This window comes from Streptomyces sp. NPDC023527, from assembly GCF_055560115.1.
Genome location: NZ_JBVHJJ010000012.1, coordinates 166874 through 223562, shown reverse-complemented (window position 1 = coordinate 223562; position 56689 = coordinate 166874). Strand labels below are relative to the sequence as shown.

The window sequence follows — 56689 nt, the reverse complement described above, 5'->3', positions numbered from 1 at the left end:
CCGCGCGCAGACGAGGAACGGAGCAGTCAACGATGCGTATGCGATACCGGGCCACAACCGCGGTGGCGGCCCTCGCGCTGGCGGCGACGACAGCGGGCACGGCACTCGCCACGTCCGACGACAACGACCACCACGACGGTCACTTCCTGAAGAAGATCCACCAGGGCAACCTGATGGAGATCGCGGCGGGCAAGGACGCGGACAAACACGCCAGCACGCGGTGTGTGAAGGACGCCGGGAAGCTGTTCAAGCAGGACCACAGCAAAATGGACGAATACGTCAAGAAGCTGGCGCACCGCAAGGGTGTGAAGCTGCCGACCTCGCTCACGGCCGAACAGCGCAAGGAGCTCAAGATGCTCCAGAAGAAGGCGGGCACGGGCGAGTACGACCGGGCCTGGCTGAAGGCGGAGGAGAAGGCGCACAAGGAGGCGCTGAAGCTCGTCGACCACGAGATCGACCACGGTGACCACCACGAGGCGCGGGAGATCGCCCGCCACGCGCGGCACGCCATCGTCCGCCACCTCGACAAGATCTGCTACTGCCAGCACCACTGATGCCCCGGCCCCGGCCCGGCGAGCCACGGGCCGGGGCCACGGTCAGCCGGTGTGCCGCTCCGCGCGGCCGGCCGTGTCGCGCCCGTACGCACGCCTCCCGGCGACCCGCCACCAGATGGTGGCCAGCACCAGGACCACCGCCAGGGCCACGGGCGCGTAGTTGAAGGAATCGACCGACAGCAGCCGTCCGTCCGGGCGCGACTGCGGCAGGCAGAACAGCACCGTGACCACCGCCACCCAGATGACGGCCACCCAGCCGACGGGCCGGCTCCAGCGCCCCAGGTGCCAGGGGCCCGGTGTGAAGCGACTGCCGGCCCGCAGCCGCAGACAGACGGGGATGGCGTAGGCGGGGGTGATCCCGATGACGTTGATGGCCGTCACCGCGCCATAGGCGGTCGCGGAGTACAGCGACGGCAGCGCCAGCACCCCGGCCGCGGCGACCGACAGCCACACGGCGCGGGACGGCGTGCCGGTGCGGCCGCTCACCCGCCGCCACCGGCGCGAGCCGGGCAGCGCGCCGTCCCGGCTGAACGCGAACACCATCCGGCTCGCCGCCGCGACCTCGGCGTTGCCGCAGAACAGCTGGGCCACCACCACGACCAGCAGCAGGACCTCGGCGCCCGTGGTGCCCACCGCGTCCAGGAAGATCTGCGCCGGAGGCACCCCGGTGGCCGACGCCCGCGTGCCCGCGTAGTCCTGGATGGCGAAGGTCAGCCCGGCCAGCAGGACGAATCCGGCGATCCAGGAGACCCAGATCGCGCGCACCATGCCCCGCGCGGCGGCGACGGACGCCCCGGCCGTCTCCTCCGACAGATGGGCCGAGGCGTCGTAACCGGAGAAGGTGTACTGCGCCAGCAGCAGCCCGACGGCCGCCACGTACAGCGGGTTCGACCAGCCGGTGGAATTGGCGAAGTGACCGAAGACGAAGCCCGCCGACTGGTGGTGGGAGGGTACGAACGCCAGCACCCCGACGATCACGGCGACGCCGAGCAGATGCCACCACACGCTGACGGAATTGAGCAGGCCGACGAGCCGCACACCGGACAGGTTCAACAGCGCGTGAAAAGCCAGAATGCCGATGTAGAGGCACATGATCGCGCCGGGGGTGGGGTCGAAGCCCCATTGCAGATTCAGCAGGGCGCCGGTGAACAGCGCGGCTCCGTAGTCGATGCCGGCGATCGCGCCGAGCAGGCCCAGGAGATTGAGCCAGCCGGTGTACCAGCCCCATTTCGGGCCACCGAGCCGGTCGGCGATGTAGTAAAGGGCGCCCGAGGTGGGATAGGCGCTGGTGACCTCGGCCAGCGCCCATCCCACGAACATCACGAACAGGCCCACACCGAGCCAGCCCCAGAGCATCACGGCCGGGCCGCCGGTGTTCAGGCCGAATCCGTAGAGCGTCATGCAGCCGGAGAGCACGGAGATGACGGAGAAGGAAATGGCGAAATTGCCGAACTGCCCCATGCCGCGCCGCAGTACCGGCTCGTAACCGAGCTCGCGCAGCCGCGTGTCCTCGTCCGGCCGTGGCGTGACATGGCGGTCTCTCGCCGTGAAGGGCACGGGGACCTCCGGGTCGAGGGAGCGTGCGTCGGGTGGAGTCTGTGGTGATGCCCGGGCGGTGCCGGCCTCAGGCCGGCAGGTGTGCCTCGATCGCGCGCACCAGCTCGTCCGCCTCCGGCTCCACGCGCGGGCGGAAGCGGCCCACGACCCCGCCTTGCGGGGAGAGCAGGAACTTCTCGAAGTTCCACTGGATGTCGCCGGCCTCGCCCGCCTCGTCCGGGGTCCGCGTCAGCTCCGTGTACAGCGGGTGCCGGGCCTCCCCGTTGACGTCCGTCTTCTCGAACAGCGGGAAGCTGACGCCGTACGTCGCCGAGCAGAAGGAAGCGATCTCCTGCGCCGAGCCCGGCTCCTGGCCCGCGAACTGGTTGCTCGGAAAGCCCAGCACGCTGAAGCCGCGGTCGGCGTAGCGCCGCTGGAGCCGCTCCAGACCTTCGTACTGCGGGGTCAGCCCGCACTTCGAGGCCACATTCACCACCAGCAGTACCTTGTCGCGATGGTCGGCGAGGGAGGCAGGCTCACCGGACAGCGTGCGCAGCGGAATGTCGTACAGACTCACGTGGGATCTCCTTGGCGGGTCGGTGTCGATGCCATGCTCATTGTCCGGGCCAACCACTCCGGCGCGCCCGATCTTCCCGCACACCCGCTCCGGGCGACCCTCATGAATGAGCCGTACCGCGGATCCCCCGACACCGATACCAGTCGGTCGAATACGGAGAAAACCCCTGCGCTTCGCGATCGAGTTGCTACGGAATTGAGACAGCCCTGGGCGATCCGACCTCCGTCACCATGACATCCTGAGCCGTCAACAGTCCTGCCGGACGGGATCGGCGGACGTCCGGGGATTACGAGGATGCACCAATGAGAATCTGCTTCCTGGTGGAGGAGCAGTACCGGCGCGACGGCATGCCGGTGGACGTGATCCGCCAACTCACGGCCTGGGGTCATCGGGTGGACGTGCTGCGGCCCGGCAGCTCCCTCCTGAAGCTCTCCGAGGCGGTGCGGGCGGGTGATCACGACGCATGGGTGCTCAAGACGGTCTCCGGCGGCCCCGGCCTGACGCTGCTGGAAGCCGCCGCGCGGGTCGGCCTGACCACGGTCAACGACGCCCGGTCGATCCGCGGCGTGCGCGACAAGGCGCTGGCGGCCGTCATCGCCGAGAGCCACGGGCTGCCGGTGCCGGTGACCTACGCGGCCGCCCGGGCGGAGGGGTTCGCGGAGGTCCCCGCCGGCGAGTACCCCCTGGTGGTCAAGCCCGCCGACGGCAGCTCGGGGCGCGCCGTGCGCCTGGTGCCGTCCCCGGACCGGCTCCTGGACCCCGCCGCGGACGACGACGGCGGCGGCATGCTGATCGCCCAGCCCTACGTGCCCAACACGGGCGTCGACCTCAAGGTGTACTGCGTCGACGGCGAGCTGTACGCGACCGAGCGCTGCTCCCCGCTCCACCCCGGCCAGCCGGTCCGGGAGCGGCAGGTGCCGCTCACCGCCGAGGTGGCGGCCATCGCCACCGAGGTCGGCGCCGTGTTCGGCCTCGACCTGTACGGGGTGGACATCGTGCTCGGCCCCGACGGCCCGGTCCTCGTCGACGTCAACGACTTCCCGAGCTTCCGTCAGGTGCCGGACGCCGTCGCCCGGGTGGCCTGGGCCATCCTGCGGCTGGCGCACGCCGGCCCGGCCCGGGCCGACGCGCTCCCCACCACGGCCGCCGGGCCCCTGCCGCACCTGCCGGCGCAGTCGGCCGCGCCGGTGGGCGGCGGCGCATGAGGATCTGCCTGCTGACCCCGGCCCCCGACCACCCGCTGCTGGCCGCCGCCACCGCGCTGCTGACACCCCGCCACCGGGTCGAGTCACTGGACCCGGGCACGGCCCCGCCGCCCACGTCGTCCGCGCTCGCCGACGTCTATCTGCTCAAGACCCGCTCCCCGCGCGCCCTGGCATTCGCCCGCCTCCTCGAACAGCGCGGCGCGCCGGTGCTGAACTCGGCCGGCGCCACCGAACTGGTCCAGGACCGGACCGCCATGGCCGAGGTCGCCATGGGCGCCGGGCTCCCGTTCGTCGCCACCGAGACCGCGGCCACGCTGTCGGACCTGGCGGCGGGCGACTTTCTGGCGTATCCCGTGGTCGTCAAGAGCCGGCACAGCCGCCGCCACGACCTGGTGGCCCGGGTGAACGACGCGGCGGAGCTCGCGGCACTGGCCGAGCGGTGGCCGGACGAACCGGTGGTCGTCCAGCGCTTCAGCCCGAACAGCGGCTGGGACCACAAACTGTGGGTCGTCGGCGAGCAGGTCTTCGCCGGCCTCCGCCGCTCCGAGCTGGCCACGCCCGTACCCGGCGGTACCACGTCCCTCATCGCCGAGGACCTGCCCGCGACCTGGCTCGACGCGGTACGCCGCGTCGGCGAGGTCTTCGCTCTCGACGTCTACGGCGTCGACCTCCTCGACGTGGACGGCGGCCGTCCCCTGATCGTCGACATCAACGCCTTCCCCGGCATCCGGGGCCGGCCCGGCGCCCCCGAGGCTCTGGCGGCCCTGGCCCTGCGCACGGCGGAGGGCCACCACCGACCGCGTGGCCTCGCCACGGGCCCGTACGCACCGGCGGCGCGACGCCGGCCGGAGAGCGCGCTTCAGAGCTGAGCCGGAAGCGCCTCGGCCACGGGCCCGGTGACGCGGTCCCGCACGGCCATCCCCTCCACGATCGCCGGGCGCGAAGCCCTCCGCACTCTCGCAGGAAGACACCGCCATGCACATGTGGGGCAGGACGCTCACCCTCGCCGGGATCGACAGCCCGCGGCTGCGGGACGACTACACCCGGCAGCGCGCCCTCGTCGCGGCGTACCGTCGGCACGCCTACCTTGCCGTGCGTCTCCTGCTGCCCCCCGCGCTCGTTCCGCACGTCATCGCCGCGACCGCCTTCATGCACCACACCGACACGCTTCTCGACCAGGGCCCCGAGGGCCCGGCCGAAGAGGCGTTCGCGGCGTGGGAGAAAGAGGTCCACGACGCTCTGGGGTCCAAAGAAAGCGGGCACCCCATTCTTCGCGCGCTGTCGCACACCGTCTCCGTGCACCCTCGCCTGGAGGGGCATATCGAGGAATTCCTCGCCGGGGCCTCCCTGGACCGGGACTTCGGCGGATTCGTCGACGAAGCGCAGTACCAGCGGTACGTCGACGGGTACTCGTTGCCGGCGTTCATGCTGATCGCGTCCCTCCTCCTGGAACCGGACGCCGACGCCGCCGACAGCCGCGCCCTCTGTCGCGCCTACATCGACGGCAGCCAGCGTCTCGACTTCGTCAACGATCTCTCCGAGGACCTGCGGGACGGCAGGCTCACCCTTCCCGAGGCGACCCTGGCGAAGCACGACGTCTCCCGCGCCGACCTTGAGCGGGGCAAGGACACCCCGGGTGTCCGGGCCCTGCTCACCACCTCCCTCGCGTCGGCCCGAGGGGACCTGCTGGCCAGTCGGCGCCTGCCCGATCTCGCACCGGCCGCGCATCGCTCGTTCATCCGGGCGTGCATCACGCTGGAGGTGCTCACAGCGGCCGCGGCCTCGGTCGAGGGCGCGGGACTGCTCCATGGGCCGGCGCGTCCCTCCGCGCCCGCCGCGCTGAGGGTTCTCCTCCGCGAGTACCGCCGACGCGGCCGCTGACCGAACAGGCCCACCGGTGACCGGCCAAACCCACCCGCACCGCTCATATAACATGATCGAGCTTACGGCGAGCGCGCTCATCGCCCGTCCTTGAAGAGTGACTTATTTAGCTGACATTTAACTGACATCTAACAAATCGGCCAAACAATTGATATCCATAGTGTCCCGGGTGTTTTCGCGAATAAAATGCAGAATTGATTTCGCCGCGTGGCGTCGACCACGGACGATTCTGTGGGCCACAGTGTGTGTGGTGGCCCTCGGATTCCTTATCGCGCTGGAGATCGCCGCGCGTCGCTACGGCCTGCCGGGGCCGATGACCAACCAGGCGAAAGAGGTGATCCTCGCCCCCAAATCGGGGCCGCTGTTGTACGCCAGTATGGCGTTGATGATGGTGGTGCTCACCTGGCGGCAGCGGTTCATCGCGGCCGGTGTCGCGGTCGGTATCGATGTCGTCTTCTTTCTGGTGCGGTGGGCTGTCGACGCCAAGATGATGTTCGGCAACGGCGCGTTGTGGGTGATGCTGGGCTGTGCGGTCATCGCCCTCACGCGCCGCACCGGCCGGGAACGCGTCCTGCTGCTGAAGGGCGTCGGACTGGGCCTGCTGCTGGTGGCCGGCCGCAAGACGGGCGACACCTGGCTGCTCATCACGTCGAAGACCCGCCCGGCGGTGCTCGACCAGTACGTGGCGACCGCCGATCACGCGCTGGGCAACCCGTCGTGGCTGGCAGGTCGGATCGTCGAGGCCACCGGCACGATCGGTGAGCATGTTCTCGACTACGTCTACATTCAGCTCGCGGTGGCCGCGGTCGTCGTCGCGCTGTACCAGCTGCGTCACGTGGCGGTCGAGCGCCGCTTCCCCGGCCATCACCTGGTGCGCACGTTTCTGGTGATCGGCCTCCTCGGGCCGGCCATCTACATGATCTTCCCGGTGGTCGGACCGATCTTCGCCTACGGCGCCGACGGCGGGCACTGGGCGGTGGCCGACCTGTGGCCGAACACGCCGCCGCCGATCAATACCCCGCACCCGATGTCGTTCGACGAGATCACCCCACGCAACTGCATGCCGAGCCTGCACACAGCGTGGGCCACCACCATCTTCATTCATTCCCGCAAGGGCCCACGCGTTCTGCGATTCGCAGGTGCGTTCTGGCTGATTGCCACGCTCGGCGCGACGCTGGGATTCGGCTACCACTACGGCATGGACATCATCGCCGGCGTGGTGTTCGCGGTCACGATCGAAGCGGCTATGCGTTCGCTCGCCCGCGGCTGGGACCGGTCGGGAATCCAGCTGGTCGCCTACGGGGCGACGGTTTTCACCGCGCTCTTGGTGTCCTATCGCTATTTGCCGATGGAGATGGCCGAGCATCCGTGGGTGTTCGGACCACTTCTCATTCTGGCGATGACCTCGGTGATCTACGGCTTCGTACGGACCACCCGACTGTGGGAGCCGAAGGCCGCGCCGGCGCTGCAACCGGAACCACAACCCGAACTGGTTTGAGTGATGCTTTGCCCCGGTGTGCTGCCGGTGCGCTGTCGGTGTGCTCGACCAGCTCATGCGTGGCCCGAGACGGCCGGTGCGGTCTGCATGGCTGACCGCACCGGCCGCCCCGACAGCGGCTATGCCGAAGCCGTCTCCGCCGGGACGAACCTCGGCAACGGGCCGAGCCACACCGTGACCCGTCGCCGCAGCAGTTCGTACTCCTCCTGGCGGCGGGGCAGCCGCCCAGGGGGTCGGGCGACGATCCGCCCGCCGGTTATGGTCTCGTCGGCGCGCATCTGCTCCCGCGTCAGGCCGATCTCGAAGCCGCTGGGCATGCGGTTCCACCAGTGATACCCGCGGTGCTCGCCGCCGACGTGCACCTCACCGAGCACCAGCTCGCCGCCCAGCAGGTCCTGGACGACGAGCGCGGTGATGTCGCACTGGCCCCGGGAGGGGTTTCGCGACTCCCACTCGGCGAGGTCGTCGGGCGAACAGGTGTCGGCCGCCCAGCCGGCGGGCAGCGCGCGCTCGATGTCCGCGAAGGTCCAAGTCGCCATGGCGGACAGCCTGCCACGGGGCACTGACAATCACCCGCCGCGGCCGCGCCGCCCCATCCACGCTGAAATGTCGCAGATACGGCCGTACGCGACACGGGGTTTCGACCCACCCGCCCCATCCACCCGCCGCGTCACAGCAGCCATGCCGCTCGTAACCCGTCGGACGAGCGGGCCGTTCACGGGACAGACCAGTCCTCATGCAACGGGGGCCGGGCGAAGGCCGTACGGGCGATCCTGCCCGCACCGGCGGCGGTCCGGGCCGAGCCGCTCGCGGAAGGAACCGCGCGGCAGCGCACCGGGCGGCGCGACCGCCACCGCGTCGGCCTTCCTCCGGCCCTTCCGGACCCGGCGGCCGTCTCCCGGCGCGTGTACCGCGCCGAGACGGCGGGAGACGGCCGCCGCATCTTCGTGAGGCACCCGGACGCCGAGCGAGGGAGACCCCATGAGCCTGCTGCGCAAGATCCGCGAGACCGGCCGGGTGGCGGAGGACGCCCCGCCCCGCCCGGCCGGGGGCCGCTCGCCCGGGGCCGCCGCGCTCGGCGGCTCGGTGCAGGTCCGCTGCGTGGACGCCGGGTCGTGCAACGGCTGCGAGATCGAGGTCGCGGCCGCCTTCGGACCGGTGTACGACGTCGAGCGGTACGGCGCACGCCTGGTGGCGTCGCCCCGGCACGCGGATGTCGCCCTGGTCACCGGCCCGGTCACCCGGAACATGGCCGAGCCGCTGCGGCGCACCGTGGCCGCCATGCCGCGCCCCCGGCTGGTGCTGGCGGTCGGCGACTGCGCGCTCGACTGCGGCGAGTTCGCCGGCGGCCACGGCATCGAGGGCGCCGTCGCCGATGTGGTGCCCGTGGACGTCCACGTGGCGGGCTGCCCACCGAGGCCGGAGCGGATCGTAGCGGCCCTACGAGCCCTGACCGGCCGATGACGGCACACCCCCGACACGCCGCGGCCGGCGCCGCCGCGCCCCCTCGTAGCCCTGCGGCTTGTGCCTTCGCCGCCTCCCATCCCGACGCCCTCCGCCACCCCGCGGCCAATCGCCCCGAGCACCCCCGACACCCCGCGGTCGGCGCCCCCGCGGAGACCGGCACATGAATCCCGCCGAGTCCGCGGCGGCCCTCGCGGCCGCGCTCGCCGCCGCCGGAGCCCTCGCGGGCGCCGTCCTGCCGGTGCGGGCGCGTGTCGTCACCGCGGGGCTGTGCACCACGGGCCTCGGCGGCGCCGGCCTGGCGGCCGGGCTCGCCGCGCTGAGCGGCGTCCGCTGGACGGCACACCTCCCCGGCCTCCTCCCGCCGGCCGGGACGTATCTGGCCGTCGACGCCCTCTCGGGCCTGTTCATGGCGGTGGCCGGCGCCGTCGTGCTCGCGGTCGCCGTCTACGGCATCGGCTACGTCTCCGGGCGCGGCCCGCACGGCGCCGCCTCGCGCGGCGTACAGGCGACGCTCCCGGTCTTCGCGCTCACCCTGGTGCTCGTCCCGGCGGCCGCCTCCATCTCCACCTTCCTCCTGCTGTGGGAGGTCATGGCTCTCACCTCCCTGGTGCTCGTCCTGGCCGAACAGCGGGAGCGGGCCGCCGTCCGCGATGCCGGCGTCTGGTACGCCGTCATGACCCATCTCGGGCTCGTCCTGCTGCTGGCCGGCCTGGCACTCTTCGCCGCCCGCGCCGGCGGCGAGACCTTCACCGCCCTGCGCGCCGGCGCGAGCGGCATGACACCCGCCACCCGCGGCGCCGTCTTCGTCCTGGTGGCCGCCGCGTTCGCCTCGAAGGCCGGCATGGTGCCGCTGCACCCCTGGCTGCCCCGGGCCCACCCCGAAGCGCCCAGCAACGTCTCCGCGCTGATGAGCGCCGCGATGGTCAACCTCGGCGTCTACGGCATGGTCCGCGTCGTCTTCGACCTGATGGGCGGCGGCCCGCGCTGGGGCTGGCTGCTGCTCCTGGGAACCGGCGCCCTCTCGGCCGTCTACGGCATCCTCCAGGCCGCCATGGCCTCCGACCTCAAACGGCTGCTCGCCTACTCCACCTCCGAGAACCTCGCCCTGATCCTCATCGGCGTCGGCGCCGCCGGGCTGTTCGCCTCCGCCGGACACCCCATGCCCGCCGCCCTCGCCCTGGCCGCGGCGTTCCTGCACGTCGTCAACCACGCCGTGTTCAAGGCCCTGCTGTTCTGCGCGGCCGGTTCCGTCGTACGCGCCACCGGCCTGCGCGACCTCGACCGGATGGGCGGCCTGCGGGCCCGGATGCCGGCCACCGCCGGCTTCTTCACGGTGGCCGCCCTCGGCGCGGTCGCGCTGCCGCCCGGCAACGGCTTCATCAGCGAATGGCTGCTGCTGCAGTCCCTCATCCAGGGGCTGGCCGTCCCCGGAGTGTCCACGGTCATCGTGCTGCCGCTGGCCGTCGCGGTGCTCGCCCTGTCCGCCGGCCTGGCCGCCGCCGTCTTCGTCAAGGCCCTCGGCGTGGGCTTCTTCGCCCGCCCGCGCAGCGAACAGGCCGCCGCGGCCACGGAGAGCCCGCCCGGCATGATCGTCGGCATGAGCCTGCTCGCCCTCGGCTGTACGGGCCTGGCGCTCGTACCCGGCATGCTGGGCGGCGGGTTGTCCCGGGCGGTGGCCGTGGCCGGACTCACCGACGGGCGGCCGCTGATGGGCGACGCCGTCGAGGTACGGCTCGACCGCCTAGCGGCCTCCGTCTCCCCTCTGTGGGTGGCCGCCGCCCTGACGGCGGGCGTCGTCGCCGCGGCCGCGCTGATCCGCGTCACGGCGCGCCGCGGCCGCCGCTCGCACGTCAGACTCTGGGACTGCGGAGGCGGCGCCCCCACACCCCGGATGTCCTACACCGCCACCTCTTTCGCCGAGCCCCTGCAACGCGTCTTCGACGACGTGCTCGCCACCGAACAGGACGTGAACGTCACCTCCGTGCGCGAATCCGCCTATCTGGTCGAACGCGTGCGCTTCCGCCGCAGCGTCCCCGACCGCATCGAGCACCGCCTCTACCGCCCCGCCCTCGCCGCCCTGGCCGGCCTCGGCCAGGCCGCCCGCCGACTGGCCACCGGAAGCGCGCACCGCTATCTCGGTTACGGCTTCTTCGGACTCGTCGCCCTCCTGCTGACCCTGGCGGTGGCCCGGTGAGGCACACCACGCACGAGGAGACAGCGTGAAAGCCATCGGTACCGCGGCGGTGGCCGCCCAGGTCACCCTCGTCGTCGCCGGAGCCCCGCTGCTCACCGGCCTGATGCGGCAGGTACGGGCCCGGCTGGAGGGCCGGGCCGGCGCCGGCGTCCGCCAACCATGGCGGGACCTGCGCAAACTCCTGCGCAAGGAGGCCATCACCCCCATCGGCACCGGCCCCGCCTTCCGCGTGGCACCCCTGGTGCTGGTCACCACCACAGCCGTCGTCGCCGCGCTCGTACCCCTGATCTCCACCCGCACCCCCGTCAGCGGCCGGTCCGACCTGATCCTGGTCGTGGCACTGCTCGCGCTCGGCACGGTCACCCTCGCCCTCGCCGGCCTGGATACCGGCACCGCCTTCGGCGGCATGGGCGCCTCCCGCGAGATGACCGTGGCCGCCCTCGTCGAACCGACGATCCTGCTCGCGGTGTTCGCCCTGTCGATACCGACCGGGTCCACGAATCTGTCCGCCATCGTCTCCGGCGGCATCCACGACCCGGTGCGCCTGGCCTCCCCGGCGGCGCTCCTGGCCACCGCCGCCCTGGCCGTCGCCGTTCTCGCCGAGACCGGCCGGCTCCCCGTCGACAACCCCTCCACCCACCTGGAACTGACGATGGTCCACGAAGCGATGGTGCTGGAATACGCCGGCCCCGACCTCGCCCTCGTCGAACTCGGCACCCAGATGCGGCTGACGGTGCTGCTGGGCCTGCTGGCCTCGCTCGCCGCGCCCTGGGGCATCGCCACCACCGCCGCCCCGCAGGCCCTCGCGATCGCGCTCGCCCTGCTCACGGCCAAGGTCGCGCTGCTGGGCGCCGCACTCGCGGCCGCCGAGGTCTTCTGGGCCAAACTACGGCTGTTCCGCGTCCCCGAGCTGCTCGCCGGATCCTTCCTGCTCGCCCTGCTCGCGGTGTCGGCCTCGTACTTCCTCACAGGAGAGTGAGGCACCATGAACGACAGCGTCTACACCCAGCTGCTCGACCTGGCGTGCGGCGCGTTCCTCCTCGCGGCCGTCGTGGTCCTGTGGCTGCGCCAACTGTCCTCGATCCTGCGGGCCTTCGCCCTCCAGGGCGTGGCACTGGCGGCCGTCGCCGCCCTGCTCGGCGTGCACGAGCGCCGCTGGGACCTCCTCGCCGTCGCCGCCGGAATCGGGCTGCTCCGGGCCGGCGCCCTGCCGTACGTCATGCGACGCGCCCTCGCCGCCGGCACCCCCGGCCGCTACGAGGAGGACGTCAGTGAGGCACACGAGAGCCGGCCCCTCGTCAACGTCGCGGCGTCGCTGCTCAGCGCGGCACTGCTGACCCTCCTCGCCTACGCCGTCTCCCGGCCCCTGGCCGAACTCGACCCCACCCCCGCGACGCACGCCCTGCCGGTCGGGCTCGCCGTCGTCCTCATCGGCTTCTTCACCCTGGTCACCCGGCGCCGCGCCCTGGCCCAGGTGGTCGGCTTCCTGCTGCTGGACAACGGCATCACCGCCACCGCCTTCCTGGCCGCCTCCGGAGTGCCGCTGATCGTCGAACTCGGCGTCTCCTTCGACGTGCTGCTCGCCGTTCTCGTCCTGCGGATCCTCACCACCCGTATGCGGGTCGCCTTCGGCGGCACCGGCATCGACGACCTGCGGGAGCTACGCGACTGATGACGCACGCCACCACCGCACTGCTGACCGCCCCCATCGCGGTCCCGCTGACGGCCTCCGCCGCCTACGCCGCCGCCGGCCTGCGCGGCACCCGGACGCGCCGCGCCCCCCGGCACGCCCTCAGCCGCGCACACCGCACACCGGCCCCCCGCACGGCCGCGGCGCCCGCGCACGCCACCACGCCCGGCGGGAGACCGGTGACGCTCACGGACCCCCGCGCCGAAGGCCCCGACGCCCCCACGGCGCCCCCCGGCCGGCCCCGCACCGGAGACGCCCACCAGGCCGCCGCCGACGAGCCCCCGGACACCGGCCCCCGCTCCGGGCTGCCCGAACTCCCCGGAAGCGGCCCCGCGGCCCGGCCCCTGGCCACCTGGCTCGGCCTCGTCTCCCCGGTCGCCATCCTGACCTGCGGGGCCTTCCTCGCCACCGAGGTCCCCGACGACGGCTCCCTGACGGCCTGCGGGCGGCTGCTGCGCGCGGACGCGCTCACCGCCTGGCTGCTGCTCGTCGTCGGAGCCGTGGCCGGCGTCGCCTGCGCCGCGAACCCCGCCCACCTCGCCCACGAACGCGCCGACGCGCGCACCGCACGCCGCTACAACCTCCTCGTCCACGCCCTGCTCGCCTCGATGAGCGCCGCCGTCCTCGCCGAGAACCTCGGCGTCCTGTGGGTCGCCATCGAGGCCACCACCATCGTCGCCGCGTTCCTCGTCGGCCATCGCCGCACCCGCGCCTCCGTCGAGGCCGCCTGGAAGTACGTACTGATCTGCTCCGCCGGAATCGCCCTGGCCTTCCTCGGCACCGTGCTGATCTACTACGCCGCCCGGCAGGCCGGCTTCTCCGAGGCGTCCGCCCTGGACTGGCCGGCCCTCGCCGCCCACGCCGACCGCCTGGACCCGGCCGTCACCCGGCTGTCCATCGGCCTCGTCGTCCTCGGCTTCGGCGCCAAGGCCGGGCTCGCCCCGCTGCACGCCTGGCTGCCCGACGCCTACAGCCAGGCACCCGCCCCGGTGTCCGCCCTGATGTCCGGGGCGCTGCTCTCCGTCGCCTTCGCCGGCCTCCTGCGCTACAAGGTCATCGCCGACGCGGCCCTCGGCCCCCACTACCTGCGCGCCCTGCTGACCGGCTGCGCCCTGCTCACCCTCGCGCTCGCGGCGGCGCTGCTGCTCGCCCAGCGCGACTACAAGCGGATGCTGGCCTATTCGAGCATGGAGCACATGAGTCTGATCGCCCTCGGCACCGCCATCGGCACCCCCCTGGCACTCTCCGCCGTGCTGCTGCACATCGCGGGCCACGGGCTGGCGAAGACCGTCGCGTTCTGCGCCTCGGGCGACATCCTGCGGCTGATGCACACCACCCGCATCGGGCGGGTGCGCGGCCTGCTGACCCGGGCCCCGGCCCTCGGCATCACCTTCGGCCTGGCCGTCGTCGCCCTGCTCGGCCTGCCACCGTTCGGCCTCTTCGCCTCCGAACTGGCCATGGTACGAGCCGGATTCACCGGCGGATGGGGCCGCTTCACCGCCCTCGCGCTGCCCCTGACCCTCGTCGCGTTCGCCGCGGTGGCCGCCCGTACGGCCCGTATGCTGCTGGGCCCGCCGCCACCGGACACACCGGACGAGCCCGTACGGCTGGGTACGGCCGCCACCGCGCCCCTGGTCGTCGGCCTGGCCGCGTGTGCCGTCCTCGGCGTCAGCATCGGCCCGCTGACCGGACTGCTCACCGCGGCCGCCGCGCTCCTCGGAGGCCACTGACATGCACATCCGCACCGTCACCGACATCGGCCCCGACGAACTCCCCGAAAAGGCCGCGGACCTGCTCGTCGACGGCCACCGCCTCGCACTGGTCGCCGCGCACCACGACGGAGCGGGCGCACCGGGCGGCCGCTCGGTGCGCGTGGTCTACCTCTTCCTCTCCGGCCCGCCCGACACCCGCACCGAACTGCACGTACGTCTCGACCCCAAGGCCCCCGAACTGCCCACCCTCGCGCACCTCTCCTTTCCCGCCGGCCGGTTCGAACGCGAGATGCGTGACCTGCACGGCATCGTGCCCCTGAGCCATCCGCTGCCGCACCGCCTCGTCCGCCACTTCCACTGGCCCCGCGGCTGGTACCCGATGCACCCGGACGCCGGCCCGCCGCCGCCCTTCGCCGAGCCCGAGGGCCCGTACCCCTTCCTGGAGGTCGAGGGGGAGGGGGTGTACGAGATCCCCGTCGGCCCGGTCCACGCCGGGCTCATCGAGCCGGGCCACTTCCGGTTCTCCGTCGTCGGCGAGACGATCATCAAGCTCAAGGCCCGCCTGTGGTTCGTCCACAAGGGCGTCGAGAAGCTCTTCGAGGGACGCACCCCCGAGCGCGGCCTGCCGCTGGCGGAGCGCGTCAGCGGCGACACCACCGTCGGCCACACCCTCGCCTACTGCCTGGCGGTCGAGGAGGCCACCGGCACCCATGTGCCCGAGGACGCCTGCCGCGCCCGCGCCCTGCTCCTCGAACTCGAACGCCTCCACAACCACGTGGCCGACCTCGGTGCCCTGTGCAACGACGTCGGCCACGGCATCCTCAACGCCCGGGCCCAGCACGTACGCGAACAGCTCCTGCGGCTGAACGACGAGGTCACCGGGCACCGGTTGCTGCGCGGCGGCGTCATCCCGGGCGGGGCGATCCTGCGGGAAGTCCCGGGCGAGGCCCGGCTCGACGCCCTCGGCCGGGAGATCCGCGACATCGTCACGCTCGCCCTCGGCCACACCACCGTCCGCGACCGCTTCACCGGCACCGCACGGCTCGACACGCCCGCCGCCCGCGACCTGGGCTGCCTCGGCTACGTCGCCCGCGCCAGCGGGCTGTCCGCCGACGCCCGGGTCCGGCACCCCTTCTACGACCACGGCGACGCCCTCACCGTGCCCGTCCACCACACCGGGGACGTCCTGGCCCGGTTCCTCGTGCGCGCCGAGGAGACCGACGCGTCGCTCTCCCTGGCCCGGCGGCTGGCCGACGGCCTCACACCCGGCCACCGGGGCGTGGACCTGCGGCGGGGCCACCCGCCGGGCGCGGGCGTCGGCATCGTGGAGGGGTGGCGCGGCACGATCACCACGCGCGTCGAACTGGGCGCCGACCGGACTCTGGGCCGGGTGAAGGTCGCCGACCCGTCCTTCTTCAACTGGCCGGCCCTGCCGGTGGCGCTGGCCGACACGATCGTGCCGGACTTCCCGCTGACGAACAAGAGCTTCAATCTCTCGTACGCGGGCAACGACCTGTGACGGACCGGCCTATGACGGACCGGCGTCGGGGGCCATGTCGTCCGCCGTATCGTCATGGTCCGCTGTAACGCCCGGTGGCGTCTCGTCAGGGTCGATGCCATGCCGGCGGGCCATCCGCAGGGCGTCGTCCAGTTCGTCCGCCGCCACGGCGGCCCCATAGACGTCCCCGGCCGCGCGCGCCGCCGCGAGGGCGTCCCGCGCGTCGCGGACCCGCTGCCGCATCGCCTCGGCGAACACGTTCACGACGGCCCCCGGATCGCTGGCGCTCGAAATGCCCCAAGTCTAGGGGAGGCCGGCGCGTCGAGCGCTGGTCAGGCGGCGCCTTCGACGGTCCAGCCGGGAACCTGGAAGCGGGGGGCGATGTCATCGCTGTGGACCTCTTCGCCACAGCACCGGCAGATGACGGCGGGGTCGAGGTCGGAGCCGCAGGAGTGCTCGAAGACGGTCGGCGGCACATCCGTGAGGTGCCGGTCGCCCCAGCGCATCAGCATGAGGAGAACCGGCCGCAGGTCGTACCCGGCGGGGGTCGGGCAGTACTCGAAACGGGCGGGGCGCTCGTTGTAGGGCACCTTCTCCAGCACGCCCGCCTCGACCAGGCGGCGCAGCCGGGAGGCGAGGATGTCGCGCGGCGCGCCGGTGTTGCGGGCGATCGCGTCGAAGCGCCGGACGCCGAAGAAGACCTCGCGCAGCACCAGCAGGGAGTACTTCTCGCCGACCACGCCGAGCGCGTCGGCGATCGAACAGGGGCGCGATGTCGTCATGCCCCCCATCGTAAAGCAGTCGGATTTGCTTCCCCAACCCATACGTACAAGGTGAATCCACAGTTCCAACCCAATCCGGTCGTGGCCGGCTCCTAGACGTTGTACGCGAGGTGTCTGGCCGGCGGCCTGATCCACGCCGTCGCCCGGGCCGCGCCGACCGCGCCCAGGTGACGCCCGCGCCCCTCGGGAACGGCCCGCGCCGCCCGTACGAGGGCGGCGTTGTCCGCGGCGGGGCGGCCGTCGGGCGTGTGCGTGACGTCCTCCAGCCCGACGCGCCGCGCGAGCCCGAGCGCGGCCGCCCTGCGCAGCACGGGCCAGGCCCCGCCGTCCTCGCCGTGCAGCAGGACGGGCACCTTGAGGCCCGGACCGAGCGAGCGCAGGAGGGCCGTCGCCGTGCCGAGCGCGGTGAGCGGCTCGGTGTCGACGACCTCGGCGAGGACGCGCAGCACCCGGCCCGCGAACGGCGAGGCACGGAACCGGTCCACGGCGTCGGTGCCGGAATACAGACCGGCCTCGATGCCGATGCCCTTCTCCCACAGGGCGCGGGCGACCAGGTCCGCGCCGCTCTCGTGCCAGTTGACCGAGGCGTGGTCGGGAAGCACGGTCCAGGCGCGCACCAGCTCGGCCCGCCGCCGGGCGTCCGGTACCGTCCAGGCGCCCGTGGTGACGCCGACCGGTATGCCGGGCACGGCCGCCCGTACGGCCGTGAGCACGTCGGCGACGACGGCCGGGTCCAGGGTGTCGGCACCGTCGGGCGTCTTGGGGTGCAGATGGATGTCGTCCGCACCGGCGGCGACCGCGGCCCGCGCCGCTTCGGCGAGCTCGGCGGCCGTGACGGGGAGGACCGGGCAATCGCCCCGGTTTCGGGAGCCGTTCAGGCATACCTGCAACATAAGGATCATGGTGGCAGGTGGGTCTGACATCGACGCCGACGAGGCGGTGCGGAGGCGTCGAGCCGCCTGGCGGCAACGGAACCCCAGGGGCATTCGATGAGGCCCGTGGTTCGATCCATCGGGCACGTCGCAGCAGTGGTTCCACGGTCCGGACGCCGGTTCCGGCTTGTGGTTTCCGTAGCGTCAACTTCTACCGTCTTGTGCGGGGCCGGAGAGACCGGCCCGGCGATGGGAGGCAGGGCAAATGGCTTGGTCGATCGCGGATGTGTCCCGGATGTCCGGGGTGACGTCCCGGACGCTGCGGCACTACGACGAGATCGGCCTGCTGCCGCCGGCCTGGATCGGGAGCAACGGGCACCGCCACTACGAGGAGGCCGATCTGCTGCGGTTGCAGCAGATCCTGCTGATGCGGGAGCTGGACCTCGGACTGCGCGAGATCCAGGCGGTCCTGGACAGCCAGGTCGATCGGGTGGCCGTGCTCCGCGAGCACCACCAACGGCTGCTGGCGGAACGGGACCGGCTGGACACGCTCGCCCGCACGGTCGGCCGCACCATCGCCGAACTGGAAGAGGACAAGGACGACAACGCCATGGCGAAGATCAACAGGCCGGAGAACCTGTTCGAGGGATTCGAGCCGGCCCCGGCCGAGGCCGAGGTGCGCGAGCAGTGGCCGGAGGCGTGGGAGGAGTCCCGGCAGGCCAGGGAAACGATGACCGCCGAGGACTCGGAGCAGTGGCAGCGGGAGGTGACGGCCCAGATGATCCGCTTCGCGGAGTTCATGGTGGCCGGCACACCGGTCGCCGATCCCGTGGTGCAGGCCGAGGTGGACGTCCACTACCAGGGCGTGTGCCGCTTCTGGACCCCGACCGCGGCCGCGTACAAGGGACTGGGCCAAACCTACGTCGACGACCCCCGGTTCCGTGCGAACTACGACAAGATCGCCGACGGGCTGGCCGTCTACCAGCGCGACGCGATGGTCGTCTACGCCGACGCCCGGTTGAGCTGACCGACGGCTCACACCGTTGATAGAGGTACCGCTGCGCACGGACCGTGCTCCGCGAGCGCGGCTCCGGTTCAATTCATTGATCCTCCCTTCGGATTCGTCTTCGGACCCTCGCGAAGATCGCTTGTCAAGTGGACGCGGGCAGATGGATGTCCAGGAGGCACACGTCGTCGCGCTGTTCGTCCGGGAGGAGACGGGACAGCAGGGTGTCGAGCGAGCCGGGGCCATCGGCGGACAGTTCGGTCTCGGCGGCGCGGGCGAGGCGGTCGAGCCCCTCGTCCAAGTGTTCCCTGGGGCGTTCGACCAGGCCGTCGGTGTACAGCAGCAGGTGGTCGCCGGGTGCGATCCGGCACACGGCCTCGCCGAAGGAGGGCCCCAGCGTGGCACCGAGCAGTATGCCCTCGGGCGGGGGGAGGAACTCCGCCTTCCCGTCGCGCACGAGCAGGGGCGGTGGATGACCCGCCTGGACCCAGGTCAGGCAGCGGTCGGCGGGATCGTAGCGGCCGAGCACGAGGGTGGCGGTGGCATGGTGGTCGCGGGTGTGCAGGAGCAGGGTGTTGAGCCGGTGCAGCGCACCGGTGAGCGAGGAGCCGGTGACGACCATGCCCTTGGCCGTGAACCGCAGCTGGGCCATCGTGGCCACCGCGTCGATGCCGTGTCCGGCCACGTCGCCGACCGCGAAGAGTATGCCGCCGCCGGGCATTTCGAGGGCGCTGTACCAGTCACCGCCCACGTTGAGATCGTCGTGGGAGGGGAGGTAGGCGACGTCGACGCGCAGATCGCCCAGGTTCAGCGACTGCCCGGGCAGTGGCAGAAGGGCGTGCTGCAGGCGGGCGGCGACCGTCCGTTCCGCCTGCAGGATGTTGCGCTGGGCCAGGACGGCCTGCCGGGTCTCCGTCAGGGCCAGTTCGGCGGTGCGCTGCGCTGTGACGTCCTGGACGAAACCGTGCACTTCGACGGGGGCGCCGTGGGCGTCCGGCACCGCCTCGGCGACGACCCGCAGGTGCCGGACACCACCCCGCGTCGTGATCCGGACCTGGCGGTCGACGGGGGTGCCCGCACCCAGGAGCTTCTGGAGTGCGCGGGTGAAGTCCGGGGCGTCCTCGGGCAGGACGTCCCCGGGGAAGGCGTCGAGGGGCAGCGGGTCCGATTCCGGGTCGCGGTCGAGCACGGCGTGGACCTGGGGTGACCAGGTGATGGCGCCCGTGACGAGGTTCCAGTCCGTCCAGCCGAGGTTGCCGAGCCGCTGCAGGTCGGCGAGGAGGGCCTGCTGCCGGGCGACGTCGTCGTGGCCCGTCCAGGTGACCACGAGGGCGTCACCGAGTTTCACCGCACGGACGGAGTAGGTGGAGCACCGCCGCAGACCGGCGACGACCTCCTCGTAGGTGAAGGGCCCGCCCTCGTACGGCGCCCCCGTGGTGAGTGTCCGCAGGTAGCCCTGCCAGACGTCGGCGCCGGCCACGGTGGGGTAGCACTCCAGGACCCGCAGCCCGACCAGCCGGCGGCCGCGCCGGCCGGCGACGTCGACGGATTGCGGCGCGGCGGCGTCGATGCGGAAGTCCTCGACGTCACCCGCCGGTGACCGCAGGGGGGTGAGGAGGATGGCGGGGCCCGGGAGGACGTCGAAGACGGCCTGGACGAGGGCGGCCGTGCCGGCTTCGGGGCCTCCCGGGCAGCCCGGCTGCGCGAGCTGCCCGGCCGGCGCGCACCATCCGGGCGCCTCCGGGGCCTCGGACCTCCCGGACCACCTGGACGGCCCGGGCCGTCCGCTCAGCCGGAGCGGCCCCGGGCGCACGTCCCCTGCGCGGAGGCTCCCGGCGCACAGCCGGGCCACGGACCGCAGCAGCTCGCGCATGTCCTCGCCGAAGGGGGCGTCCACCGTGCGCAGGACACCGAGGGCCGCGGTGACCCTGCCGCCCGTGGTGACCGGGAGCCAGGCGCGGGTGCGCCACTTCTGCGGCGGCTGCCCGATCAGGTGGTAGCGCTGTGCGTCCTGTGCCGGGTTCTCCAGCCATACGGCTTCGCCGCGGCGGACGGTGTCCAGGGCGGCGATGCCGCCGACGGGCGGCACGGACCGCCACTGGGCGGCGACCGCGGCCCCGATGCCGGCGTGCCCGGCGAGCTCCAGGGCATCGTGCGCGGTGCGGGAGAAGAGGAGGACGGCGTCGGCCCGGACCGGGGGCCCGGCCAGGTGGTCCAGCAGCAGTTCCGCGACATCCTGCGGGCAGGTGGCACCGGTGAGCACCCTGCTGAGGTCGCCGAGGAGTTCGGTGCGGGAGGGCGTGCGTGGCTCCGTGCCGGATTCCAGCACCCGCCCGGCCCGGCCGGCGTCGGGGGCCGGGACGTGGCGCGTCGATCGGGACGGCCCCGGGGAACCCTGGTCCGGGACACGGGGAACGTCCGTGACGCCCTGGACGGGGAGGAAGGGCGGTTGGGCCGCCCGCGGGATGTCACCGAGGGCGATCCAGCACTCCTCGGTCAGCGTGCGGCCGTCGGCCTGCGCCCGCCGCGTCAGCTCCTCGTGCGCTTCCGCGGCCGAGCACCCCGACCGTGCCATCAGAAGGCCTTTGGCGCGCTCCAATACGGCCGTGGTGGACGCCTGGTGGTGGAGGCGCTCGTTTTCGGCGCGTAACGCTGCCACGACCTTGGCCAGCGCGACGACGTCGGGTGCGACGCCGGACTCCTCGTCCTTGACAGGTTCGCTCGTCACGCCCCTGAGGATGTCACAGGCGGCAGCCGCAGGGGCCGTGTGTGCGGGCGCCGGTAGCCGACCGGGCGGAGGAAGCCGCGCCCGGCTCGCGGGAACAGTGGCGGATCGGACACGAAGCGTACGAACTGATGTGTCGTCACTCCCACCCGCGAACCTGACCATATCGGTCCCTTCCCCGGTCCTGTCGGACGCTGCTGTCGGCACGTCAGCCGACGGCCGGAAGACCGGGGGGAACACGCATCAGTAACGGCACCGGCCTCCTGCCACCGCCGGACGCGAGGCTCCTCGCACACCCCGGGCAAGAGCGGGGCCGTGGTGGGTGACGAGCCCCGGCATTTACGGCGCCCGGTCGTCGTTGTGCACAAGGAGACGGTGTTTGTCGCCCTGCGTGTCGGGCTGTCAGCGAGGAGGAGCGGTCATGAGCATTCCCGGCCCCGAGCCCCGGGAGGACGGCGGGATCGGCGCTGTCGCGGCAGCGGGTGGACTCCACCACTACCAGTTGCGGCTGCACGCCGAGTACGGGCCCGTCGTGCGCTTCCAGCTTCCGGGTGCGGGGACGGCCGTGTCAGTCGCCGACCCCGTGCTGCTGGAGGCCACGGCCGGCATCGACAAGCGGCCGGAGCGGCTGTTCCAGTTCCTGGACCCGCTGTGCGAGGCGGGCAACCTGCAGGTGCTACCGGCCGGCGAACACACGCCGTGGCGGCGGCTGATGCTGTCGGTGCTGGCCGGGCGGCCTTCCCACGAGCGGCACTTCTCGCAGTTCACCACGCTGGCGACAGCGCTCGCCGACCGCTGGGCAGAGCAGGCCGACCGCGGGCCCGTCGAGCTGCAGAAGGATCTCACCACGCTGTCCCTGCGGATGATCTGCGAGTACGCACTGGGCGGCGGCGTCACAAACCCGGACAGGGTCGTCACCGCGTTCGAGGAAGTGCTGACCGAATACCTGGGACGGCTCCACCGAGTGCCGGCGCCGGGCACGCGGGACGAACATGGCCGGCGGGCGGAGGAGGCCCTCGCCTTCCTGCGTGCGACGGTCGACCAGGTGGTCGCGGCGCACCGACCCGGCAGCCGCACGGACCGGAGCGATCTCATCGGGGCGCTCATCGAGGCCGGCGAACGGCCCGCGCGGATCCGTGACACCGTCATGATGACGATGCTGGCCGCCCACCACACGACCGGAGTGGCCGTCTCGTGGACGCTGCATCTGCTGGGGCGCCACCCCGAGGTGGCAGAACGCGTCACCGACGAGCTGGACCGCGTACTCGGTGGCCGTACGGCACCCGAGTACGCCGACCTACGGCGCCTCACGTTTCTCGAAATGGTCCTCAAGGAATCGATGCGGCTGTACCCGCCCGGCCCGTACGGGGCGCGGGAGACCACCGAGGCCATCACCGTGGGCGGCTACGAGATCCCGGCCGGGACGACGATCTTCTATCCGTTCTGGGCCGTCCATATGAACCCCGACTACTGGCCCGAGCCGGAGAAGTTCATGCCCGAGCGGTTCGCCCCGGGAGAGGAAGCCGGGCGGCCGCGGCTGGCGTACGTCCCCTTCGGGATCGGGCCGCGCGGCTGCGAGGGCGCCGGCCTGGCCATGGCCGAGGCCGAGCTGGTCCTGGCCGTACTGCTCAAGCGCTTCCGGTTCCGGCCCGCGCCGGGACACGAGGTGACCCCGATCGAGAGGTTCGTGCTCTGGGCGGCCGACGACATCCGGATGATCGTGAGCCCGCGGATCGAGGGGTAGGTCTCAGGATCGACGGGGCCCTGCGCGCCGTGGCGTCCGAGACGAACGCGGACGGGCGCGTGGAGCTGTTCGGCGTCAACGGGGCGGGGAACATCTACCACCGCTGGCAGACGTCGCCCGGGGCCGGATGGTCCGGGTGGGAGCAGTTCGACGGGAACCTTTCGTCGATCGCTGCCGCCCGTAACGCCGACGGGCGCCTGGAGATCTTCGGGACGAACAGCGCCGGGAACATCTATCACCGCGCCCAGACCCGGATCGGCGGGGGCAACGGCTGGGCCGGATGGGCGCAGATGGACGGTGGTCTGACCCAGGTGGCCGCGGAGACCAACGCGGACGGGCGTGTCGAGCTGTTCGGGGTGAACAGCGGCGGCTGGGTCTACCACCGCTGGCAGAGCGCCATCGGCGGGCCCTGGTCGAACTGGGCCCAGTTCGACGGCATCCTCCGGGGCTGACGGCTCGTCATCCACCGGACCGTGCACCGCGCCGGGCTGCCTTCCGGGCAGCCCGGACCACGCGTGGTCGCCTGCCGCTGGGCCGGGGCCTTCGCGCGACCAGCAGGAGCTGGAGAAGCTCTGTCAGGCCGGTCGCGACCAGAGCAGGTCGGTCGTGACGAAAGCAGGCCCGTCGCTACCAGAACAGGCCGGTCGCTACCAGAGCCGCACCGCCTTCGGAGTCCGCGTACAGGACCGGCCGGCCCTCGCCGCCGTCGCGGCGGGGGAATTACGTGCCCCGCCGTCGCCTGCATCACCCGTTCACCCGCCGTCCTGAGGCGGTCTCCCCACGCTCGCCCGGTCGACGGAGACGTACAGGCCGCTTCCGGTGACCACCCGGCACCGCTCGCCCTCCTCCCGGAGGACGACCACGGGCGTCCCCGCGGCCAGGGTCCCGTCGGGTTGCGGATGCGGCTCGGTCCGGTCGAACCAGTACGGCTGGTCCTGTTCGAGGACGTGGCCGAACCGGTTGGGTGCGGGCCGTACGACATTGTCACGGGGAACGAGCGCCTCGGCGCCCAGGACGGTGACGTCCGGCCGCAGGACCACGTACGGTTCTCCCTCCTCCGGCGCGGCCCCGCGCCCGTTCTTCGCGTGACGCTTCCGCTCACGGCTCATCGGTGAGCTTCCCTCATGCGGCGGTGACCAGGCTGTCCGAGGGCAGCACGGTCGGAATGGTGGGCAGCACGATGCCGACGTCGATGGGGGCGATGTGCGTCCGCAGCTGGCCCTCCTCGGCGAGCGCCAGGAGGCTGGGCAGGCTGTAGTCGTCGGCGGCCTCCAGGTCCACCACGTAGCCGAGGTCCTTCAGGCCCCCCACCGTCATACGACTCAGCGGATTGGGCGCTTCCTTGACGAACCCGGTCATCAGCTCGTTGGCGAACACCTTCTCCCTCCAGTGCGCGTCGCGCGTGCCCGGCTGCCCCTCGTTCTCCACCGGTACCGGCTTGAGCTGGTCCGCGCCCCTCAGCTTCCGGTATTCCTCCTGGGCCTGCTGACCACGGAAGACGGGATTGTCGCCGCCGACGCCCTGGACCAGCCCCTTCTTCAACGCGGGTGCGGTGACGAGGCCGACGACGTGCCCCATCTCGTGGGTGATCACATCCACCAGTGTCCCCTTGGCCTGCATGCTGGCCAGGTCGTCCTTGTCGAAGGACATGATGCCCGTCGCGGGAAGGAACTCCCCGGGGCCGTTGGCCGGTCTGAGCAGCCCCGGTCCCGCCTGCCCCAGGATGGTTCCCGGTCCGTCGATGGTCGCGCCCTGGGCCCGGATCAACAGGTCGTCGATGATCCTGCCGTTGACGTTCACGTCCGGCAGATCTCCCACGATGACCTTGGCCCAGCGGTCCGCCGCGGTGGCGAACGCGGCCTTCTGGGCCTCGTTCAGACCGCCGAGGAATTCCACCTCGATCGTGTACGGGGATGTGGTCGAGGCGAGTTCGCGGGCACGCGCCTCGTCGGCTCTCGCACAGTAGGTCTCGTATTCAGCCATGATCTCCCTCCTCCACGAAGGGCCTCCGCGGCCGCACCGGAGCACCAACAGGAGACGCCCTGCGGAAGCAGGGGCCGTGCGGGGAGTTGTCCATGGAGATCGGCTATGTGTGCCTCATGCAGCGAGGGCAAGCTCTCAACAGGTCCCGAGCAGGCTTCGACAGGCCCCGGCACATCGCGCGCATCGGCTCTACGCTGTGTTGTCCGCTGACACGGCGGCCTTCGATGCTGCCCGAGCAACGGTCGGGTCGCCGCCCAGTACTTACTACGCTACGCTCCCTCGCCCACGTATCAACCCAGAAGAGGCCGGAGTCGGGGTGGTCGCCGCCCCCGCCCCGACGGGGGAATCGGCCATCACGTGGCCGTGCGGTGCGGGGAGCTGCACCGCGTGTGCGAGCGCCAGGGTTACCTCGCGCACCACGGCCGCCGACGAGTCGTCCAGCAAGGGGCGCGGCCATTCCGGCTCGACTGCACCGCGTGCGCGCAGACCTGATCGGACCGGCGGCGCGAAACACTCCCTTCATGAACGAGGGGCGAGCCGGAAACACAGCCTCCCTAGCCTTCCGGGCATCCGCGAAGCCCTTGCGGTGACACCGCGCCCGGGAGGCACCATGAGTACCGAGCCACGGCTGATGGAGAACGACAGCCGTCGACACGCTCCGCGTGCGGGGGCCGCCCCCGACCACGCGGCCGAGGAGACCCTGGAGGACTACACCCTCCGCTTCGCCCCGCGCAGTTACCGCCGCTGGACGCCGCTGGTCGTGGGGACCACCGCGATGGGCGGGATCGCCTACATGGCCGATTTCTCCATCGGCGCCGGGATCGGCCTCACGCACGGCACCGGGAACGCGCTGACCGCGATCCTCGTCGCCGCCGTCGTCATCTTCGTCACCGGCTTCCCGCTCGCCTACTACGGGGCGCGCTACAACATCGACCTGGACCTGATCACCCGGGGCTCCGGCTTCGGCTATTACGGTTCGGTGCTCACCAGCGTCATCTTCGCCAGTTTCACCTTCATCTTCTTCGCCCTCGAAGGCGCGATCATGGCGCAAGGGCTGAAGCTGGGCCTGGGCCTGCCGCTGTGGCTGGGCTACCTGCTCTCCACGTTCATGGTGATCCCGCTGGTCGTCTACGGGATGAAGGCGCTCACCAAACTCCAGGTGTGGACCACGCCCTTGTGGTTGCTGCTGATGGTGGGGCCGCTGCTCTACCTGCTGGTCACCGAACCGGACACGGTGGACCGCTGGCTGTCCTACGCCGGCACCGGCGGCCACGGGGGAGTGAACACCGCCTCGGTCCTGCTGGGCTCCGGTGTGTGCCTGTCGCTGATCGCGCAGATCGGCGAACAGATCGACTACCTGCGCTTCATGCCCCCGAAGACGGCGGAGAACCGTCGCGCCTGGTGGACGGCCGTCGTGATGGCCGGCCCCGGCTGGGTCGTCCTCGGCGCGCTGAAGCAGGCGATCGGGGTCTTCCTGGCGGTGTACGTGCTCGCCACCGTCGGCCCGACGGCCGCCGCGGAACCGATTCAGCAGTTCAAGGCGGCCTTCGACGCGATGATGCCGTCATGGCTGGTGATCCCACTGGCGGTGGCCCTGGTCGTGATCAGCCAGATCAAGATCAACGTGACGAACGCGTACTCCGGCTCCCTCGCGTGGACCAACTCCTTCACCCGGCTGACCCGGCGGTACCCCGGCCGCATGGTGTTCGTCCTGCTCAACCTGGCCTTCGCGCTGACGCTGATGGAGGCCGACATGTTCAGCTTCCTCAACCGCGTTCTGAGCTTCTACTCCAACTGCGCGATCGCCTGGGTCGTCACCGTGGCGACGGACATCATCGTCAACAAATATCTGCTGAAGCTCTCGCCCCAGGCACCCGAGTTCCGCCGCGGCATGCTGTACGCGGTCAACCCGGTGGGCACGGTCGCCTTCGTCGTCGCCTCCGGCATGTCGATCGCCATGTACTTCCACGCGTGGGGCGACATTCTCCAGCCGTACTCGCCGGTCGCGGCCGCCGTGATCGCCTTTGTCCTCACGCCGCTGATGGCCGTACTGACCAAGGGGCGCTACTACCTGCGCCGTGCTACGGACGGTATCGACGAGCCACTGCTCGACGAGGACGGCAACCCGAGCGCCACCCTGCACCGATGCCACGTATGCCGACAGGAATTGGAACGTCCGGACGTGGCGGCCTGCCTGACGCACGGAGCTGTCGTCTGCTCCCTGTGCCTGAGCACCGACAAGGTCGGCGACCATGTGCTCCCGGCGGCGCCCGCCGGATGAAACGCCGTGGACAGCCGCCCGCCCCGCCTACGCCGGCCCCGAGATCGAGGCGCACGAGCGCGCCCGCGGTACGCGGGTCGCTCGCACCGCCCTGCACGTCATGGAGGGGGGTACGCCTCCATCGAGCGGCGTGGCCGCCCTGTCCCCGCCCGGGGGAGTCGCTCAGATCGGACTGAGCGGGTCGGCGTCCAGGCGCGGTTCGACCACACCACGCACGACCAGCCATTGGGTCAGCTCCTCGAGCCGGAGAAGCGGGGCCTGGCCGCCCCATGGCGGCCAGTCCAGGCCGCCGCCGCTGTGATGTGTCAATTCACCCAGTACCGTTCCCTACGAACGGCACCGACCCGTCGTCGGCACCCGTGTGTACGGAAGCGCGGCCCTCTCAAGCTCCTGCGGATGCCGGACGACGGCAACGGCAACTTTGGGCCCAGCAGCACCGGGCGTGCGCTCCCGTACAACAGGATGTTGATCAGCCCAGCATGTCCTCGATGAGATCGGCGGCCCGTGTCGTGCCGCCCTCGGCTCGCGCGGCGGAACGGAGCAGCGCCGAGCGGTGGGCGACCTCCGCGTCGGCGACCAGTTCCTTCAGGGCGGCCCGCAGGGCCTCGGCGGTCGCGTCGGGGGTGTCGATGCGGCGGGCGACGCCCAGTTCCACGAGCCGGTCGGCGTTGATGAACTGTTCGGCGGCCTGCGGGACGACCATCATCGGAACGCCGTTGAACAGCCCTTCGCCGCTGCTGCCCATCCCCGCATGGGTGACAAAGGCGTCGGCCTGTTCCAGAATCGCCGGCTGGGGCACCCAGGGGCGCACTTCGACGTTGGGCGGGATGTCGCCGAGTTCCCGCGGGTCGGTGTGCTTGCCGATCTGGAGTACGACGTGCCAGCCGGGGAGGTTGCCGTAGGCGGCCAGGCACTGGCGGTAGAACTCCGGCCGGCGTGTGTACGCCGAGCCCAGAGAGATCAGTAGGACGTGCTCGGCATCGGCGGGACGTGCCCAGGTTCCCTCGTCCCCTCGCGGGCCGGGACAGGGCCCGACGAACGTCACCGCATCGGTGTCGACCTGGTCGGCGTGCGGCTGCATCGCTCGGGGGATCAGGGCCAGGGCTCGCGCAGGGCGGCCGGAGAAGGAATCCACGTCGGTGGTGGCCGCCCCGCACTCGGTGAGCCACCGTGCGAACTTCGCCCGGTACGCGTCGGCGCCCGGCAGCCGCCACAGGTGCACCGCGACGTCCTGCTCGTAGCTCTTCCAGGCCACGAACGTGGGGGACAGCTGTATGACGGGGCGGTTCTGCGTTTCGGCGAGGGCGCGCGCGGCGTAGGCGCCGATGTCGTACAGGTAGAGGTCCGCGCGGTCGTGGTCATAGGCGGCACGCAACTGCGGGAGGGCCCGAACGGCGTCGTCGAGGAAGAGGTCCATCGCGGCGATGGGATCCTCGGGCCAGTCGTTGTCGGCGACCGGCAGCCCGGAGGCGCAGGGGACGAACTCGGCACCGGTGGTCGCGATCAGGTCGGCCACCGCCGGATCGTTGGCGTAGGTCACCCGATGGCCCCGGGCCACCAGTTCGCGGATGACCTCGAGGCTCGGCAGGACGTGGCTGACGGCGGGGATGCCGACCATCGCGATGTGGGCACGGCGACGGGACATGGAAGATCACTCATTTCAGGTCTACGGCGAAAGGGACACGGAAAAGCCGGTGCGCCGATCACTCCGAGAGGAGGGTCCTGCCGGAGCGGTGCGCATGGAGTGCCGGAGGGAAACGGGGGCGTTGCCCCCTCCCGTGTCAGCCGTAGATCTGATGGAAGTACATGCCCGGGACTCTAACCCGCGTCCGGGCTTTCGGGCACGGCGATTTTCGATGAGCGGGACCCGATCAGGGAGCCGGCGTGGGCCCCTCCATCCGGTCGCTGATCCACTTCAGCGGTTCGCGCATGTTCGAGAGGTACGTGGCACCGTTGTGCCTGCCGCCGGGTATCTCCCAGAGTTCGGTGTGGACCGGTCCCTTGCCGTAGGTGTGGATGAACTCCTTGACGCCGGCCATGGTCGCGGCGTTCTCCTTCGTGCCGACCTGGAACGCGAGGTACACGTCCGGCCCCTTGGCGGCCGCCAGCTGCTTGGCCAGAACCTCGGGGTTGTTCTCCCGCTTCTCCTTCTCGTGGCCTTTCCACAAGGGGGAGTCGGGGACGATGTCCGGGCCGTTGGCGACGGCGGCCTTGAACCTGTCCGGGTGCTTCAGTACGGACTTCAGGCTCGCGAAGCCTCCGGTGGAGGAGCCCATGAACCCCCAGCCGTCACGGGACTTGAGGGTGCGGAAGTTGGCCCTCATCAGGTCCGGGACGTCCTCGGTCAGCCAGGTGCCCATCCTGGGCTGGCCGGGGATGTCGCTGCCGTCCCAGTAGATCCCCTTGTCGTCGGGCCCGGGATTGAGCACCGGCATGGCCAGGAGGAACGGCTTGCCCGCGCCCTCGTGGTACCACGTGGAGACGCTCTCCTGGAGCGAGACCATCCCCTGGGCACCGGCCTTGAACCTGCCTATCCAGTAGTTGCTGTCGTAACCCGGGCCGCCCGGCAGGGCGATCAGGACGGGGAAGCCGCTCTCGGCGAACTTCTCCTCGTCGGTGTACTCCTTGGGCGCCCAGACCCAGACCTTGCCCTCGTACCCGGACTTCTCGCCGTGCAGGGTGACGACGCTGATCTGCGTGCCGTCGCTCAGGGTGTTGACGTTCGTGAACTCCGCCTTCGGTCCCGTGGGCATCAAGGTCCTGGGGTTGGCGGCATTCCCCCCGTTCGGACCGCCGGCCCGGTCGTAGCTGACGGGATCGCCCTTGTCGGTGAACGGCGGTATCTCGTAGTGGCTCATCACCGGCCAGGCGATCAGTCCGAGCGCGGCTATGGACGCCACCGCGACGAGCCACCGCCTGGCGCGGGATGCCCGGCGGTGGCCCCGGGACCGATAGGTCCGGGTGGGTGGGTTCGTCATCGTGTCGCTCCAGCCGGTGCTGCCCCGAGGGACAGGACGGTCGGTTCCGTCCTTGCTGATGAGCAAACTGAGGCCAAAGGTTCCCGAATGATCCTGTTGATGCGTTTTGGTGTTAAGTGTGGAACCTTCCTGCGGGTCGCGCCAGATCAGCGGTGGCATCAGTGCCCGGCGCCGGCGGCCTGCCGTACGGCCGCCGAGGCGTTCTTCCGTGTGCGGCCGGTGCGGCCATTCGCGTGAGAGGGGCGTCCGGAGGCCCTGGAACAGGCGGGAGAACCCTGCCAGGTCCTCCGGCGGCCGTGACGGCCCGGCTTTCCGGGCCGTCACGGGCTTCCGCCTACCCCTTCCGGACGGGGCCGTCCTCGCTGTCCTCCGCCGCGTTCGCGGGCGGAGCGGGGACCGGCGGCCACGGCACTTCGGCCAGGAGGGGGAGGATCGACTCCTCCTCGTAGTCGAGGTGCGCGTTCAGCTCCTTCGACATCTCATGGAGCTCGGTGCGGAAGCGCTGGGGGTCGGCGATGCCGATGCCGGCCAGCAGGGTCACCAGCTCGCCCTGGATGCGCGCGACCGTGCGGTGTTCGTCCCGGAGCCGGTCGAAGACCTCGGTCAAGTGGGGGTGGTGGCGGGCGATTCCGGGGAACAGGTGCGCGTTCTCGCTGGTGTGGTGGAACTCCAGGGACTGGCAGAACGCCAGGCAGCGCTGCCGGATCTGCAGGCCGAGGCTCGGAGCCGGCGGTTCACCGGGGCCCTGGTGGGCCGCCCGTACGGCGAAGTGGGTGTCGACCTCCGCCTTCACCTGACGCAACTGGTCGCGCAGCCAGGTGTGGACCTCCATGAGCTTGTCGGCGAGGGTGTTGACCTCGCGGGGGACTGTCCAGCCGTCGGGCTCGGCGCGTTCCAGCACCACGACGGGCAGGAGGCGGGTGGTACGGGCCTGGTAGTCGCCGTATCCGGGCGCCACCCGCACGACATGTTCGAACAGTTCCTGGCGCCGTGCTCCCTCGGTGGGGACCGCGAGCGCCTGGAAGGCACGGGTGCCGATCTCCACCTGGACGACCGGGTGGGCGAGCAGGTTGTGGTACCAGTCGGGGTGCCGTGGGGCACCGAGGTTGGAACCGACGACCAGGAGTGAATCCCCGTGACGGACATAGCCGAGAGGAGTGGTCCGCTCGATCCCCGACTTCGCGCCGGTGGTGGTCAGCAGGAGCAGGTCCCCGCCTTCGAAGGGGCCGCCGACCTTCCCTCCGTTGGCGCGGAACTCCTCGATGACCGATTGCTGGAAAGACGTGGGCATACGGTTTTGTGTCTCCGGAAGATGCGGTGAATCCGCAGTGACTGCGGTACTGGGTACTGGCCGATGGCGATGCGCGCAGGGCGGAGCGACCGCACGGCTTTCGCCGGGCGCGGGCCGCGGACGGACGGCGTGAACGCAGGGCTCGCTGCGATGCGGAAGCCGTCAGGGCATGGCGCGCGGGACGTCACACGGCACACACGGTGGTGCCGGGGAGAGGCGAAAGGTGACGTGCGGGAGCGCTACGTCATGCACAGGGCGCGGAGTATGAACTCATGGCGGACCCCTTGGGTGAAGGGTGTTCGCCCGATCGCCGACCGGCCCACTGCTCTTTGGTCGGCGTCACGCGACACCGCCTCTATTTACCTGCACCAGGCGGTCGTCTGTCAACAATGAAGATCACTTACCTGCGGTGCACCGCACCGCCGCACGGCGGAGGGCCTCGCTCCCCGGAATGGGGGGCGAGGCCCTCTGCGTACCACCAGCCGGCGTGTCGGATCGAACCTGCCCGTGTGCCTATTGACGAATCGTCAGGCTCTCGGCGGCAACCCGGTCGACGTCGGCCGGGACCGTCAAGCTGTCACCACTGGGTGATGCCCATGACACCGGCGGCCTTGTGGATCGCGTCGTAGTGGGTGTGCGACATGTCCGACCTCTTCTTGTCGGCCGGCAGGTTGCGGTCCTGGTGCCGGAACTCGTCCCGCGCCTCGCTCAGCAGGCTGGTCCCGTAGCCGACAGGTACGTCCGACTTTCCGTGGGCGGGGTGCGTCTTCGCCGCCGACTGGCTTCCGGCGCCTGCGAGGATGCTGCGCGCCTGGTTGAACGCCGCCGCCTTGACCGTGTTCGGGTTGGCCATCGCCTTCGCGCTGATCGCGGTGTGGGCGTGAGTGGTGCCGGTGGCGGCCGAGGCGGGAGCGACGGCCACGGCGACGGCTCCGACGGTAACCGCCGCGGCAAGCCCAATTCGAACGAATCGCATAACTATGGTGCCCCTCATGTTCGATGAATGGTTCCACATGTTGTTGCACGAGGAAGCCTGCCCGAAATGGATCAATATATGATCAACAAACGATCAACAGCGACTGGTTGGTCCGATGACGGGGGGCGTTCATGGATTCATGACCGCTGTCGCGCCGTACGGATCGTGGCGGGTCGGCACCACGGCGCGGCACCCCGCCGAAGGCGCGGGATGATCCTCAAGTCCCGGGACCCTTCCACCTTTCGGCGGAGGCGGTCGCGCCCGGGGGAGGAGGCGCCCGGCGGGTCCGGATCCTAGCGTCGGGGGCATGAAGCCAATGAACCTCCGCCGCAGGCATTTCGCCGGCGCTGTCGGACTCGCGCTGCTCGCCCCGGTGGCGGGCGCGACGCTCGCCCGGGCCACGCCCCGCGGCGGCGCCCGGCCCGTGACCATGACGCTGCCGGCGCCCACCGGACCGTACCCGGTCGGCACGGCGACACTGCATCTGATGGACGCGGCGCGCACCGACCCGTGGCTCCCGGCCCGGACCGCACGGGAGTTGATGGTCACGCTCTGGTATCCCGCCCGGCAGGTGCCCGGGCGGCAGCCGGCCCCTCAGCTACCGCCGGGGGTGGCGGCCGAGTGGCAGAAGATCGTGCAGACCAAGGAGGATTTCTCGGTCACGCCCGGGGGCGCGGACTGGGCCGCCACCCGGACGCACGCCGTCACCGGCGCTCCGGTGACGCGGAAGCGCGGCGGTCTCCCGGTCGTCCTCTACTCGCCGGGCAGGAACGTGCCGCGCGGGTTCGGTACCGTCCTGGCGGAGGAACTGGCAAGCCGGGGCCACCTGGTGGTGGCCGTGGACCACACCCACGAGACGATCGCCGTGGAGTTCCCGGGCGGCCGGGTCGTGGCCGTGCAGGACGCGACGGAGAACGCCGCGCTGCGCACGCTGGTGGACGTACGGGTGGCCGACATCCGGTTCGTACTCGACCGGTTGGAAACGCTCAACCGCGGACACAACCCGGACGTCGCCTGTCGGCCGCTGCCGCCCGGCCTCGCCGGATGCGTCGACCTGTCCGCGGTCGGCATGTTCGGGCACTCGATCGGGGGCGCCACCGCCGCCCAGGTGATGCACGACGACCCGCGCGTCCTCGCCGCCGCCGATCTCGACGGAGCGGTCGGCAGCGGGCCGGACGCGGTGGGCTCCGTCGTCGAGGACGGCCTCGACCGGCCGCTCCTGCTGATGAACAGTGTGCTCGGCAATCACCGGGACGAAGTGCTCGCGTCGCTCTGGCGGCACCTGCGCGGCTGGCGCCGGAACCTCCAGATGACCTCCGCCGCCCACTACGCCTACACCGACCTCCAGGCCCAGCTGCCACCGCTCGCGGCCGCCGGGAAAATGCCCGCCGACAAGCTGGCCGGGCTCGTCGGCACCATCGACCCCGCTCTTTCCCTGCGGGCCCAACGCGCTTACGTGACCGCGTTCTTCGACCTGCACCTCAGGCACCGGCCGGACCACGGCCTCTTCGACGGCCCTTCGGCCGCCTACCCGGGGGTGTCGTTCATCGACTAGCACGCCCGGCCGGGGCCCGGCCCGCGTGCGCGGCGCTCACACGCCGGGCGCGGGCCGCACCGCGATCCCGTTCCGCTCGAACAGCGCCGCCGTCACCCCGTCGCCCGCCACCAGATTCCCGGCGAACGACCCGTCGTGGACCGTGCCCCGCCCGCACGACGGGCTGCGCGGCATCAACAGGGCCTCCGTACAGCCCCCGTGCCGCGCCGCCGCGAGCGCGCGCCGTGCTCCGTCCACGAACTCCGCCGTCACGTCGCGCCCGGTGTCCTCGACGACCCGCGCCGTCCCGTCGAGCACGTCGTGACCGTCGCCGCCCACCAGCTCAGCGGGCCGCCGCGGTGTCGCGAGGCCGCCCGCGACCTCCGGGCAGAAGGACACGACGTCGCGGCCGGCCACGGCCTCCTCGATCTCCGACGACGCCTTGTGACGCCCGTCGAACCGGCATGGCACCCCGCGCAGACACGCGCTGACCAGGATCGCTTCCATGTCACCAGGCTAGCCGGGCGCGCCCGCGGCCCCAGGGGCCGCCCGTCCCGCCCGCCCCGCCGGCCCTTCCCCTATCGCGCGGCGGACCTATGCGGACCACACTGGTCCGCATAGCGCCCTGGCGGGCGAATCGGCACGCCGGAAGGAAAACGGACCATGCCCACGGACGCCCACCCCGGCCCCCTGCGCGTGCTCGTCTTCGGCGCCGCGCTGCGGGCCGACTCCACCAACGCCCGCCTCGCCTCCCTCGTGGCCCGCCTGGTCGCCGACACGGGCGCCACCGCCGATCTCGCCGCGATGCGCGACTTCGACATGCCCCCGTACGACGGCGACGTGGAGACCGCGCAAGGGTTGCCCGACGGCGCTCTCGCGCTACGTGACCGGCTCGAACGGTGCGACGCCTTCGTGATCTCGTCCCCCGAGTACAACGCCTCGATGCCCGGGGTCCTGAAGAACGCGATCGACTGGGTCTCCCGCGTCCAGCCGCAGCCGTTCAAGACCAAGCACGCCCTGCTCGTCTCCGCCTCCCCGTCCCTGGTCGGCGGCAACCGCGGGCTATGGGCGCTGAGGGTCCCCCTGGAACACCTCGGCACCCGCGTCTACCCGGACATGTTCAGCCTGGCCAAGGCCCACGAGGGCTTCACCGAGGACGGTCTGCTCACCGACCCCGGCCTCCAGGAGCGCCTCGCCGAGACCGTCATGGCCTTCCTCCGCCTCGTCGAAGCGGACGTGCGGTATGTGTGCCTGCGGCGCCGGTGGTACGAGTTCCCCGGCGACCGCACCGAGGCGCCCGTCACCCAGCGGGCGGAGGACTAGCGGACTTACGTGCTGTGCAAAGGGGTGAGCTGGGCCGATGCGCCAGCCGATCGCATCGGCCGCAGCGGGGTGACGGCTGCGGGACTGGACCGGGGCCGGAGTCCGGCCACGTCTGCACGAGATCCTCCTAGGCGAACCGCGCAAGCGAGGCGAGGAAGTCGTCGAGCATGGTGATCTGTACGTCCTGGGGGAATCGGCCGGGGTCGAAGAGGGCCTGGACGACGAGTCCGTGGGTGAAGGCGACGGCAGTGGCGGCAAGTTGGTCCGGGTCGGCGGCCGCGGGGAGCTCGCCAAGGTCACGTGCGGCTTCGAGGTGCGGGCGGATCGTCGAGCGCAGCCGGGTGTAGCGGTCGGCCTGTTCCGTGGTCAGCCCGTCGTCGGCGAGGGAGAGGTCCCACGAGCTGACCCAGATGCGGTTGCGGGCGGTGTCGCCCGGGGTCAGCGGCAGGATGTCCAGGAGCATGGCGCGCACGGTGGCGAGGCCCGCGGCGGGACGCGCGCGGCGGGGCCTCTCCGCGGTGCGCTTCTCCAGCAGGTCCAAGGCGTGTGTGATCAGGGCCCGTTTGGTCGGGAAGTAGTGCATGAGCATCCCGGTCGAGACCCCCATCGCAGTGGCGACGGTACGCAGGGTCAGCCCGCCGAACCCCCTGTCGGCGAGTACGTGCCACACCGCCTCGGATACGTCCTTGCGGCGGGCTTCACGGTCTCCGGGTGCGGGCGGCATGCTGCTAGCTTACGTACCGAACGCTTGTTATGCATCCAGAGAGTGAGGCTCCCATGTTCACCCTGCCGCTCGGCGACCAAGCCCGACTCCGTCCCCTGGAGCCCTGGCAGGCAAAGGAGTTCCTCGCCCATATCGACCGCGCCCGGGTCTCCGTGGACCGGTGGATACCCTGGGCGACGTTCAGCACCGACCTCGACTCGGCTACGGCTTCCCTCCAGCGCTACGCCGACCGTCTGGCCCAGGACACCGGCCGGATCTACGGGATCTGGCTGGACGGCACGCTGGTCGGCGGCGTCATGTTCACCCGCTTCGACAGCGCATCCGGGGTGTGCGAGATCGGCTGCTGGCTGGAGCAGGCCGGGGAGGGACGGGGCCTGGTGACCCGGGCCTGCCGGGTGTTGATCGACTGGGCCTTCCAGGAACGCGGGATGAGTCGCGTCGAATGGTGGGTCGCGGCGGGCAATACCCGCAGCATCGACGTCGCGCGCCGGCTGGGCATGACCCGCGACGGCGTGCTGCGACAGCGTTCTTCGTACCGAGGTGCGCGGCACGACAGCGAAGTCTGGTCGGTCCTTTCCGAAGAATGGCCGTCTCTGGGGGAAGTGCCCGGGTCCCGCGTCCAGGCCGAGCTCGATCGACTGATGCGCGTGTTCGTCGGCGCCTTCACCAACACCGGCGACAGCCGGCCGGACCTCGGGGTCATCCGCGACGTCTTCATTCCGCAGGGGAGGATCATCGCGAACGTCGGGGACGAGCCCGTGATCTACGACCTCGACGCGTTCATCGAGCCCCGGCAGAAGATGCTCACGGACGGGACGCTGACGGAGTTCTGCGAATGGGAGGTCGCTGAGCGGACCGAGATCTTCGGATCGATCGCGCACCGGTTCAGCGAATACCGCAAGTCCGGCTTCCACCACGGCGAATGGTTCGAGGGCTCCGGCCACAAGACCACCCAGTTCGTCCGGACTCCGTCAGGGTGGAGGATGTCCTCACTGGCCTGGGACGACGCACCCGCCACCGTCACCGAATGACCGTGCGGATCATGATGGGACCGAGAGCCCGGACTTCTGCGGAGCTTCCACGTCAGGCTTCAGCGGCCCCGATTGTCAACGGCCCCGACCCTCGGGCCGGGACCGGGCCGGGACGTCCTAGCCGCGGAACGGCTGGTACGTCAGCTGCTTGACCCGTCGTAGGAACGGCATGGTCTCCACGTGTTCGACCCCGTCGAGCATGCCGATCCTGTCGCTCAGGTAGCTGTAGAGGTGAGCGGTGTCCCGGGTGACCAGGACGGCCATCAGGTTGGAAGGGCCCGTCGTCGCGGCGGCGTAGGCGATCTCCTCGTGGGCGGCGAGGGCCTCGCCCACCGTCTTCAGGGACCGCGGAGCGGCGGTGACGCTCAGCATCGCCGCGTTCCGGAAGCCGAAGCGCTCGGTGTTGAACTCGACGTCGATGTACATCGCCCCGGACCCGACGAGCTGGGCCAGCCGTCGCTTGACCGCGGACTCGGAGCGGCCCGTCGCCTTCTGGAGCTCCGGATAGGTGGCACGGCCGTCCCGCTCCAGGGCGGCCACCAGCGGCTCGTCCTCCTGGCTGATCACGGCCGGCCCCGGATGCGGATGCGGCTCCGGGGCGAGGGCGGCGACCTCGGCGGCGGTCAGCGCGCCGCTCTTCGCGAGCCAGCCGGACGGGCCGCCGAAGAAGCGGTGCAGCAGCTGCTGGGCGCGGATCTCGACGATGTGAGGGGTACGCGGCAACCTGCCGAGCAGCAGCTCGTCGCTCTCGACGCGGGTGCGGGTGCGCGTCGTGCACGCCACCTCCGTGCCACCGGAGGTGAGCCCGATCCACGACGTGTCGGGGCGCCTGGCCAGGGCTTCCGCGATCGTCGCGGCCCCGTCGGGCGTGCAGCGCAGCCGCAGCAGCCAGTGCTCGCCCCCCGGCCGGGCCGCGGCGCAGCGCACGGCGACCACCCGCAGACCCGCCTCGGACCGCAGTCTGCGGAAGCGGCGTGCCACGGTCTGGTCGGAGACGCCGAGCACGGCGGCGATCCGGCTGAACGAGGCGCGGGCATCGACTTCCAGGGCGTGCAGCAGCTTCATATCGATGTCGTCGAACGTGTGGGATTCCATGATGTCAGGCCCATCTGATGTCGAGTTCCGTCGAAAAATCGCCTGTGGCTGGAGGCATCGGCCGAGCGCGTCCGATCGTACGGGAGTGGTCCAGGACCGGTGCGCACAGCCCGTACGCACAGGGTCCGGACGCACATGCGCCGACTCGGGCCGTACAGGGAGAAACACATGCGCAAGTGGGGGCCGCTGACCGCGGTCTGTCTGGGGACGTTCATGCTGCTGCTCGACGTCACGATCGTCGTGGTGGCACTGCCCGACATGGCGTCGGCGCTGCACGCGTCGCTCTCCGATCTGCAATGGGTCATCGACGGCTATGCGCTGGCGCTCGCCGCGCTGCTGCTGGGCGCGGGAGCCGCCGCCGACATACTGGGCCGGCGCCGCGTCCACGTGGCCGGCACCGCCCTGTTCGCGGCGGCCTCGCTGGCCTGTGGTCTGGCGTCGTCCCCCGTGGCCCTGGTGGCCGCGCGCGGAGTTCAAGGGGTGGGCGCCGCCGCGATGTTCGCGACCACGCTGCCGCTGCTCGGCTCGGTGTACCAGGGCAGGCAGCGCTCGGTCGCGCTCGGCCTGTGGGGTGCGGTCAGCGGCGCCGCGGCGGCGATCGGCCCGGTGGTCGGCGGACTGCTGACCCAGGGCCCGGGCTGGCGTTGGATCTTCTTCGTCAATCTGCCGGTGAGCGTGGTGGCGGTCTGGCTGACGCTGCGCACCGTGCCCGAGTCGCGTGCGGCGCGCGGCCGGCGGATCGACTGGGCGGGCACGGCGACCTTCGCGTGCTTCGCCGCGGTGACGACGTACGGGGTCGTACGGGCCGGGGCCGACGGATGGACCTCCGCGCGCACCCTGGCCACCTTCGGACTGGGAGCGCTCGCGCTGCTCTGCTTCGTGCTCGTCGAACGCCGGGCGGCCCATCCGCTGCTGGATCTCTCGCTGTTCCGGAAGCCCGCGTTCGTGGGCGTGATGATCGGGGCGCTCGCCTATAACGCGGCGGCCTTCGCCGTCCTGCCGTACACCTCGGTCTGGCTGCAGACGGTGCTCGGCCTCAGCCCGTTGCAGGGCGGCCTCGCCGTGCTGCCGCTGGCCGCGACGTCCTTCGTGGTGGCGGCGGTGGGCGGCCGGATGCTGCACGGGGTGCGGCCGCGCGTGACGATCGGCACCGGCCTGGCGCTGATCGGCGCGGGCACCCTCGCGCAGGCCGTGCTGGACGCGGGCTCCTCGTGGACCGCGCTGCTGCCGGGACTGGTCCTGGCGGGCGTCGGCACGGGGCTGGTGGCCCCGGCCCTCGCCGGTGCCGCGCTCGCCTCGGTCCCGCCCGAGCGCGCGGGCATGGCGGGCGGCGCGGTCAACACGTTCCGGCAGCTCGGATACGCCTTCGGGGTCGCCGGCCTCGGCACGGTGCTGACCTCCCGCATGCAGGACACGCTCACCCACGACGAGGCCCATGCGCTCGCGGGCGGCGGTGCGACCGTGCTGCGCGGGGCGGGGCTCCCCGAGCACCTGCTGCGGACGGCGTTCGCCTCGGGCCTGAACGTGGCGGCGATGGTCGCGGGCGCCGTCGGACTGCTCGCGGCGGTCGCGATGCCGCTCCTGGCGCGGGAGCCGCGCCACGCCGGGCGGGCGGTGCCGGAGAAGGCCGCGGAGGCCGTCACGGCCCGCGCCCGTTAGGACGGGTCCGGCCGATCATGTGTCTCCGCCGGGCCGGCTCCCTCGTGCGCGAGGGTGGAGCCCGAAGCAGTCACATGGTCGGCCGAACACGTCCTGGCCGGACGGTCACCCGTACCGGGGCCGGCCGGTGGGGCGAGGCGAGCACGCGGCCGAGGTCAGGAGCTCGTGAGGATGACGAGTCGCTGGGTCGCGCGGGTCATCGCGACATAGCGGTCGACGGCTCCTTCGACGCCCTTGCCGAACGTCTCCGGGTCGATGAGGACGACCAGATCGAACTCGAGCCCCTTCGACAGTTCCGGCGTCAGCGACCGGACGCGGGACGTCGCGCGGAACATGGGGTCGCCGATGACGCAGGCGATCCCGTCGGCATGTGCGGCGAGCCAGGTGTCGAGGATCGAGTCCAGCTCCGCGACGGATCCGTGGACGACGGGAATGCCGCTGCTGCGGATGGAGGTCGGCACATTGGCGTCCGGGAGCCCGGCGCGGATGGCCGGCTCGGCTTCCGCCATGACCTCTTCCGGCGTGCGGTAGTTGATGCTCAGGGAGGCCACGGTGATCCGGTCGAGCCCGACCCGCTCCAGCCGTTCCTGCCACGACTCCGTGAACCCGTGCCTGGCCTGGGCGCGGTCACCGACAATGGTGAAGCTCCGGGACGGGCAGCGGAGCAGCAGCATCTGCCACTCGGCGTCGGTCAGTTCCTGGGCCTCGTCCACGACGATGTGGGCGAACGGGCCGGCGAGCAGGTCCGGTTCGACGCCGGGCAGCGCGCTCTCGTCGACCAGGGTGTCCTGCAGGTCCTGGCCGCGCAGCATCCCCACCGCGCCCTCGCTCTCGTCGATCAGGACGTTCTGCAGCAGGCCGTCGATGGCGTCGGCCCTGCGCGCACGTTCGGCGGCGACGGAGGCGTCGTGCCGACGCTTGCGTATCGACGCCTCCGGGTCGCCGAGCCGCTGCCGGGCCTCGTCCAAAAGCGGCAGGTCGGACACCGTCCAGGCCTGGGCGTCCTCGCGCTGCAACCTACGAACGTCGTCGGGGCCGAGCCAGGGAGCGCACTTGCGCAGGTAGGCGGGCACCGACCACAGGTCTCCGACGAGGTCACTCGCTTCGAGCATCGGCCACGCGCGGTTGAGCGTCCCGATGAACTCCCGGTCCTGGAGCAAAGACCTCCGGAGCAGCTCGGGTGCGGCGTCGCTGTCGTCCTTGTCCATCAGGATCGTGAGCAGCTCCTCCAGGATCTGGTCGCGCGCCTCGTTGTGCGGAGTGCCTGGTTCCACCGCGTCGAACGCCGCCGCCCAATCGTCGGCGCTCAGCCAGATGTCGGACCAGTGGCTCGAGACCGTCATCCCCTCGGTGGGCGGCTCCTCGTAGATGCCGACGGCCGGCTCGATCGCCTTCACCATGTTCGCGGACGACTTGAGAACGGCCACCTCCGGATCGGTCTCGATCGCCGCTCCGGCCCCCTCGGCGACGAGGTCCCGCACGGTGCAGGTCTGCACGCCCTCCTCACCGAGGCTGGGCAGGACATCGGCGACGTAGGCCAGGTAGGGCCGGCTCGGGCCGACGAACAGCACGCCGCCCCGACGGTGACCGAGGCGGGGGTCGGAGTAGAGGAGGTGGGCGGTGCGGTGCAGGGCGACGACGGTCTTGCCCGTGCCCGGACCGCCGTCGACGACGAGAGCGCCGCGCGATCCCGCCCGGATGATGGCGTCCTGATCGGCCTGGATGGTGCCGAGCACGTCGCGCATCCGGGCCGACCGGTTGCCGCCCAGGCCGGCGATGAAGGCGGACTGGTCGTCGAGCGCGGCGTGCCCTTCGAGCCCGTCGGCGGTGAACACCTCGTCCCAGTAGTCGCCGATCCGGCCGCGGGTCCAGCGGTACCTGCGGCGGCTCGCCAGACCCATCGGGTTGGCGTGGGTCGCCGCGAAGAACGGTCCGGCCGCGGGGGAGCGCCAGTCGAGCAGCAGCCGACGCCCCGTGCTGTCGGTGAGACCGAGGCGTCCGATGTACACGGGCTCGGAGTTGTCCGTACCGACGATGCGGCCCAGGCACAGGTCCAGACCGAAGCGGCGCAGGGCGCGCAGGCGACCGGTCAGGCGGTGGATCTCCGAGTCCCGGTCCATCGCCTCCCGGCCGATGCCGCCGGGCGCCTTGCGCGCGGCCTCGAGGCGGTCGGACAGCTCGGCGATCGCCTGCTCGAGGCTCTCCGAGATGGCCGCGAAGTGCTGCTCGTCGCCGTCGATCAGCGCCGGGTCGGCCTTGGGGGAGAGGTGGTCGGGAAGGTCGAACGCGCTGGTGGTCAGAGAGTTCATGTCGTCAGCTCCGCTTCGGGGTCGCTGCCGCGACGGTCGGCGACGCGCACACCCACAGCTCGGTGCCGAGTGCCCGCACCCGCAGCGCGCTTCCGACCACCGACTCGACGCCACCGCACGACTCGTAACCGACAAAAACACACACAACTCGCGAATCCCCTATTTCTGAAGGTTCTGACCTCGGCCCGCGATTCTGCCCCAGGACCGGGGCCTTGCCGCAAGCCCCCCAGTGCGCTATAAGTTGAGAGTGGCGAGGAGTGGGTATTCCTCCTTCGCATTCCTCCGCCGCATTCCCGAGTTCTGAAACCCGGGCACATCCGGGCCCGCGGCCGCTACGAAAACGGTTTGCGCGAACGGCTCGACCGCGCGAAGATCACGGCATGTTGATGCGAAAGGGCGACGTTCGCCCGGGTCTGTGACCCCCATGATGCCGGTGTACGGGCCGGCCGATTCTGTTGACACCTGGCTTCACGCGGCACTGAACGACGAGCGTCATTCTGCCTACGGTCCCGCGCGGAGCGCCATCCACGACGCGGTACGAGCCGACCGCGACGGACCCGTGCCGTCGAAACTGCTCTCCCTCACCGACGACGCGCACGCCGGCGTCCGCCTGGTCACCCTGCGACTGCTGACCGACCTGAGCTGGAGCGACCACCAATGGCCCGCCGCGGCGGAGGCGGCGGTCGTCCGGCTGCGGGACCGGGACGAGAAGGTACAGCGCTGCGCCGCGTGGCTTCTCGCGTCGGTGGACCACCGGCGAGCCGTCGAAGAGCTGAGCGCCCCGCCGATTCGGCAGCTCACTCCGGTGGCGCGCTTGGCCCTCACCGAGGCCGTGTTCGAGTCGTCGAACCACGTGCGGACCGAAGAACTCCTCTCCCTGGCCACGCGGTTGCGGCAGGACCACGACCCGGCGGTCAGGCTGCGTGCCGCACTGGGAGTCCTTCGCAAGGGGCTCGCGGAGGAACGGACGACCTGGCAGTCGGCGGTGGCGGCGGATCTCGACGCCGGAGGCGAAAGGCTCGGTGGTCCCGGCGGCCGGCTCACCTGGCGAGCGGGCACCTTGTTGGGGCTGGCGGCACGGAACCACGGGGAGGAAACCGCGTGTTGTTCCTGGATCGCGCGGCTTTCCGCCTGGCGCACCCCGGTCGGGCGCCAAGCCTCCGTCGACATGGCCGAGGTGGCCCTACGGCACTGGCGAGCGGCTCCGGCCGCGGTCGTTCCACACCTGCGACCGCTGCTTTCCGGCGGTCCGCCGGAACTGCGCGCCGCGACGACGGCCGTGCTCGGGGCCTCGCTGGAAGCCGCCCGGCTCTGCGCCGACGAGCTGGCGGGCCTCCTGGACGATCCGCGCGCCGGTGCGGCGGCCGCGCCGGCCCTCGCCCGGATCGGCGACGCCCGGGCTGTGGGCGGGCTGTGCGAGATGATCCGCTCCGGCTCGTCCCCCGCAGCCGTGGGTGAGGCCGCCGAAGGTCTGGCCGCGTCGGGCGCGGACCTGGCACCGCTCGTCTCGGCGGCCGTCGACGTCCTCGGCCGGCACGGCAAGGGATGCCCGTACGGGTTCGAGCCCCACCGCTGCCCGGCCCTGCCCGCCGTAGCGGTATTGCGTGCCTGCGGCGCGGCGTCGGCCCCGGCCGTAGCGGCACTCGTCGACCACCTCGCCGACTTCCCGGAAGGCGGCGCGACCCCCCACGGTTGGCTCCAGGCGCAACTGCTGTGCACCTTCGGCGACATCGGCACGGCCTCGGCCCCCGCGCTACCGCTCCTGGAACGCGTCATCGCGCGGAGAGCCGCCGACGCGTGGGCCGCCGACGACGCCTTGATGACGGTCCTCCGGCTCACCGGGGACCGGGATCGGGCGGAGCGGTGCTTCGAGGACGCCGCCGGACAACCGCGTCGCCGCCGCCTCTTCGTCGCGGCCCTGCTGGAATGGCTCGCCGATCACGGAGGCCTCTCCACCCGGCAGTCCGCCTATCTGGGGGAGTCGACGCGGAAGCCGCGGCGCGTGCACCCGCGCCTGATCGGCACCCTCTGGAAGCACTCCGGCGCCGCCGCGGCCGGTACCGTCCTGGACACCCTCCCGGGCTATCTGGAGGACGATCTGCACGGCCCCTACGCCTGCGCGATCCTGGCCGACATGGGACGAGAAGCGGCCGCCGCGCTCCCCGCCCTGCGAGCGGTGATCGAGAGCCGGACCCGGCTGCCCATGTACACCGGCGACTTCGGCCTGGACCTGCGGGCCGACGAGCGCCTCACCACAGCCGCCCGGGACGCCCACGCGCACATCGTGTCCCTCGGAACGTGACCGGCCCCGACACCGACTCGCGCCCTGTGGCGTGGGCAGCGGCCCCACATCACCCCGGACCGGGCCCAACCGCCGCTGAGCCCTGCGGGCTCAGGGCCGGGCCGCCCGGATCAGTTGCCGCAGCGCGCCGTAGTAGACCTCGTGGTCGGTCATCGCGGGCAGGACGGCGTCCATGTGGCCGGTCAGTACCGGGAACCGCTCGGGGTCCAGGGCGGCCAGGGCGGTGCGGGTGGTGGCGATCGCGGCCCGGGGGTTCCGGTGGTCCACGAAGCTGGCGCTGCCGAGGGTGAGCAGATACATCCGCCGGTAGGCGTGGAAGGCCTGCTGGGGCGTCATGCCGACGGCGAGGTTGTCCGCGAGCGCGGGCTCGACCAGCCGGGCGAGCAGCTGCGGGCCGAGCCAGGGGCGGGCACCGCGCAGGGCGACCAGGCCCGGGTGGGCGGTCAGCAGCTCGTAGAGGCGGGTGAAGCGGGTCTCGGTGGCCTCGGCCCAGTCGGTGCCCGGCGGGATGTCGGGGAGCTCGGCGGCGAGGTGGTCGGTGCACAGGTCGAGGAGTCCGCCCAGGTCCGTGCACCGGCGGTGGATGGTCGCGTGGGAGACGCCCAGCCGCTCGGCGAGGGAACGGAAGCTCAGGGCCGCGGGGCCCTCCTCGTCGATGAGGGAAAGGGCGGTGCGGGCGATGAGCTCGGGGGTCGCCCGGTCGAGAGAAGGTGATTGCCTCGGCATGTGATACAGCGTATCGTACGCCGTATCATCCATGGGGGAGCGCTTTTGCGCGGCGGTTCCCCGGGCCCGGGAGGATCCTTACGTGCAGCATCTGACCAGCGGCGACATCAAGGAGGCGGCCGGCCGGGTCGCCGGACACATCCGGCCCGTCACCGTCACCCGAGCCGGCCGGCCGGGGCCGTACGAGCTGTGGTTCGCCCTGGAGTTCATGCAGCACACGGGGTCCTTCAAGGCGCGCGGCGCCCATAACTTCCTCGCCGCCCACCGCGAGGCCGGCACCCTCCCCGAGGCGGGCGTCACCATCGCCTCGGGCGGCAACGCCGGCCTGGCCTGCGCCTGGGCCGCCCGGCGGCAGGGCGTGCCGGCGACCGTCTTCCTGCCGGAGAACGCCCCGCACGTCAAGGCCGCGAGGCTCCGCGGCTACGGCGCGGACGTGCGGCTCGTCGGCAGCGAGTACGCCGAGGCGCTCGCGGCCTGCGAGGAGTTCGCGCGGAGCAGCGGGGCCCTGGCCAGTCACGCCTACGGCCATCCGCTGATCGCCGCCGGGGCCGGCACCCTCCTGGAGGAGATCAGGGAAGCCGTCCCCGACCTCGACACCGTCGTCGTCGCGGTGGGCGGCGGGGGACTGTTCGCCGGGGTCGCCGCGGCCGCCGGGCGGTACGGGATACGGACCGTCGCGGTCGAGCCCGAGAACTGCCGCGCGCTCCACGCCGCCCTGGAAGCCGGCCGGGTCGTGGACGTGACCGTCGACTCCGTCGCGGCGGACTCCCTCGGCGCCCGCCGCGTCACTCCGCTCGCGCTCGCCGCGGCGCAGCGGGACGACGTCACCTCCGTCCTGGTCCCGGACCGCGCGATCGTCCGCGCCCGCCAGGCGCTGTGGGACGACCACCGCGTCGTCGTCGAACACGCCGCCGCCACCGCGCTGGCCGCGCTCGACGACCCTGCCCACGGCTATGCGCCGGCCGAGGGCGAGAAGGTCGCCGTCGTGCTCTGCGGCGCCAACACCGACCCCGGCGACCTCGTACAGCGGCGGTAGGTGGCGGGACCGGCTCGCCCACCGCCGTACGACTTCGCGTCGACGGGGCTGCCCGCGCCTGCCCGGCATGTCCGGCTCAGCGCAGCAGGACGGGAAGGTCGTGCAGCCAGTTCATCGTCATGCTGGACCGGCGGACGATCTTCTCCGGCGGTACGGCCAGCCGCATCCCGGGGAAGCGGTCCAGCAGCCGGTTGAAGAGGACCTCCATCTGGGCGTAGGCGAGGAGCGCCCCGACGCAGCGGTGGGCGCCGTGGCCCATGGCGAGGTGCTGGTGGTCGGTGCGGGTGATGTCGAAGCGGTGCGGATCGGGGAAGCGGCGCGGGTCGCGGTTGGCCGCCGCGACGGTGATCAGCAGGAACTCCCCGGCGGGGATGGTCATTCCCTCGCCCAGGTCGATCGGCTGCGAGGTGTGGCGCGGACCGACCGCGCGGAACGGGCCCTCGTAGCGCAGACACTCCTCGACGGCGCTGCGTACCAGACCGCGGTCCGCGCGCATGGCGGCGTACTGCTCGGGGTGGCGCAGCAGTGCGTACACCCCGTTGGCGAGCGCGTTGGCCGTCTCGACACCCGCGATGAGCAGCAGGAAGGCGGTCGAGGCCAGCTCCTGGCGGCTCAGGGCGCGCCGCCCGGCACGCTTGGAGCCCAGCGTGGAGAGCAGGCCCCGGGCGGGGAGCGCGCGGCCGCGCTCGCCGAGCCGCTCGCTGAACTCGGCGATGAGCAGCGAGGTCTTGCGCCCGCTCGCCGACCCCCGGCGGCACATCAGGGTGTCGAACCAGCCCGGGAAGTCGGCCTGTTCCTCCTCGCGCAGGCCCAGCAGCTCGGAGACCACCGAGATGACGAAGGGGTAGGCGATGCGCGCGCGGAACTCCACGGGCCCGGAGTCGCGGAGCGCGCCGAGCGTCTCGTCGGCGAAGACCTCGATGCGATGGCGCATGGCCTCCACCGGGCCCCGGCTGAGGGCCTGTTGGGTGCCGTGGCGCAGCCGCTGGTGATCCGGCGGATCGGCGTTGATCATGTTGGCGCGGATCCGGGTGGTCATCTCGCGGCGCCGCTCCGAGCGCCCGGACTGCCGCTCGCGGAGATCCGGCCGTTTCCACTCGTCCTTGTGGACGAAGGGGGAGTTGAGGAGCGCGCGAGCCTCCTCATAGCGGGGGACCAGCCACAGACGGGTGCCGCTCACGCCCGTGACCAGCGTGGCGGGAGCCTGGGAGCGCAGCTCGTCGAGGACGGGGTGGGGGTCCTGGAAGAAGTCCGGGGTGAAGATCTCGGCGGGGGCGGCGATCCGATCGATGGTCACAGCGATCCTCCTCGAACGGGTGAGCAGGGCGGGTCGACTGCGGCGGCGCCGGGAGCCTACCCAGGGTGTCCGATCGCTTACACATCGCTACCGTGAGTGACTTTGGAGCCGTTGCCCCTCAGGAGTGGCCCGGCCTCGGGTCGCGCGCGGAGGAGTCGCGTTCACGGCGGAGGCGCGGGTCGCCGTCCGCGGCGGCCCTACGCGCGTGCCTCGCGCCAGTCGGGGCTGTCGAGGAAGTGGTTGTCGAAGAGCTCCTGACTCGCCAACAGGTCCTCCACCGTCGCCTCCCCGTTCCGCAACCGCTCCAGCAGGCGGAAGTAGTCGAAGCGCTCGACACCCGGTGTGATGACGATCAGCAGATCGGCCTTCGCGCCCGGCGCGGCGGCGAAGGCGTGCGGCATGCCCGGCGGTACGACCACGAGATCGCCGGTGTGTGCGGTCACCACCTCGTCGCCGGCCAGCAACTGCGCCGAGCCCTCGATCACGTAGAACAGCTCGGCGGACTTGGTGTGGTAGTGCGGGTTGGCGCCGTCCGCACCCTCGCCCAGCGTCACCCGGTGGCAGCTCAGCGCGCCTCCCGTGGCGCCGGAGTCGGCCAGCAGCCGGATCCGGCCCGCCGCCGGGCCCAGCGTCTCCGCGTCCGCGGCCCGTACGTGGACGGCTTCGTGTCCGTACAGCGACATGGTTCTTCGCTCCTTCATCTCGCGGCGCGCGCCCCGAGTCCGGTGTAGTTTTGCGATTGATAGTACTGCCTCTAACTATCTCTCATCGAATGACACCGTAGACTGCGCCCATGGACGAAGTCGACGTGATCCTTGAGCAGTGGCACCGCGAGAGGCCCGACCTGGAGACGTCCGCGACGGGGACGATCGGTCGTTTCGGGAGGGTCGCGCTGCTGCTGGAGCAGTCCATCGACGCGGTCTTCAAGCGGCACGGCCTGCGCCGCGGCGAGTTCGACGTCCTCGCGGCACTCCGCCGCTCCGGGCCGCCCTACGTCCTGATCCCCTCCGCCCTCGCCGAGACGCTGATGCTCTCCCGGGCCGGCATGACCAACCGGCTCGACCGCCTGGAGTCGGCCGGCCTGGTCGAGCGGGCACTCGACCCCCAGGACCGGCGCAGCTTCCGGGTCGCGCTGACGGACGAGGGGACGCGGGTCGTGGACGCCGCCGTGACCGAGCATGTCGCCAATGAGGCCCGCCTGTTGGCGGGTCTCGCGCCGGACGAACAACGGACGCTGGACGACTTGCTGCGCAAGCTCCTGGAGTCGCTCCCGCCGAAGGGCCGGTAACCTCGACCGCCCTGCACTAGGGTCGGTGCGGTGCGCAGTCGCCTGCTCGTCCCCGCGGCGTTCCTGGCCGCCCTCGCCCTCTCCGTCACGGCGTGCGGCGCGGAGCCGGAGCCACCGACGCCGCCCGCGCCGACCGACGGCCGGGCGGCCCGTCCCGACGGCGCCCAGCTGCTCTACCGGGGGCAGGGCAAAGGCAGCGCGCAGAACCCCGCGTTCTCACCCGACGGGTCGTCCGTCCTGTTCACCCTCTTCGAGGACGGTTACAACAAGGGTGCCGCCGCGCTGCGCGTGCTGTCCCTGAAGAAGGGCGCCGCCGCCCGGCCCGGCACCCTCCTCGACGAGGCCGACCAGGCCGCGGTGAACCTCCCCGGCACCAGCTGGCACCCCTCCTCCGGCGTCACCTTCGCCTCCGACCGGGCGGGCCGGGACGAGGTGTGGGTGCTGCCGCCGGGCGGAAAGCAGCCCGTACGGGTCACCGAACACCGCGGTGACTCCGGCTATCTGGAGCCCAGCTTCTCACCGGACGGCCAATGGATCGTCTTCCAGGAGAGCGTGCAGGAGGAGAGCGAGCGCGAGGGCGGCCGGCCGCCGCGCTCCGCGCTCGGCTCGCTGTGGAAGGTGCGGCGTGACGGCCGTTCGGCCACCCGCCTGCTGGACGGCCCCGGCACCCGTACGGACAACCGCCAGCCCAACTGGTCACCGAAGGGCGACCGGCTGGTCTTCCAGCGGCGCGAGCAGGACAGCGACGCATGGGCGCTGTATGTGATGAACGCCGACGGCACCGGACTGCGGCGGCTCACCGACACCCCCGGCGAGCACACCGACCCCAGCTGGTCGCCCGACGGCCGGTCGGTGGTCTTCTCCTCCACCGCAGGCGGCCTCGACGTGCCGCAGATCTTCGTGATCGGGGCGGACGGCGGCGGCCGCCCGGCCCGCGTGACCAGGAGCGCCGACGGCTACGACGGAGCCCCCAGCTGGTCGCCCGACGGGCGGTGGATCGCCTTCGAGGCCCACCCGGGGGACGAGGACCGGCCGACCTCGCTCTGGCGGATCCCCGCCCCCGGGCGGCCTTGAGGATCAGCCGGTGGTGACGGTGAGCAGCGAGTACTGAGCGACCGTCAGGGCGAAGGACGCCGTGCTGCCCGTGACCCGCCAGGTGACCGGCTGCGGCGCGGGGGAGGGGACGTCCGGCGAGCTCACCGTGGCGGAGCGCACCTGCTTGCCGGCGGGCAGCTCCAGCGTGACCGCACAGTCGGCCTGCGTGGTGCGGAAGGCGGCCGGGGCGTCGCCGAAGCACGAGAAGTTGACCAGCTGGACGACGGTGGCGTCGCCGAGCCGGCCCACCTCCAGGTGGATCCGGCGATCGCCGGTCAGGGTCACGGCGGGCGGGGCCGCCGCGGTGACCGGTGCCAGGAGCTGGTTGGCGCTGCCCTGGTCGGTGGAGGCGAGATAGCTCTTGCCCACCAGGTCCTTGATGTACCAGCAGATGCCGGAGCCGTACCGGTTCACCTTGCTCGCCGGCAGCGGATCTGCCTTGCGGAAGCCGAGCACGTCGGCGAGGGCGTACTCCCCGCGCGCCGAGCCCGTCTGGTCGAGGGCCGTCGGCGCCGGCCCGGTGATCACCACATTGCCGCCGCCGTCCACGAAACCACGCAACACCTCCGCCTCGTGGTCCCCCACCGCCTGGAGGTTGGGCAGCATCAGCACCCGGTAGCCGGCCAGATCGGCGGCGGTGATGCCGGGGCTGGTCACGATGTCGAACGGGACGTGCGCGTACACCAGGGCCTTGACCGTGCCCCGGAACTCACCCAGCCACTGCTGCTGGGTGCAGCTCTCCTCCGCGCTGCCGCCGCTCCACCAGTCCTTGACCCCGGTGGGCGCCTTGGCGTTGACGAACATGCCCGTACCGACCGAGGGGCTGACGAAGTCCCGTGAGGCCGAGGAGTGATAGACGCCGACGGTGGCCGCGGACGTGGCGTCGAACAGCTTCTCCTGGTTGGCCGCCACGAACGCGTACATCCGGGTGCGCATCGCCTTGTCGGTGGTGACGTCCTTGAACGGGCTCTTGACCTCGTACGGATTGCAGCCCGCCGCCAGCAGCTCGGCCATCACCAGCGACGCGTCGTCGGCCTTCCAGCCGTAGGAGAACGCCCAGGCCGGCTTGGTGCCGCTGGCCGCCCGCGCGTACTTGTACATCGATATCAGGCAGGTCCAGTCCGTCGCCGTGGCGTGGCGCATCCCGTCGTACAGGCCGAGGACATCCACCTCCCAGACATGGCTCACGCCCTCCGCCTTGCGCAGGTACGCCCCGTCGAGACCGATGGAGGTGGCGTACTTGTAGTCCATGCTGACCGTCTCGACGAAGGTCACCATGTCCGGGTTGACGGCCCGGCCGGCGGCGGCGATGTCCAGCTGCCACTGATTGAGATTGCGGTGCCGCCACTCGACGTAGCGCCGGAAGGGCACACTGGTGTAGTCATCCTTGGTCGGCAGGGCGAGGCCGGTGTCGGCCTTGAACGCGTCCGCCGCCCAGGTGGAGGCGTCGCACCAGCTGAGCGCCCCGTCGAAGTAGATGGGCACGTCCGGCCAGAGCGCGTCCAGGCCGGTTCCGGCGAGCCTCTTCACCCGACCCAGGTAGAAGTCCCGCCACGGCGAGTTCGGGCTGACCCAGCAGCTCTCGTCGCCGGGGTCGATCCACACCACGAGGCTGCCGTAGAAGACGTTCGGCTTGCCGTCGAGCGAGCGCTGCACCCAGGACTTGCCGTCGCCGTTCTTGTAGAACGACCGGCCCTTCTCGCCGCCCAGGCTGATCACTTCCAGCGACGGGTAGTACATGACGACGCGGATCCCCGCCGCGTGCGCCTGGCCCACGAACTCCTTGATCTTCCCCAGGTGCTCGGTGAACTCCGCCTCGGTCAGCCAGTGCGAAAGGATCGTGTCGAGCTCGATCACATTGACGTTCTGGGCCTTCAGCGCCGTGACGACCGGCTTCATGTCGAGGACCGGGTCGGCGTCCTCGTCGAAGGTGGCGTCGGCCAGCCGGGCGTATCTGCTCCAGGCCGGGAAGGTCTGCGCGCCGGCCGCCGTCGCCGCCCAGGCGGGTGTGTCTCCGTACACCTGGAACCGCCCCGGCAGGCGTGGTGCCAGCTGCGCCGCGAGCGCCACACCGCCCGCCCCCAACCCGGCCCGTAACATCCCTCTGCGGCTGAATCTTCGCATTCCGTTCATGGACTGCCCCTCGTCGTCGCGACGGTGTCTGCACGGTGCCCGCACAGTCTGCCGGATCGTTTCCGCACGGCGGGTGGAATCCGCGTACCGGGGGGAAACGGCTCCGCTACCTCTCGCCGCGCACGGCACGGACCCGAGGAATCCGTCGCCGGAGGATGTCGCCGAGGGCCCGGCCACCGCACCCTGGAACCGACGACCTTCGCACCACGGCGACACCACGGAAGCGACACCGGACCCTAGACCTCGGGAGTGAGTTGTGGCGACGCACGCCGAGCCGGCCATCGGCCGGCTCTGGACGGTGACCATCACCGCGGACCCCGCGCCGCGCACACCGGCGCTCAGCTGCTCCGCGCCCGGATGCCGGCCGGACCCGGTGCCACTGCCCACGCCGTCGGCCGCCCGCACCGCGGCGGCGGGCCACCTCGCCGCCCACGGCCGCGCGGTGGAACCGGCGCCGCCCGGCACCGGCTGCCGCTGCGGGAAGGAGGGCTGCGCCTGGCACGCGCGGTCGCTGCCCGGCTGCCAGGGGGAGGCCGTCCGGCAGGTGATCGTCCACAGTGCCGCGGGCCGCGTCTGGTGGCTCGCCGAGATGTGCGGCCCCTGTGCCGAATCCATACCGGACGCCCGCCCGCTGCGCCCCCTCAACAGCCTCCGGCCGGCCGCGGACGGGCCGTCGCCGTCCGTTCGGGGCGGTTGCTGGGCCGGATGGAGCAGCAGCGGATCGTTACGCCCGTCGGCTGGATAAACTCCCGGCGTTGCTCGGCAAGGGAGGCCGTACTCATGGGGTGCGGCGATGCGCCGTCGACGCACTCCCCGTACCAGGTCTGTCGCGGCCCGGGTGACGGCCACCGGACAGTACAGACAGTCTGAACACGAGGAGTGCAGTCATGGCCGAGGTAAAGCTGACCGCCGAGCTGCGTACCGACTTCGGCAAGGGCGCCGCCCGCCGCACCCGACGCGAGGACAAGGTCCCGGGCGTCATCTACGGGCACGGGGCCGATCCCAAGCATGTGGCGCTCAACGGCCACGCGCTGATGATGGCCCTGAAGACCCCGAACGTGCTGATCAGGCTGGACGTCGACGGCAAGAGCGAGCTCGTCATCCCCAAGGCCGTGCAGCGCGAGGCGCTGCGCGGCTTCCTCGTCCACGTGGACTTCCTGGCGGTGAAGAAGGGCGAGAAGGTCACCGTCGAGGTGCCGGTCAACACCGAGGGCGAACTGGCGCCGGGCGGCAACCTGCTCGAACACATCCTCAACGCCCTTCCGGTCGAGGCCGAGGCCACGCACATCCCGGAGGGGTTCACCGTCTCCATCGAGGGCCTGGAGGCCGGACACACCATCCGGGCCAAGGACATCCCGCTGCCGCGCGGCAGCTCCCTGGCCATCGACGACGACGCCGCCGTCCTCCAGGTCGTCGCCGCGCAGACCGAGCCGCCGGCCGAGGAGGAAGAGGCGGAGGAGGAAGCGGCGGGAGCCGCCGAGGCGGAGGAGGAGGCGAAGGCGGCCGAGGAGGGCTGACGAGCCGTCCGGACGGTGTGCGGCCGCGGGGCCGCACACCGCCGCGGCGTCAGGACGATGTCGGCGGGGCGGGCTTGATGACGGCGAAGGGCGCGCCGAACGGGTCGGCGAGCACGGCGATCCGGCCGACGTCCGGCACGTCCGCCGCGGGCATCGGCACCGAGCCGCCGTTCTCCCGCGCGGCGCTCACGACGGCGTCGGCGTCCTCCACCGCGAAATACGGCACCCAGCGCGTGTCCTCGGAGTCGTCCTGGAGCGGGGCGATGCCGCCGAAGGTGGCGTCCTCCTGTTCGCCTTCGGCCGTGGACAGGACGTGGTACGTCATGCCCGGCGCCGTCATCTCCTGTCGCCGCCACCCGAACAGCGAGCGGTAGAAGGCCAGGGCGGCCTCGGGGTCCGCGGTGTGCAGCTCGGCCCAGCACAGGGTGTGGGTGTCGGACGCCTTCTCCAGGCCCTTGACCGCGGCGGGCTGCCAGACGGCGAACTCGGCGCCGCCCGGATCCGTGAGGCAGGCCATCCGCCCGGCGTCCATGACGTCGAAGGGCTCCACCCGCACGGTGCCGCCGGCCTGCTCGACGGCCTTGGCCGTGGCGTCGGCGTCCGGGGTCTGGAAATACACCGTCCAGGCGGGAGCCGCGCCCTCCTCGGTGAGGGGGCCGAGGGCCGCGACGGTCCGGCCGTCCCGCTGGAAGAAGCCGTACCCGCCGGCCTCGGGGCCTGCCGACTGGAAGTCCCAGCCGAACACCGCTCCGTAGAAGGTGGCGGACGCCGAGGTGTCGGGGCTGCCGAGGTCGAGCCAGTTGGGTGCGCCGGTCACGAAGTCAGTGGTGAGCATGGTGGTGTGCTCCTTCGACGGATCCTGGTGGGGGCCGGCCCCGCGGGCGCGGCACACGGTCTCCCCGGCGGATCCCAGTCTCGCACCGGCCACTGACAATCGCCCGGTGCCCGCCCGCAGCGCGCCCCCCGCGTGCGGGGTCGCGCAAGGGCGGCCGGGGGTCCCGGGGCGGGCGGAGTCCCGCACCGGGCCGGCCCCCGCCCGGACCGCCCCGCCCGCGAGCGCGCGTACCACCGCCGCGCCCCGGACAAGCGGGTCCCGACGGCTCAGATCGTCGCGGCGTCGATGACGAAGCGGTACCGGACGTCGCTGGCGAGCACCCGCTCGTACGCCTCGTTGATCTGGTCGGCGCGGATCAGCTCGATGTCGGCGCCGATGCCGTGCCGGGCGCAGAAGTCCAGCATCTCCTGGGTCTCCGGGATGCCGCCGATCATCGAGCCGGCGAAGGACTTGCGGTGGGTGATGAGCGCGAAGGGGGACACCGGCAGCGGCTTCTCGGGGGCGCCGAGCTGGACCAGGGTGCCGCCGGTCCGGAGCAGCCCGAGGTAGGCGTCCAGGTCGATGTCGGCGGAGACGGTGTTGATGATCAGGTCGTACGTGTCCGCCAGCGCCTCGAAGGTGGCCGGGTCGGAGGTGGCGTGGTAGTGCTCCGCGCCCAGCCGCAGGCCGTCGTCCTTCTTGCGCAGCGACTGGCTCAACACGGTGACCTCGGCGCCCATGGCGCGCGCGATCTTCACTCCCAGGTGGCCCAGGCCGCCGAGGCCGACGACGGCGACCTTCTTGCCGGGACCGGCCTGCCAGTGGGCGAGCGGCGAGTACACGGTGACGCCCGCGCACAGCAGCGGGGCCGCGGCGTCCAGCGGGATGCCGTCGGGGATCCCCAGGACGTAGTTCTCGTCGACGACGATGTGCGTGGAGTAGCCACCGTAGGTGAGCTCGCCGTCCCGGCCGGTGGCCGCGTACGTACCGACCATGCCGAGCTCGCCGGTGCAGTACTGCTGGAGACCGGCCAGGCAGTTCTCGCAGGTGCGGCACGAGTCGACGAAACAGCCGACGCCCACGCGGTCGCCGACCGCGTAGCGGGTGACGCCGGAGCCGACCGCGGCCACCACCCCGGCGATCTCGTGACCGGGAACGACCGGGAACGCGCGCTCGCCCCACTCGCCCCGGGCGGTGTGGATGTCGGAGTGGCAGATGCCCGCGTACTTGATCTCGATGAGGACGTCGTGCTCGCCCGGCGCGCGGCGCGGAACGGTGATCCGCTCCAGCGGGGCGGCGGGCGACGGTGCGGCGTAGGCGGGAACAGTCGTGGTGTGCGTCATGCGTTCGATCATGCGGCCGTCCGGCGAGCCCAGCCAGAGCCCGGTTGAACCTACGCTCGCCGTGCCTACCACTGGCAGGACCACCCTGGCCAGGGACGATGCCCGCATACTGGAGGTCATGGACCAGCGCACCGAACTGAGCGAGTTCCTCCGCTCCCGCCGAGCCCGGCTCAACCCCGAGGACGTCGGCCTGACGCCGCACGGCGGCCGCCGCCGGGTGCCGGGACTGCGGCGGGAGGAGCTCTCGCAGCTGGCCGGCGTCAGCGTCGCCTACTACACCCGCCTCGAACAGGGCCGGGGCCAGAACGTCTCCGCCTCCGTCCTGGACGCCATAGCCGACGCGCTGCGTCTGAGCGGGGCCGAGCGGGACCACCTCACCCACCTGGCGAGGCCGCGCGCCTGCCGCACGCGCAAGTCCCCCGGGCGCCCGCAGCGCGTCCGCCCGGCGGTGCAGCAGCTGATCGACGCCATGAACGACGTACCGGCCTATGTGATCGGCCGGCGGCTGGACATCATCGGCTGGAACCGCATGGCCTGCGCGCTCCTCGGCGATTTCGACGCCGTTCCCGCCGCGCAGCGGAACCTGGCCTGGCAGATCTTCCTCGACCCCGCCACGCGCGAGCTGTACGTGCGGTGGGAGCGCAAGGCGGCCGACATCGTGGCCCTGCTCCGGCTGGAGGCGGGCCGCTGTCCCGACGACCGCAGGCTGACCGCTTTGGTGGGTGAACTGTCCGTCAAGAGCGAGGAGTTCCGGGGTCTGTGGGCCGCGCACGACGTGGCGGACAAGGGCTTCGGCGTCAAGGAGCTGCACCACCCCGTGGTGGGCCCGCTGACCCTCTCCTACGAGACGCTCGTCCTGCCCGCCGACCCCGGCCAGCAGCTGGTCACCTATCACGCCGAACCCGGCTCGGCCTCCGCGGAGTCCCTTGGCCTGCTGGCGAGCTGGACGCTGGGCACGGCCGACCGGGCGGAGCACCCGGCGCGGCCCGGGGTCTAGTCGGCGGGCCGGCTTC

At 71.8% G+C, this 56689-nt stretch carries 50 protein-coding genes; 26 read left to right on the top strand and 24 right to left on the bottom strand.

The genetic code is table 11. The features are described from left to right. Nucleotides 1-32: 32 nt before the first annotated feature. The gene (locus tag ACZ303_RS24120) at nt 33-554 is read left to right on the top strand and encodes a DUF4142 domain-containing protein (RefSeq protein WP_467342238.1); all 522 of its coding nucleotides are present in this window, start codon (nt 33-35) and stop codon (nt 552-554) included. 42 nt (nt 555-596) lie between these two features. On the opposite strand, the gene ACZ303_RS24115 is transcribed toward ACZ303_RS24120, so the two are convergent. Further along, nucleotides 597-2111 carry an amino acid permease gene (locus ACZ303_RS24115; protein ID WP_467342236.1) on the bottom strand — a complete coding sequence of 505 codons (1515 nt, stop codon included), beginning with the start codon at nt 2109-2111 and terminating at the stop codon, nt 597-599. Between the two features lie 67 nt (nt 2112-2178). Beyond that, nucleotides 2179-2667 carry a glutathione peroxidase gene (locus ACZ303_RS24110; protein ID WP_467342235.1) on the bottom strand — a complete coding sequence of 163 codons (489 nt, stop codon included), beginning with the start codon at nt 2665-2667 and terminating at the stop codon, nt 2179-2181. 302 nt (nt 2668-2969) lie between these two features. Between ACZ303_RS24110 and ACZ303_RS24105 the strand changes: the two genes are divergently transcribed. The 4 genes from ACZ303_RS24105 to ACZ303_RS24090 all read left to right on the top strand — a co-directional run bounded on the left by ACZ303_RS24105 (nt 2970) and on the right by ACZ303_RS24090 (nt 7251). Next, complete coding sequence (locus ACZ303_RS24105; protein WP_467342234.1) at nt 2970-3872, top strand: ATP-grasp domain-containing protein; 903 nt, start codon at nt 2970-2972, stop codon at nt 3870-3872. Beyond that, on the top strand, nt 3869-4741 hold the full coding sequence (locus ACZ303_RS24100) for an ATP-grasp domain-containing protein (protein WP_467342232.1): 873 nt from the start codon (nt 3869-3871) through the stop codon (nt 4739-4741). The genes ACZ303_RS24105 and ACZ303_RS24100 overlap by 4 nt, the downstream gene beginning before the upstream one ends. Before the next feature lie 106 nt (nt 4742-4847). After that, nucleotides 4848-5753 (top strand): phytoene/squalene synthase family protein, encoded by a 906-nt coding sequence (locus ACZ303_RS24095; protein WP_467342231.1) that lies wholly within the window; start codon nt 4848-4850, stop codon nt 5751-5753. A gap of 226 nt (nt 5754-5979) precedes the next feature. Next, on the top strand, nt 5980-7251 hold the full coding sequence (locus ACZ303_RS24090) for a phosphatase PAP2 family protein (RefSeq protein ID WP_467342331.1): 1272 nt from the start codon (nt 5980-5982) through the stop codon (nt 7249-7251). 119 nt (nt 7252-7370) lie between these two features. Here the strand turns inward: ACZ303_RS24090 and ACZ303_RS24085 are convergent, their stop codons facing one another. Beyond that, on the bottom strand, nt 7371-7790 hold the full coding sequence (locus ACZ303_RS24085; RefSeq protein WP_467342229.1) for a YunG family protein: 420 nt from the start codon (nt 7788-7790) through the stop codon (nt 7371-7373). Nucleotides 7791-8232: 442 nt separating this feature from the next. Here ACZ303_RS24085 and ACZ303_RS24080 point away from each other — a divergent pair, with 442 nt between their 5' ends. From ACZ303_RS24080 to ACZ303_RS24055, 6 genes are all read left to right on the top strand, one after another. Beyond that, a complete protein-coding gene (locus ACZ303_RS24080) occupies nt 8233-8715 on the top strand; it encodes an NADH-quinone oxidoreductase subunit B family protein (protein ID WP_467342227.1) in 483 nt (160 codons plus the stop codon). Nucleotides 8716-8878: 163 nt separating this feature from the next. Continuing rightward, nucleotides 8879-10912: a proton-conducting transporter transmembrane domain-containing protein gene (locus ACZ303_RS24075; RefSeq protein WP_467342225.1), complete on the top strand. Its 2034-nt coding sequence runs from the start codon at nt 8879-8881 to the stop codon at nt 10910-10912. A 25-nt stretch (nt 10913-10937) separates the two neighbouring features. Further along, the gene (locus tag ACZ303_RS24070) at nt 10938-11891 is read left to right on the top strand and encodes a respiratory chain complex I subunit 1 family protein (protein ID WP_467342224.1); all 954 of its coding nucleotides are present in this window, start codon (nt 10938-10940) and stop codon (nt 11889-11891) included. Between the two features lie 6 nt (nt 11892-11897). Next, on the top strand, nt 11898-12584 hold the full coding sequence (locus ACZ303_RS24065; protein ID WP_467342222.1) for a hypothetical protein: 687 nt from the start codon (nt 11898-11900) through the stop codon (nt 12582-12584). Further along, complete coding sequence (locus ACZ303_RS24060) at nt 12584-14332, top strand: proton-conducting transporter transmembrane domain-containing protein (protein WP_467342220.1); 1749 nt, start codon at nt 12584-12586, stop codon at nt 14330-14332. The genes ACZ303_RS24065 and ACZ303_RS24060 overlap by 1 nt, the downstream gene beginning before the upstream one ends. 1 nt (nt 14333) lies before the next feature. Further along, nucleotides 14334-15833, top strand: coding sequence for a hydrogenase large subunit (locus tag ACZ303_RS24055; protein ID WP_467342218.1), 1500 nt, complete (start codon nt 14334-14336; stop codon nt 15831-15833). A gap of 9 nt (nt 15834-15842) precedes the next feature. On the opposite strand, the gene ACZ303_RS24050 is transcribed toward ACZ303_RS24055, so the two are convergent. From ACZ303_RS24050 to ACZ303_RS24040, 3 genes are all read right to left on the bottom strand, one after another. Next, a complete protein-coding gene (locus ACZ303_RS24050) occupies nt 15843-16076 on the bottom strand; it encodes a hypothetical protein (RefSeq protein WP_467342216.1) in 234 nt (77 codons plus the stop codon). A gap of 68 nt (nt 16077-16144) precedes the next feature. After that, entirely contained in the window at nt 16145-16594 is a 450-nt protein-coding gene (locus ACZ303_RS24045) for a winged helix-turn-helix transcriptional regulator (RefSeq protein ID WP_467342214.1), read from the bottom strand. Between the two features lie 92 nt (nt 16595-16686). Then, nucleotides 16687-17487 carry a 3-keto-5-aminohexanoate cleavage protein gene (locus ACZ303_RS24040; RefSeq protein ID WP_467342212.1) on the bottom strand — a complete coding sequence of 267 codons (801 nt, stop codon included), beginning with the start codon at nt 17485-17487 and terminating at the stop codon, nt 16687-16689. Nucleotides 17488-17731: 244 nt separating this feature from the next. Here ACZ303_RS24040 and ACZ303_RS24035 point away from each other — a divergent pair, with 244 nt between their 5' ends. Next, nucleotides 17732-18493, top strand: a complete 762-nt coding sequence (locus tag ACZ303_RS24035) for a MerR family transcriptional regulator (RefSeq protein ID WP_467342210.1) — start codon at nt 17732-17734, stop codon at nt 18491-18493. Nucleotides 18494-18617: 124 nt separating this feature from the next. Here the strand turns inward: ACZ303_RS24035 and ACZ303_RS24030 are convergent, their stop codons facing one another. Continuing rightward, entirely contained in the window at nt 18618-21200 is a 2583-nt protein-coding gene (locus tag ACZ303_RS24030) for a SpoIIE family protein phosphatase (protein ID WP_467342209.1), read from the bottom strand. 418 nt (nt 21201-21618) lie between these two features. On the opposite strand from ACZ303_RS24030, the gene ACZ303_RS24025 reads away from it, so the two are divergent. Beyond that, nucleotides 21619-22941, top strand: a complete 1323-nt coding sequence (locus ACZ303_RS24025) for a cytochrome P450 (protein ID WP_467342207.1) — start codon at nt 21619-21621, stop codon at nt 22939-22941. Continuing rightward, on the top strand, nt 22890-23393 hold the full coding sequence (locus tag ACZ303_RS24020; RefSeq protein ID WP_467342329.1) for a DUF8189 domain-containing protein: 504 nt from the start codon (nt 22890-22892) through the stop codon (nt 23391-23393). Before ACZ303_RS24025 ends, ACZ303_RS24020 begins: the two co-directional genes overlap by 52 nt. A 300-nt stretch (nt 23394-23693) precedes the next feature. Here the strand turns inward: ACZ303_RS24020 and ACZ303_RS24015 are convergent, their stop codons facing one another. Together ACZ303_RS24015 and ACZ303_RS24010 are read right to left on the bottom strand one after the other, a co-directional pair. Further along, nucleotides 23694-24050: a hypothetical protein gene (locus ACZ303_RS24015; RefSeq protein WP_467342205.1), complete on the bottom strand. Its 357-nt coding sequence runs from the start codon at nt 24048-24050 to the stop codon at nt 23694-23696. 13 nt (nt 24051-24063) lie between these two features. Beyond that, entirely contained in the window at nt 24064-24924 is an 861-nt protein-coding gene (locus ACZ303_RS24010) for a leishmanolysin-related zinc metalloendopeptidase (protein WP_467342203.1), read from the bottom strand. A gap of 610 nt (nt 24925-25534) precedes the next feature. Here ACZ303_RS24010 and ACZ303_RS24005 point away from each other — a divergent pair. After that, entirely contained in the window at nt 25535-27205 is a 1671-nt protein-coding gene (locus ACZ303_RS24005; protein ID WP_467342201.1) for a purine-cytosine permease family protein, read from the top strand. Between the two features lie 162 nt (nt 27206-27367). Here the strand turns inward: ACZ303_RS24005 and ACZ303_RS24000 are convergent, their stop codons facing one another. The 5 genes from ACZ303_RS24000 to ACZ303_RS23980 form a co-directional block, all read right to left on the bottom strand. Beyond that, nucleotides 27368-27514 carry a hypothetical protein gene (locus tag ACZ303_RS24000; RefSeq protein ID WP_467342200.1) on the bottom strand — a complete coding sequence of 49 codons (147 nt, stop codon included), beginning with the start codon at nt 27512-27514 and terminating at the stop codon, nt 27368-27370. Nucleotides 27515-27674: 160 nt separating this feature from the next. Continuing rightward, entirely contained in the window at nt 27675-28850 is a 1176-nt protein-coding gene (locus ACZ303_RS23995; RefSeq protein WP_467342199.1) for a macrolide family glycosyltransferase, read from the bottom strand. Nucleotides 28851-29076: 226 nt separating this feature from the next. Beyond that, entirely contained in the window at nt 29077-30183 is a 1107-nt protein-coding gene (locus ACZ303_RS23990) for an alpha/beta hydrolase (protein ID WP_467342197.1), read from the bottom strand. Between the two features lie 334 nt (nt 30184-30517). Beyond that, a complete protein-coding gene (locus ACZ303_RS23985) occupies nt 30518-31474 on the bottom strand; it encodes a nitroreductase/quinone reductase family protein (protein WP_467342195.1) in 957 nt (318 codons plus the stop codon). A 577-nt stretch (nt 31475-32051) separates the two neighbouring features. Continuing rightward, nucleotides 32052-32396: a hypothetical protein gene (locus tag ACZ303_RS23980; RefSeq protein ID WP_467342193.1), complete on the bottom strand. Its 345-nt coding sequence runs from the start codon at nt 32394-32396 to the stop codon at nt 32052-32054. Nucleotides 32397-32757: 361 nt separating this feature from the next. Here ACZ303_RS23980 and ACZ303_RS23975 point away from each other — a divergent pair, with 361 nt between their 5' ends. Further along, complete coding sequence (locus tag ACZ303_RS23975; RefSeq protein ID WP_467342191.1) at nt 32758-34005, top strand: alpha/beta hydrolase family protein; 1248 nt, start codon at nt 32758-32760, stop codon at nt 34003-34005. Nucleotides 34006-34041: 36 nt separating this feature from the next. Here the strand turns inward: ACZ303_RS23975 and ACZ303_RS23970 are convergent, their stop codons facing one another. Beyond that, entirely contained in the window at nt 34042-34491 is a 450-nt protein-coding gene (locus ACZ303_RS23970) for a 2-thiouracil desulfurase family protein (protein WP_467342189.1), read from the bottom strand. 156 nt (nt 34492-34647) lie between these two features. Here ACZ303_RS23970 and ACZ303_RS23965 point away from each other — a divergent pair, with 156 nt between their 5' ends. Next, nucleotides 34648-35307, top strand: a complete 660-nt coding sequence (locus ACZ303_RS23965; RefSeq protein ID WP_467342187.1) for an NADPH-dependent FMN reductase — start codon at nt 34648-34650, stop codon at nt 35305-35307. 127 nt (nt 35308-35434) lie between these two features. Here ACZ303_RS23965 and ACZ303_RS23960 read toward each other — a convergent pair whose 3' ends face one another. Further along, the gene (locus ACZ303_RS23960) at nt 35435-36031 is read right to left on the bottom strand and encodes a TetR/AcrR family transcriptional regulator (RefSeq protein WP_467342185.1); all 597 of its coding nucleotides are present in this window, start codon (nt 36029-36031) and stop codon (nt 35435-35437) included. Nucleotides 36032-36084: 53 nt separating this feature from the next. Here ACZ303_RS23960 and ACZ303_RS23955 point away from each other — a divergent pair, with 53 nt between their 5' ends. Continuing rightward, nucleotides 36085-37062: a GNAT family N-acetyltransferase gene (locus ACZ303_RS23955; protein ID WP_467342183.1), complete on the top strand. Its 978-nt coding sequence runs from the start codon at nt 36085-36087 to the stop codon at nt 37060-37062. Nucleotides 37063-37179: 117 nt separating this feature from the next. Here ACZ303_RS23955 and ACZ303_RS23950 read toward each other — a convergent pair whose 3' ends face one another. Continuing rightward, nucleotides 37180-38157, bottom strand: a complete 978-nt coding sequence (locus tag ACZ303_RS23950; RefSeq protein WP_467342181.1) for an Lrp/AsnC family transcriptional regulator — start codon at nt 38155-38157, stop codon at nt 37180-37182. A 168-nt stretch (nt 38158-38325) separates the two neighbouring features. Here ACZ303_RS23950 and ACZ303_RS23945 point away from each other — a divergent pair, with 168 nt between their 5' ends. After that, nucleotides 38326-39816 (top strand): DHA2 family efflux MFS transporter permease subunit, encoded by a 1491-nt coding sequence (locus ACZ303_RS23945; RefSeq protein ID WP_467342179.1) that lies wholly within the window; start codon nt 38326-38328, stop codon nt 39814-39816. Between the two features lie 155 nt (nt 39817-39971). On the opposite strand, the gene helR is transcribed toward ACZ303_RS23945, so the two are convergent. After that, the gene (helR, locus tag ACZ303_RS23940; protein ID WP_467342177.1) at nt 39972-42125 is read right to left on the bottom strand and encodes an RNA polymerase recycling motor ATPase HelR; all 2154 of its coding nucleotides are present in this window, start codon (nt 42123-42125) and stop codon (nt 39972-39974) included. A 559-nt stretch (nt 42126-42684) separates the two neighbouring features. Here helR and ACZ303_RS23935 point away from each other — a divergent pair. After that, nucleotides 42685-44427 (top strand): hypothetical protein, encoded by a 1743-nt coding sequence (locus ACZ303_RS23935; protein ID WP_467342175.1) that lies wholly within the window; start codon nt 42685-42687, stop codon nt 44425-44427. A gap of 90 nt (nt 44428-44517) precedes the next feature. Here the strand turns inward: ACZ303_RS23935 and ACZ303_RS23930 are convergent, their stop codons facing one another. Further along, entirely contained in the window at nt 44518-45153 is a 636-nt protein-coding gene (locus ACZ303_RS23930) for a TetR/AcrR family transcriptional regulator (protein WP_467342174.1), read from the bottom strand. Between the two features lie 82 nt (nt 45154-45235). Here ACZ303_RS23930 and ACZ303_RS23925 point away from each other — a divergent pair, with 82 nt between their 5' ends. Beyond that, nucleotides 45236-46189 carry a threonine/serine dehydratase gene (locus ACZ303_RS23925; protein ID WP_467342172.1) on the top strand — a complete coding sequence of 318 codons (954 nt, stop codon included), beginning with the start codon at nt 45236-45238 and terminating at the stop codon, nt 46187-46189. A gap of 76 nt (nt 46190-46265) precedes the next feature. Here the strand turns inward: ACZ303_RS23925 and ACZ303_RS23920 are convergent, their stop codons facing one another. Together ACZ303_RS23920 and ACZ303_RS23915 are read right to left on the bottom strand one after the other, a co-directional pair. Further along, on the bottom strand, nt 46266-47486 hold the full coding sequence (locus ACZ303_RS23920; protein ID WP_467342170.1) for a cytochrome P450: 1221 nt from the start codon (nt 47484-47486) through the stop codon (nt 46266-46268). Between the two features lie 197 nt (nt 47487-47683). Further along, complete coding sequence (locus ACZ303_RS23915; RefSeq protein ID WP_467342168.1) at nt 47684-48169, bottom strand: cupin domain-containing protein; 486 nt, start codon at nt 48167-48169, stop codon at nt 47684-47686. A gap of 110 nt (nt 48170-48279) precedes the next feature. Between ACZ303_RS23915 and ACZ303_RS23910 the strand changes: the two genes are divergently transcribed. After that, complete coding sequence (locus ACZ303_RS23910) at nt 48280-48774, top strand: MarR family winged helix-turn-helix transcriptional regulator (RefSeq protein WP_467342167.1); 495 nt, start codon at nt 48280-48282, stop codon at nt 48772-48774. A gap of 30 nt (nt 48775-48804) precedes the next feature. Further along, entirely contained in the window at nt 48805-49848 is a 1044-nt protein-coding gene (locus ACZ303_RS23905) for a TolB family protein (protein ID WP_467342165.1), read from the top strand. Nucleotides 49849-49851: 3 nt separating this feature from the next. On the opposite strand, the gene ACZ303_RS23900 is transcribed toward ACZ303_RS23905, so the two are convergent. Further along, on the bottom strand, nt 49852-52002 hold the full coding sequence (locus tag ACZ303_RS23900) for a beta-galactosidase trimerization domain-containing protein (protein WP_467342163.1): 2151 nt from the start codon (nt 52000-52002) through the stop codon (nt 49852-49854). A 256-nt stretch (nt 52003-52258) separates the two neighbouring features. Between ACZ303_RS23900 and ACZ303_RS23895 the strand changes: the two genes are divergently transcribed. Further along, nucleotides 52259-52747 carry a hypothetical protein gene (locus tag ACZ303_RS23895; protein WP_467342161.1) on the top strand — a complete coding sequence of 163 codons (489 nt, stop codon included), beginning with the start codon at nt 52259-52261 and terminating at the stop codon, nt 52745-52747. Between the two features lie 142 nt (nt 52748-52889). Continuing rightward, nucleotides 52890-53519 (top strand): 50S ribosomal protein L25/general stress protein Ctc, encoded by a 630-nt coding sequence (locus ACZ303_RS23890; RefSeq protein WP_467342159.1) that lies wholly within the window; start codon nt 52890-52892, stop codon nt 53517-53519. Between the two features lie 49 nt (nt 53520-53568). Here the strand turns inward: ACZ303_RS23890 and ACZ303_RS23885 are convergent, their stop codons facing one another. Beyond that, nucleotides 53569-54354 carry a VOC family protein gene (locus ACZ303_RS23885; RefSeq protein ID WP_467342157.1) on the bottom strand — a complete coding sequence of 262 codons (786 nt, stop codon included), beginning with the start codon at nt 54352-54354 and terminating at the stop codon, nt 53569-53571. Between the two features lie 266 nt (nt 54355-54620). Continuing rightward, on the bottom strand, nt 54621-55676 hold the full coding sequence (locus tag ACZ303_RS23880; protein ID WP_467342155.1) for an NAD(P)-dependent alcohol dehydrogenase: 1056 nt from the start codon (nt 55674-55676) through the stop codon (nt 54621-54623). Nucleotides 55677-55794: 118 nt separating this feature from the next. On the opposite strand from ACZ303_RS23880, the gene ACZ303_RS23875 reads away from it, so the two are divergent. Further along, the gene (locus ACZ303_RS23875; protein ID WP_467342154.1) at nt 55795-56673 is read left to right on the top strand and encodes a helix-turn-helix transcriptional regulator; all 879 of its coding nucleotides are present in this window, start codon (nt 55795-55797) and stop codon (nt 56671-56673) included. Nucleotides 56674-56689 lie beyond the last annotated feature (16 nt).

Bases quoted from the DNA above. Each gene is read 5' to 3' on its own strand.
- ACZ303_RS24025 (WP_467342207.1), top strand. From the start codon at position 21,619: ATGAGCATTCCCGGCCCCGAGCCCCGGGAGGACGGCGGGATCGGCGCT.
- ACZ303_RS23990 (WP_467342197.1), bottom strand. From the start codon at position 30,183: ATGACGAACCCACCCACCCGGACCTATCGGTCCCGGGGCCACCGCCGG.
- ACZ303_RS24010 (WP_467342203.1), bottom strand. From the start codon at position 24,924: ATGGCTGAATACGAGACCTACTGTGCGAGAGCCGACGAGGCGCGTGCC.
- ACZ303_RS23960 (WP_467342185.1), bottom strand. From the start codon at position 36,031: ATGCCGCCCGCACCCGGAGACCGTGAAGCCCGCCGCAAGGACGTATCC.
- ACZ303_RS23910 (WP_467342167.1), top strand. From the start codon at position 48,280: ATGGACGAAGTCGACGTGATCCTTGAGCAGTGGCACCGCGAGAGGCCC.
- ACZ303_RS24105 (WP_467342234.1), top strand. From the start codon at position 2,970: ATGAGAATCTGCTTCCTGGTGGAGGAGCAGTACCGGCGCGACGGCATG.
- ACZ303_RS24065 (WP_467342222.1), top strand. From the start codon at position 11,898: ATGAACGACAGCGTCTACACCCAGCTGCTCGACCTGGCGTGCGGCGCG.
- ACZ303_RS23945 (WP_467342179.1), top strand. From the start codon at position 38,326: ATGCGCAAGTGGGGGCCGCTGACCGCGGTCTGTCTGGGGACGTTCATG.
- ACZ303_RS24060 (WP_467342220.1), top strand. From the start codon at position 12,584: ATGACGCACGCCACCACCGCACTGCTGACCGCCCCCATCGCGGTCCCG.
- ACZ303_RS23915 (WP_467342168.1), bottom strand. From the start codon at position 48,169: ATGTCGCTGTACGGACACGAAGCCGTCCACGTACGGGCCGCGGACGCG.
- ACZ303_RS24045 (WP_467342214.1), bottom strand. From the start codon at position 16,594: ATGACGACATCGCGCCCCTGTTCGATCGCCGACGCGCTCGGCGTGGTC.
- ACZ303_RS24095 (WP_467342231.1), top strand. From the start codon at position 4,848: ATGCACATGTGGGGCAGGACGCTCACCCTCGCCGGGATCGACAGCCCG.
- ACZ303_RS23880 (WP_467342155.1), bottom strand. From the start codon at position 55,676: ATGACGCACACCACGACTGTTCCCGCCTACGCCGCACCGTCGCCCGCC.
- ACZ303_RS23970 (WP_467342189.1), bottom strand. From the start codon at position 34,491: ATGGAAGCGATCCTGGTCAGCGCGTGTCTGCGCGGGGTGCCATGCCGG.
- ACZ303_RS23985 (WP_467342195.1), bottom strand. From the start codon at position 31,474: ATGCCCACGTCTTTCCAGCAATCGGTCATCGAGGAGTTCCGCGCCAAC.
- ACZ303_RS23955 (WP_467342183.1), top strand. From the start codon at position 36,085: ATGTTCACCCTGCCGCTCGGCGACCAAGCCCGACTCCGTCCCCTGGAG.
- ACZ303_RS23975 (WP_467342191.1), top strand. From the start codon at position 32,758: ATGAAGCCAATGAACCTCCGCCGCAGGCATTTCGCCGGCGCTGTCGGA.
- ACZ303_RS24080 (WP_467342227.1), top strand. From the start codon at position 8,233: ATGAGCCTGCTGCGCAAGATCCGCGAGACCGGCCGGGTGGCGGAGGAC.
- ACZ303_RS23900 (WP_467342163.1), bottom strand. From the start codon at position 52,002: ATGAACGGAATGCGAAGATTCAGCCGCAGAGGGATGTTACGGGCCGGG.
- ACZ303_RS24120 (WP_467342238.1), top strand. From the start codon at position 33: ATGCGTATGCGATACCGGGCCACAACCGCGGTGGCGGCCCTCGCGCTG.
- ACZ303_RS24035 (WP_467342210.1), top strand. From the start codon at position 17,732: ATGGCTTGGTCGATCGCGGATGTGTCCCGGATGTCCGGGGTGACGTCC.
- ACZ303_RS24085 (WP_467342229.1), bottom strand. From the start codon at position 7,790: ATGGCGACTTGGACCTTCGCGGACATCGAGCGCGCGCTGCCCGCCGGC.
- ACZ303_RS23950 (WP_467342181.1), bottom strand. From the start codon at position 38,157: ATGGAATCCCACACGTTCGACGACATCGATATGAAGCTGCTGCACGCC.
- ACZ303_RS23995 (WP_467342199.1), bottom strand. From the start codon at position 28,850: ATGTCCCGTCGCCGTGCCCACATCGCGATGGTCGGCATCCCCGCCGTC.
- ACZ303_RS24075 (WP_467342225.1), top strand. From the start codon at position 8,879: ATGAATCCCGCCGAGTCCGCGGCGGCCCTCGCGGCCGCGCTCGCCGCC.
- ACZ303_RS23885 (WP_467342157.1), bottom strand. From the start codon at position 54,354: ATGCTCACCACTGACTTCGTGACCGGCGCACCCAACTGGCTCGACCTC.
- ACZ303_RS24100 (WP_467342232.1), top strand. From the start codon at position 3,869: ATGAGGATCTGCCTGCTGACCCCGGCCCCCGACCACCCGCTGCTGGCC.
- ACZ303_RS24015 (WP_467342205.1), bottom strand. From the start codon at position 24,050: ATGAGCCGTGAGCGGAAGCGTCACGCGAAGAACGGGCGCGGGGCCGCG.
- ACZ303_RS24005 (WP_467342201.1), top strand. From the start codon at position 25,535: ATGAGTACCGAGCCACGGCTGATGGAGAACGACAGCCGTCGACACGCT.
- ACZ303_RS23890 (WP_467342159.1), top strand. From the start codon at position 52,890: ATGGCCGAGGTAAAGCTGACCGCCGAGCTGCGTACCGACTTCGGCAAG.
- ACZ303_RS23875 (WP_467342154.1), top strand. From the start codon at position 55,795: ATGGACCAGCGCACCGAACTGAGCGAGTTCCTCCGCTCCCGCCGAGCC.
- ACZ303_RS23965 (WP_467342187.1), top strand. From the start codon at position 34,648: ATGCCCACGGACGCCCACCCCGGCCCCCTGCGCGTGCTCGTCTTCGGC.
- ACZ303_RS24055 (WP_467342218.1), top strand. From the start codon at position 14,334: ATGCACATCCGCACCGTCACCGACATCGGCCCCGACGAACTCCCCGAA.
- helR (WP_467342177.1), bottom strand. From the start codon at position 42,125: ATGAACTCTCTGACCACCAGCGCGTTCGACCTTCCCGACCACCTCTCC.
- ACZ303_RS23930 (WP_467342174.1), bottom strand. From the start codon at position 45,153: ATGCCGAGGCAATCACCTTCTCTCGACCGGGCGACCCCCGAGCTCATC.
- ACZ303_RS24040 (WP_467342212.1), bottom strand. From the start codon at position 17,487: ATGTTGCAGGTATGCCTGAACGGCTCCCGAAACCGGGGCGATTGCCCG.